Below are 57,671 nucleotides of genomic sequence, written 5' to 3'. Positions count from 1 at the left end.
GGTGTCGACCATGAGGATCTGCCCGGGGCCGACACGGCCCTTGGCGATCACGTCTTCACTGCGGTAGCCGTGGGTACCCACTTCCGATGCTAGCGTGATGAAGCCGTCCTTGGTTTTCACCCAGCGCGCGGGACGCAGGCCATTCCGGTCCAGCAGACACACCGCATAGCGCCCATCCGTCAGCACGATGCCGGCGGGGCCGTCCCAGGGCTCCATGTGCATGGAGTGATATTCATAGAAGGCCCGCAGGTCGGGGTCCATGTCCTCCATGTTCTGCCACGCCGGCGGAATCAGCATGCGCAGCGCGCGGGGCATGTCCACACCCCCGGTCAGCAGTACATCCAGCATGTTGTCGAGGCTGGAAGAATCCGAACCGGTGCGATTCACCAGCGGCGCGATGTCGCTGATGTTGGGCAGACGGTCTGACTGGAACAGCGCCGTGCGCGCCTCGGCCCAGTTGCGGTTGCCATCAATGGTGTTGATCTCGCCATTGTGCGCCAGCAGTCGGAACGGCTGCGCCAGCGGCCAGCGCGGCATAGTGTTGGTGGAGAAGCGCTGGTGGAACACGCAGATTGCGGTCTCCAGGCGCTCGTCGTCCAGGTCGTGGTAGAAGCGCGGCAGGTCTACCGGCATTACCAGGCCCTTGTAGGCAATCACGCGGCCCGACAGGCTGCAGATGTAGAAATCCGGGTCGCTGTCGTTGGCGATCTCCGCCTTGCGGCGCGCCACGAACAACTTGGTGGAAAGCTCATCGGCACTGAGGCCCGGAGCACTGAAGAACACCTGCTCGATACGCGGCAGTGTCGCGAGAGCAATTTCGCCGCAGACACTGCTGTCGGTCGGGACTTCCCGCCAGCCCACAACGATCAGCCCCTGGTCGGTGAGCGCCTTCTCCATCCCCGCACGCGCGGCCGCTGCGCGACCCTCATCCTGGTTCAGGAAAATCTGCCCGACGCCGAAAGGTTCCTCCAGTTCGGCGCCGAAAGCCTCACGCGCCAACGTGCGCATGAAGGGAACGGGCATCTGCAAGAGCAGGCCGCAGCCGTCACCGGTCTTGCCATCCGCCGCGATACCGCCCCGGTGCGTCATGCATGTCAGCGACTCAATGGCGGTCTGCAGCAACCGGTGGCTGGCATCGCCCGCACTGTGGACGATCAGGCCGAAGCCACAGTTGTCGCGGAATTCTTCAGGGCTAAACAAGCCTGCACTCATACTGTGTCCAGAATAGGTAATAAAAACAAACGGTTACACCGACACGCCCCGTACCTCGGCAGCACTCGGGCGAAAGGGGGAGCTCATTTTACACAGTTGCGCAGTGTGGAACAAACCACCTCAACAGGGGCTGGCCGCACGTGCCTGGGCCGCGCCCAGCAAGCCCTCGAGTTCTTCTCCGGTCACGTCGTCGACAATGCAGGCGTCGCCTATCTCGCGCAACAACACCAGCCGCATACGGCCATCCACCACCTTCTTGTCGCGCCCCATCAGGTCAATGAACATCGCTGGCGTCATACCGGCGGGAATATCCAGCGGCAGGCGCGCCTCACGCAGCAATGCTGCCAGCCGCGACACTTCGTCCTCAGCTACCCAGCCCCGGACGACCGACAGGCGTAGCGCAAGCAGCATACCGACCGCAACCGCCTCACCGTGCAACCAGCTGCCGTAACCCTGAGCGGTCTCAATGGCGTGGCCGAAGGTATGCCCCAGGTTGAGGATCGCACGCACGCCACCCTCCCGCTCATCCGCCGCCACCACCTGGGCCTTCAGTGCACAACTGCGCTCGATGGCCTCGGCAAGGGCGCTGTCGTCGCGGCCCAGCAGGCGCGGCATGGCCTCAAGCAGCCAGGCATAAAAGTCGGCGTCACAGATCAGGCCGTACTTGATAACCTCGGCAAGGCCGGCAGACAGCTCACGCGCCGGCAGCGTGTGCAGGCTGTTGGTGTCAATGAACACGGCCCGCGGCTGATGGAACGCGCCAATCATGTTCTTGCCAAGGGCGTGGTTGACTGCGGTCTTGCCGCCCACGGAGGAGTCCACCTGGGCGAGCAAGGTTGTTGGCACCTGAATGAACTCGACCCCGCGCTGGTAGCAGGCGGCGGCGAAGCCGGTGATATCGCCAACCACCCCGCCACCGACCGCAATCAGGGTTGTGCTGCGACTGTGGCGATCGGCCAGCAGGCACTCAAGGATATGTTCGAAGCTGGCCAGTGTCTTGTGTTGTTCGCCGTCGGGCAGGATGATCTCGGTGACCCGGCCTCCGTCGCCCAGGGCGGCGCGCAGCCGGGGCACGTAGAGGGGCGCTACCGTCACGTTACTGACAATGGCCACCTCGCGGCCGCGAACGTGCTGGCGCAGCAGCTGCGGGTCGGAGAACAGGTCGCGGCCGATGTAGACCGGATAACTGCGCTCTGCCAGATCGACATGAACGGTATGCATAATGACGGACACAGGGCACCCCACGGTAAAAGACTGCTATTCTAGCAGCCTGTCGGACTCAGGGCATCGTCGCGAGGCGTGTGGGAATCGAGGACAGAATGTCGATCGTTTGAGGCGAATAGTGGTGACTATTTAACGAAAACGAGCGGGATTCTGGACCGATTCCCATCAGCCGCAGCAGATGAGCCTGGGGCCGACAGGCTGCTAGCCCCGCGATCCCCCCCTGTCTTTAGCGCTCGGCGGTGAGCGCCTCCATCAGGCGCTGGGCGACCGTGCGCGGGCTGCAGCCGTCCGTGTCGATGACATAATCGGCAATTTCCCGGTACAGCGGGTCACGCACCTTGAACAGATCGCGCAGGACCGTCGCCGGGTTCCCTGACTGCAGCAGCGGTCGCTTGCGGTCGTTGCGGGTGCGACGCACCTGCTCGTCCACCGTTGCGTGCAGGTAGATAACGAAGCCGCGGCTTCCCAGGGCCGTGCGGTTCTCGGCGCGCATGATCACGCCGCCACCAGTGGCGAGGACGATGTCGTCCATCTGCGTCATTTCCTCCACCACCTGCTGTTCCCGGTCGCGGAAACCCGACTCGCCCTCAACATCGAATATCCAGGGGATATCAGCGCCCGTGCGATGCTCAATCTCGGTATCGGTATCCGCGAAGGCCAGGCCGAGCTGGCGCGCAAGGTACTTGCCAATGGTGCTCTTGCCGGCCCCCATGGGGCCGACCAGAAAGACGCGATGCAGATCCGGCATGTGACGTCAGGACACGCCCTAGTCCAGCAGACTGTCGGCAAGAATACGCGGCGTAATGAAGATCAGCGTTTCCGTTTTGGTCTTGGAATTGGACTCATTGCGGAACAGGCGGCCGATATACGGAATGTCGCCAAAGAACGGCACCTTGGTCACGGACTCGATGTCCTCGGTGCGGAACACACCGCCAAGCACGACCGTTTCACCGTTACCCACCAGCACCTGCGTAGTCAACTCGGTGGTATCGATGGACGGGATGAAGCCACCCTGGCCACTCGGCACCAGGTCGCCCAGCGAGTCCTGGGTAATCACCAGGTCCAGCAGGATGCGGTCGTCCGGCGTGATATTGGGCGTGACGTCCAGTTGCAGCACGGCTTCCTTGAAGGACGTGGTGTTCTGGCCGCTCAGCGAGCCTTCCTGATAGGGAATCTCAGAACCCGACTTGATGATCGCCTTCTGCTTGTCGCCGGTAATCACCTTGGGCTGCGACACCACCTCGCCATTGCCCGCCGCTTCCAGCGCCGACAGCTCGGCGGTCAGGAACAGGTCTTCACTGGTGAATCCGACGGCAAAGCCACCGGCCTTGGACGCGACACCGAGGTCGACCATCAGCGCGCCCGGGAAGTTCACGCCGCTGGCGGTGCCATCGATCACCGACTGGTTGATCGCCGCCACGTTTGCCGTATCGCCGGAGACGGACAGGGCATTGCCGTTCACATCAGAGTCGACAAAACCGCCGCCCCATTCAATACCCAGCTCCTGCTCCAGGTCAGACTGGGCGATCACGATACGCGCCTCGATCATCACCTGGCGGATCGGAATATCCACGAGGTCGATCAGGTCGCGGATTTCGGCCAGCTTGGACGCAGTTTCGGTCACGATCAGGGAGTTGGTGCGGGGCTCCACGATCACCGAGCCGCGCGGTGAAATCAGCGTACCACCATCCTCCGAGCCCGCTTCGAACAGGCTTACCACGCTCGCGGCACTGGCATAACGGATGCGGATAAACTCGCTCTGCAGGGGTGCCAGTTCGGCAATCTGTTTGTTCGCTTCGATCTGCTGGCGCTCACGCTCGGCGATTTCCGCCGCGGGCGCCACCATCAGCACGTTACCGACCTGGCGCTTGTCAAGGCCCTTGGTGCGCAGCACCAGTTCCAGTGCCTGGTCCCACGGCACGTTTTGCAGGCGCAGGGTGATGCGCCCGGACACGGTATCGCTCGCCACCAGGTTGAGCTCGGTAAAGTCGGCAATCAGCTGCAGCACGGCGCGCACTTCGATGTCCTGGAAGTTCAGCGAGATGCGCTCACCGACATAGGTGAACTCGTCGCGGCGCTCTTCCAGTTCTTTTTTGGACAGCGGCTTGACCGCAATCACATACTGGTTGTCCGTCTGGTACGCCAGGTAATCGAATTCACCCACGGTCTTCAGGGTCAGGGTTGCACCGCGCTCGGCACTGTTGACGTCCACGCTGGTCACCGGCGTGGCGAAATCGGTAACGTCGAAACGCCGCATCAGGTGCTCGGGCACACTGGTATCGAGGAACTGCACGCGTATATCACCGCGCTCGCTGAAAACGTTCACATCGACCGAGGGATTGCTCAGCTCCAGGGTCAGGCGTGCCTCACCGCTGCCTGCGCGCTGGAATTGCAGGTCGTTGATGGATGAGCGCTCGCGGGCAACCTGTTCGACACGCGCCGTGAGCGCATTGGGGTCGCTGGCCGGCTTGACGTAGTCGCCGCTGCTGCCCTGGCCCACCACCAGGAACAGGCTGTTGCCTTCAACCCGGGTTTCGTAGGGCACCAGTTTCACCAGGTTCAGCACCAGGCGCGTGCGGTCACCCGACTCGAGCACGACCACACCGGTAGCGTTGCCATAGGGCAGGGTGTAGCTTTTTTGCGGCAGCGCGCTGCGTGTGCCCGGGAAATCAATGGCAATCCGCGCCGGCTTCTCGATGGTGTAGGCCTCCATCGGAGGTGGCGTTTCATCGAAATCCAGTCGCACCTCGATCTTGCTGCCCGGGCGCGAGGCGAATTCGATATCCGTCACTGTCGGCGCCGCCTGCACGGCCTGGCCCAAGAGGCTGAAAACCAGCATTGCTGCCAGACGTTGCAGTGTACCACTCCGTCTGCAAGATCCCTCTTTCACGGCACTAATCCCCAAATTTGCTGTTTTTTTCAACATGGCTGTCACCAATGGCCCCTGCGTCAGATGCCGCTTAGATCGATTCTCCGCGGACGTTCCACCCAACCGTCCGCGGTACCGTCACTGACGATCTCCACCACCGCCACATAGGAATCCGTCATCTCGACGATCCGGCCGTGGTTGCGACCCAGGTAATTCCCCAGGCGCACACGGTGCACCCCTCCATCCGGGTCCCGAATCAGGGACCACTGGGTTCCACCGCGCTCCAGCGAGCCCACCATCGTCAGCGAATCGAAGGTGTATTGCTCGAGGAACTCGCGAGCCCGCTTTTCGTCTGGCTTGATTGCGCTGATAGCCTGCATCTGCGTGATATCACGCACCTGTACCGGGCGATCAAAGGGACTGCGCAAGGCGGTGGCACTGTAGGCAAAGGCCTCATAGGCCTGAAAAGTCGGGATCGGCGCAATGATGCCGCCCGGCCGCGCACGCTTCTCCGCCATAAAAGCGTCCAGATCGCTGAAATTGTCCGACCCGCAGGCTGTCAGCAGCAGGGCTGCAGACACCGCAACTGCGGTCAGTCGCCACTCCATGCTCATGCTAGCCCTCTCCATCCTTGTAGCGATAGGTCTTGGCAGTAATGCTCATGTTGAGCGCGTTGCTGTTGCCCGACGGCGCCGTAATTGAAAAATCGTGCAGCGTGACGATACGCGGTAGGCCGGCCATACCGCTGATGAACGCCCCCAGGTCATGGTAGGAACCCGTCGCTGTGATCGCAATCGGCAGCTCAACGTAAAACTCGCGCGCCTGCTCCGGCTGCAAGGCGATACTGTTGATTTCCAGGCCATTCATCAGGCCCTTGTTGGTAATGTCCTCCAGCAGGCCCGGGACCTCGGTGTCGCTGGGCAACTGACTGACCAGGGCACCGAATGACTCTTCCATTTCCACCATCTGTACCTTGTAGGCTTCAAGGTTGGCCGCCTGAAAGGCCTTTTTCTCATAATCGCTGCGCAGGCGCTCTTCTTCGGCCTGCACGTTGCCCAGCGTGAGCTGCAGATCCTTGATGTGGTAGTAGTATCCGCCCGCAACAACCAGCACCAACAGCAGTACACAGAGCACCGCCTTGACCGCGGTCGGCCAGGACCCGATATTGTCGAAGTCGATATCGTTGACATCGAACTCCCGGAGACTGCGCAGGGTATCTTCGAGTGCCATGCCTTAACCTCCCGCGCCGCTATCGGATTCGGGCAACTGCACCTTCACCTTGAGATTGAACGTAGCCGCCTGATCACCATACTGGGTAGCAGCACGCACGGAATCCAGGTTTGGCTGCTGCAGCCAGTCGGAGGAATCCAGGCGCCGCATGAGGCTGGAGACGCGGTTGTTGGACTCCGCCACCCCGATCAGAACGATCTCGTTGTTGCTGCTTTGCAGGCTGGTGTAGAACACGCCGTCGGGCAGGGTGCGCACCAACTGGTCCATCACGCGGACGATAATCGGCCGGTTGCCCTGCAGCTCCTGGATGACGCGCATGCGGTCGATCAGCTGGTTGCGGCGACGCTCCAGCTCGCGGATCTCTTCCACCTGGCGATCCAGCACGCGGATATTTTCCGTAAGGTACTCGTTGCGCGCCTTCTGGTGGTCGATCTGGCCGTTGACGATGCGGTCGCCGAGAATCACCAGCCCGATGCCGATAAGCGCAACCATACCCAATAGGGCGAGGAACTCTTTCTTCCGTTCGGCCCGGCGTTCCTCACGCCAGGGAAGCAGGTTGATTTGTGCCATCAGTCAAAGCTCCGCAGGGCGAGTCCGCAGGCGATCATCATCGCGGGGGCATCGCTGCTCAGGGCAACCGCGTTGACCCGGGATGAGATGGTCATTTCGGCGAACGGGTTGGCAACGGCGGTGGGCGTACCCAGCTTGTCCTGCACCAGGTCGACCAGACCCTCCATGGAGGACACGCCGCCTGCGAGAATGATGTAGTCGACGTCGTTGTACTGACTGGAGGAGAAGAAGAACTGCAGCGAGCGCGCCACCTGCTGCACGACCGCCTCCTTGAAGGGAATCAGCACCTCGGGTTCGTAGTCGTCCGGCAGGCCGCCCTGTTTCTTGGCCAGACCGGCCTCTTCCAGCGGCAAACCGTACCGGCGCATGATTTCATCGGTAAGCTGTTTGCCCCCAAACAGCTGCTCGCGCGTGTAAATGGTCTGCCCGTTGTTCAACACGCTGAGCGTGGTCATGGTGGCGCCGATGTCTACAATGGCGACCATGCTTTCCAGCTCCAGGTTCAGCTGGCGCCGGATCAGGCCGTAGGCGCGCTCCATGGCATAGGCCTCGACATCCATGATGCGTGCGGTAAGGTCGGCGCCTTCAATGGCATCCACGCGGGACTCGATCGTTTCACGCCGGCAGGCTGCCAGCAGAACCTCAACATGATTGGCACGCTCCGGCGACGCACCCTGGATCTCGAAATCAATTGCCACTTCATCCAGGGGGTACGGAATGTACTGATCCGCCTCCAGCGTCAGCTGCGTCTCCATGTCGTCCTCATTGAGACCGGCTGGCATGTCGATGATCTTGGTGATCACCGACGAACCCGCCACGGCGGCGGCGACCGCCTTGAGCTTGGTACGCGACTGTGCCACGACAGCTCGAATGGCGTTGGTGACGCCCTCGACATCGTTCACGTTTTTTTCGATGACCGCGTCCACCGGCAGGGAACTGACCGAGTAACTTTCTACCCGATATCGCCCTCCGGACTGGCTAAGCTCAAGCAGCTTTACCGTTGTGGAACTGATATCCAGCCCCAACACCGCCACCGACTTTTTCTTCCCTAGAATGCCAAGCAATTCGTTTTCCTATGTGTATCACTGACTTAGCTTGTTTTTATACACTACTACATTAATTTGTAGATATAGCATAATCAATACTGCAATCAAAAGCGAAAATACGCTTATAATTACCAAATGTTGCCTGCCCCCCTTCCGACTACAGTAATACAAGTCACTGCTTTGTAAAGGAATAAATGGGTTTCCTCCGCTTTTTATTGCGTTCTTCCGTGCTCGCCCTGCTGGGCCTGGGCTGGCTGCTTGCGGGCGTCTATTTACACCTTGACCCCGGATTGCCCGACGTGGAAACCCTCCGCGACGTCAGACTACAGACCCCAATGCAGGTGTATACCCGGGACGGCGACCTGATCGGCCAGTTCGGCGAACAGAAGCGCAATCCACTGCGTTTCGAGGACATTCCGCCGCAGTTTGTGCAGGCCCTGCTGGCCGCTGAAGACGACCGTTTCTTCGCCCACCGCGGCGTTGACCTCGCCGGCCTGATGCGCGCCGTGTCGGAGCTCGCGCTGACGGGTGAAAAGGGCTCCGGCGGCAGCACATTGACCATGCAGGTGGCGCGCAACTATTTCCTCAGCCTGGAGCGCACGTTCACACGCAAATTTAACGAGATCCTGCTGGCGATCAAGATTGAGCGCGCGTTGGACAAGGAAGAAATCTTTGAGCTGTATTTCAACCGCGTGTTTCTGGGCCATCGTGCCTACGGTTTTGAAGCCGCTGCACAGGTGTACTACGGCAGCGGCATCAAGGACCTGACACTGGCGCAGCACGCCATGCTCGCCGGCATTCCGAAAGCGCCATCGCGCAATAATCCCATCAGCGGGCCCCAAGCCAGCAAGGAGCGCCGCGACTGGATTCTGGGGCGCATGCTGTCGCTGGGCTACATTGACCGGGACAGCTGGGCAGAGGCTCTTGCCGAGCCGGCCAGCGCACAGCACCACGGGGCGCAGCTGAGCTTCGCTGCACACTACGCGGCGGAGATGGCCCGCCAGGAAATGCTCGATCGCTACGGGATGGCGGCCTATACCGATGGCTACCACGTCTACACCACCATCAGCAGCGAGCTGCAGCAGCTGGCTCAGGAATCCGTGGTGCACGGCCTGATGACCTATGACAGGCGGCACGGCTATCGCGGGCCGGAACGCCAATTGGCGCCGGACGCCGACGATGCGACTACCGATGCCACCGCCACCTGGCTGGACGCCCTGGTCGACACACCGGTGGTCGCCGGGCTCAGCCCCGCGATCGTGACCGGCCTGCGCGAAGACCGCGTCGACCTGCTGTTCAGCGATGGCAGCCCCGGTGAGTTGCTCTGGGATGACGGCCTGCGTCAGGCCAGCCCCTACCTCACCGAGAACTCCGTGGGCCGCGCGCCCGCCAGCATTGCCGACGTAGTTGCCGTCGGGGATCTCGTCCGGGTGCGGCGCCAGGACGATGGACGCTGGCACCTCAGCCAGGTGCCAGCGGCACAGGCGGCGCTGGTGTCCCTGGACCCGGACAACGGCGCCATCATCAGCATCGTCGGCGGTCTGGGATTCGAAAGCAGCAAGTTCAACCGCGCCACCCAGGCCCGCCGCCAGCCTGGTTCAAGCTTCAAGCCTTTCGTCTACAGCGCCGCGCTGGAGGCGGGATTTACCGCTGCCAGCATCATCAACGACGCTCCCGTGGTGCTGGAAGACGCCTCTCTGGAAGATATCTGGCGACCGGAAAACGACGGTGGTCGTTTCTACGGGCCCACCCGACTGCGCTGGGCACTCACCCAGTCGCGCAATCTGGTTTCCATCCGCCTGCTCCAGCAGATTGGCGTACCGGAGCTCATCCGCCACGTCGCGCGCTTCGGTTTCGACACCAGCAAGTTTGCGCCGGACCTGTCCCTGGCGCTGGGCACCCATGTGATGTCGCCGCTGGAGCTCGCCACCGCCTATGCGGTGCTCGCCAACGGCGGCTACGCGGTGAAGCCGTACCTGATTGAGCGCATCGAGGACATCGACGGGCAGGTTATTTTCGAGGCCGCACCCGCGACCGTGTGCCGCGACTGTTCGCCCGTCGAAGCGCCCGTCGAAGCCGACCCGGAGCGTGAGCTGCGCATGGAGGAAATCCTTGCCGGTGCCGGTGCGGCTGCGACGCCCCAGCGCCCACGCGCCGAGCGGGTCATGGACGAGCGCAGCAACTTCATCCTCACCAGCATCCTGCAGGATGTGATCAAACGGGGCACGGGGCGCCGCGCCCTGACCCTGGGGCGCAACGACCTCGCCGGCAAGACAGGGACCACCAACGGGCCCATGGACGCCTGGTTTTCCGGTTACAACCGCGACGTGGTGACCACGGCCTGGGTCGGCTTCGACAATTACACGCCCCTGGGGCGCCGGGAATTCGGCGGCACAGCGGCACTGCCCATCTGGATTGACTACATGCGCGGCGCCCTGCGCGACAGCCCGGACGTACAGCCGCCCCTGCCTCCGGGCGTGGTGCACGTACGCATCGACCCCGACACCGGCCTGCTGGCACGCCCGGGGCAACAGAACGCCATTTTCGAGTATTTCCGGGAGGACCAGGTGCCGGCGGCGAGCGGTGGAACAGGCGACAGCGGCCTGCGCGGCACCACGGAAGACCTGGTGCGGGATATCTTCTAGTCGTTAACCGCGACCCGGTGCGTAATTGTCGGGGTAGGGCACTCGGGCAACACCGCTGTCCACGGCAGCACGCGCCACCGCCGGCGCAATGTGCTGCAGCAGTCGGGGGTCAACCGGCTTGGGAATGATGTAGCGCGGGCCGAAACTCAGTTCGGTTTCGCCACAGGCCCTGAGCACCGACTCCGGTACCGGCTCGCGAGCCAATTCGCTGAGCGCCTTAACCGCCGCGATCTTCATCGCTTCATTGATCGCGCTGGCACGGACGTCAAGCGCGCCGCGGAAAATGAACGGAAAGCCCAGTACGTTGTTCACCTGGTTCGGATAATCCGAACGGCCGGTGGCCATGATCAGGTCATCGCGCACGCTGTGCGCCAGTTCCGGGCGAATCTCCGGGTCGGGATTGGAGCAGGCGAAGACGATGGGGCGGTCCGCCATGGACAACAGCATGTCAGCGCTGAGCAGATCGGCCCCCGACAGCCCCACAAACACATCGGCGCCGCGTACGGCATCGCTGAGGCTGCGCTTGTCGGTATTGTTGACGAACTCCTGCTTGTAGCTGTTCACGCCCTCGCGCCCGGCGTAAATCACACCGCGACGGTCGAGCATGAAGATGTTTTCCTGGCGAGCACCCATACTCACCAGCAAACGCATGCAGGCAATCGCCGCCGCGCCGGCGCCGAGGCAGGTAATCACGGCATCCTCAAGGCGCTTGCCCTGGATCTCCAACGCATTGATCATGCCCGCCGCAGTGACAATGGCGGTGCCGTGCTGGTCATCGTGAAAGATGGGGATGGAGCAACGCCGGGCCAGTTCTGCTTCAATTTCAAAACACTCGGGTGCCTTGATATCCTCAAGGTTGATGCCGCCAAACGTGTCGGCGATGTTGGCCACGGTGTCGATAAAGCTGGCGCTGTCTTCGGTGTTGACTTCGATGTCCACCGAGTTGATGCCGGCGAAGCGTTTGAACAGCAGTGCCTTGCCCTCCATGACGGGCTTGCTCGCCAGCGAACCCAGATTGCCGAGCCCGAGCACGGCAGTGCCGTTGCTGATCACCGCAACCAGATTGCCCTTGCCGGTGTATAAATACGCGGCATCGACATCGGCGGCAATTTCACGACAGGGCTCGGCAACACCGGGGCTGTAGGCCAGCGCCAGCTCGGCCTGGGTTTCCGCAGGCTTGGTCAGCTCCATGCTGATTTTTCCGGGAACCGGCTTCGCGTGATAGTCGAGGGCCGCCTGTCTGAAATCTTTGCTCATAGTCAGAAATCCGCTGGTGACTGCGCTTGCGGGAGGGACGCACGAGAATATAGAAAAGCACTCGCAGCCACAAGCGCAGGCACTTCAAGGGCTTGTACCAGACACAAAAAAACCGGGAACCCCACGGCGCCCGGCTTTTGTTTGGCGGCCGCACAAGGCAGCCGCCTGAAGCAGCTTAACGCGATGCGCCGCGCGCGCCAAAACGCTTCTTGAAGCGGTCAACGCGGCCGCCGCTGTCGAGTACTTTCTGCTTGCCGGTGAAGAACGGGTGGCACTGCGAGCACACGTCGATGTGAAAGTCCTCACAGCGCGTGGAGCGAGTGGCAACCACGTTGCCACAGCTGCAAGTCGCGGTGACCGCCTCGTACTTGGGATGAATTTCTGCTTTCATGGTGTTGCTCCTGTGAATTGGTGCCGCCACCCGATCCTGTCGGGCACCGCACCGGACTTGTGGAGGTAACGCGAAAAAATAGGCGCGCATAGTACCAGACACAGCGTCCAGCGCAAGCCCCGCTGATGGCAGCCCCGCTGTAGGCAGCCCCGCGGTTGCGCTATCATGCGCCACCGTTCCACATCGACAACACGCTGAGAGGCGCGATGCCCGTTCTTCGCCTGGCCGTTTCCTGCCCGCTGCGCTCCCTGTTCGACTACCTGCCTCCGGCAGGACTGGAGCCACAGGCCCTGTCGGACCTGCGGCCCGGTGTGCGGGTGAAAGTCGACTTCGGGCGGCGCCAGTTACAGGGCTGGCTGATTGAGGTTGCCGAGGAATCTGCGCTACCTGCGGCATCGCTGCGTGCGGCGCAGGCGGTCGTCGACTCCGCTCCGCTGTTGTCGCCCGGGGTGCTGCAGCTGTGCCTGTGGGCAGCGGACTATTATCAACACCCACCGGGGGAGGTGTTCGAAGTCGCCTTTCCGCCCGGACTCAGGAACGCCCAACCACACCAGCCACCGGGGCAGCCAGGCTGGCGCCTCAGCCAGCGTGGCAAAGGGCTGCCGGCAGGGGCCCTCCAGCGGTCGCCGCGCCAGGCAGAGGCGCTGGCCCTGCTGCAGGACAGCGCCGAGCTTGCCACCAGCAGCCTGCGCGAGCGGGGTATCAACGCCGGCATCCTGCGCCAACTGGAACAGAAAGGCCTGGCCGAACGCTGCGTGCTGGCGCCCGGCCGGATCCTGAGCACGCCGCAGCCTGGGCTGCCACTGAACGGCGAGCAGGCCGCGGCGCTGGAGGGCATCCTGGCGCACTACGGCGGATTCCACTGCAGCCTGCTGGAGGGGATTACCGGCAGCGGCAAGACCGAAGTCTACCTGCAGTTGATTGCCCATTGCCTTGCCCAGGGCCAACAGGCACTGGTGCTGATACCCGAAATCGGCCTCACCCCGCAGACCCTGGCGCGCTTCACGGCACGCTTCGGCACCGGCATCGCGGTGCTGCACTCGGGCCTCAACGACACCGAGCGCTACGCTGCCTGGGAGGCGGCGCGCACCGGCGCGGCATCCATTGTCATGGGCACACGCTCGGCGATCTTCAGCAGCCTGCGGCGACCGGGGTTGATCATTGTCGATGAAGAGCACGATGCGTCCTTCAAGCAACAGGATGGATTCCGCTATTCCGCGCGGGATATCGCCGTTAAACGAGGGCAGATCGAGGGCGCCACTGTAGTGCTGGGCAGCGCCACCCCGGCACTGGAAACCCTGCACAACGCCCTGCAGGGCCGCTATGGTCACTACCGCCTGACACAGCGCGCAGGTCAGGGTGAACTGCCCACCCTGCGGGCTATTGATGTGCGCCGGGAGACCCTGCAGGGCGGACTGTCGCGGGCGCTGCGCGAGGCCATCCATGGCGCCCTGAGGGGCGGACAGCAGGTGCTGCTGTTTCTGAACCGCCGCGGCTACGCACCGGCGCTGCAATGCCACGACTGCGGCTGGATTGCCCAGTGCAGTGCCTGCGACACCCGCATGACGGTGCACCGCCGCCAGCGCAGGCTGCGCTGTCACCACTGTTCCGCCAACCTGCGGCTGCCGCAGGCCTGTCCCAGCTGCCACAGCGCGCGCCTGCTCACCAATGGTCTGGGCACCGAGCAAACCGAAGAGGTGTTGCGCAATACGTTTGGCGAGTGGCCCATCCATCGCGTCGACAGCGACTCCATGCAGGGCAAAGGCGCCATGCAGACACTGGTGTCCGAGGTACAGAACGGCGCGCCGTGCATTCTCCTGGGCACGCAAATGCTGACCAAGGGGCACCACTTTCCCGGGGTCAACCTGGTCGCCGTCATTGACGCGGATGCGCTGCTGTTCAGCGCTGACTTCCGCGGTGAGGAGCGCATGGCGCAGCTGCTGACCCAGGTCGCGGGGCGCGCGGGGCGCACGGGGGACGCCGGGCAGGTGCTGGTGCAGACCCACTACCCCGATCACCCCCTGATGCAGGCGATGCTTACCGAGCGCTACGCCGACCAGGCGCGGCGCCTGCTGCAGGCCCGTGAGGAACAGGGCATGCCGCCACATGGGCGACTGATTCTACTGCGCACCGACAGCCCGGCCACGGACACCGGGGAACGCTTCCTGGCGGCCCTCAGGCAACAGGCCGACCCGGCACTGCCGCAGGGTTGCCGTTTGATCGGGCCGCTGCCGTCCCCCCTGCAACGGCGGGCGGGTAAATTCCGTAACCAGCTACTGGCGATGGCGCCGGACGTGCGCCGGGCCCAGCGGCTGGCGCGCCTTCTGGTGCACTGCGCCGAGCAACTGCCCAGCCGCCAGGGGCTCAACTGGTCCATCGATGTCGACCCACTGGATCTGGGTTGATCGCCGGCTCGCGCTGGCCATGAGCAGCCATTTACGGCGATAATGCGACGCTGCCCTGCACGGCAGGCGAGCAGCCAATTCATCCCAGAAAACGCAGGTGTCCCCCCCGGAAATGAAGGAACAATTGTCACAGCTGATCCAGCAGGCCCTCGACGCGCTGGCCGCCGACGGTCGACTCCCCGAGGCCACGCAACCGACCATCGCCATCGAGCGCACACGGGACGCCAGCCATGGCGATCTGGCCAGCAACGTGGCCCTTACCCTGGCCAAGGCGGCGGGCTACAAGCCCCGCGACCTGGCGGGCATGATCTGTGACGCGCTGCCCGCCTCACCGCTGGTCAGTCGCGCAGAGGTTGCCGGGCCGGGCTTCATCAATTTCTTCCTGTCCGGCGACAGCAGCCGCGCCGTGGTACAGCGCGTGCTCACCGAAGGCGAGCAGTTCGGCCGCAGCGACGCCGGCGCCGGCCGCCGGGTGCAGGTTGAGTTCGTGTCCGCCAACCCCACCGGCCCCCTGCACGTGGGCCACGGCCGCGGGGCTGCCGTGGGCGACAGCATCTGCCGGCTGCTCAGCGCCACCGGCTGGTCGGTGGCCAGCGAGTTCTACTACAACGATGCCGGGGCCCAGATCAGCAATCTGGCCCTCTCGGTACAGGCGCGCTGCCGCGACCTGGGGCCCGACGATCCGCAATGGCCGGAAGACGGCTATCGCGGCGACTACATCGCCGATGTTGCTGCAGCCTATCTGGCCGGTGAAAAAATCGACGCCACGGACCGCCATGTTGCCGGCAAGGCGGACCCGGACGACCTCGACGCCATCCGCGATTTCGCCGTTGCCTACCTGCGCCGCGAGCAGGACCTGGATCTGAAAGCCTTCGCAGTGCATTTCGATCGCTACTTCCTCGAGTCCTCGCTCTATGAGTCCGGCGAGGTCGAAGCGACGGTGGCCAGGCTGGTCGCCAATGGCCATACCTATGAGCAGGACGGTGCACTCTGGCTGCGCACCACGGCGTTCGGCGACGACAAGGACCGGGTGATGCGCAAGCGGGAAGGTGGGTACACCTATTTCCTCCCGGACGTGGCCTACCACTTCAACAAATGGCAACGCGGCTTTGAGCGTGTGATCAACGAACAGGGTGCGGACCACCACAGCACCGTGACTCGCGTGCGTGCCGGCCTGCAGGCCCTGCAGGCCGACATTCCGCAAGGCTGGCCTGACTATGTGCTGCACCAGATGGTGACGGTGATGCGCGACGGCAGCGAGGTGAAGCTGTCCAAGCGAGCGGGCAGCTACGTCACCCTGCGCGACCTGATCGATGAAGTCGGCTGTGACGCCACACGCTATTTCCTGGTGGCGCGGGCGCCCAGCTCGCAGCTTACCTTCGATATCGACCTGGCGCTGTCGCAGAGCAACGACAACCCGGTGTATTACATTCAGTACGCTCACGCCCGCGCCTGCTCGGTGCGCGCAAAACTGGCCGAGCAGGGCTGGGACTGGGAACAGGAGCGCGGCATTGCGGCGCTGCCACGGCTGGAGGAGGAGCAGGAGAAAGCCCTGATCAAGCGGCTCGACCAGTACCCCGAGGTGGTGGCAGGCGCGGCGCTGGCCAGCGAACCCCACACGGTAGCCAACTACCTGCGGGAGCTCGCTGCCGAGTTCCACAGCTATTACAACGCGCATAAAATGCTGGTGGATGACGGCGAACTGCGCGACGCCCGCATCGCGCTGAGCGAAGCCGTGCGCCAAGTGGTGGCCAACGGCCTGTGGCTGCTGGGCGTGAACGCACCGGAGGCCATGTAAATGGCGCGCGACAGCGGCGGCCGGGGCGGACGCAGCGGAGCGCGCCGCAAACCCCAGGCGGCCAGCCGCAATAACGGTGGCGCAAGCCCCTGGCGCTGGTTCGCTGCCGGCGTGGGCACAGGCGTGTTCCTCAGCCTGCTGCTCTACCTGGGCACGCTGCCACCGGGCACACAGCCCGCGGGAGAAACACCGGAAACCGCCGCGGCAGAGGCGCCCCCAAAACCCCGCTTCGACTTCTACACCATGTTGCCGGAGCAAACCATCGACGTGGAAGTTGAACCGACAGAGGTGGCGCAACAGCCCAACGTGGCCCCGCCGCCCGCAGAGAGCTATGTGCTGCAGGCGGGCTCCTTCCGCCAGCGCGAGGACGCCGACCGGCGGCGGGCGGAGTTGCTGCTGCTCGGTCTGGAACCCAGCGTGGAGGAATCCACGGGAGACAACGGTCGCTGGTTCCGGGTTTATCTCGGGCCCTACACCACCCACGCACAGATGAGCCGCGCACGTGGCTTAACGGCTGCACAGAATATCGACACCCTGCTGTTGAAGCGGGGGCGCCCCTAGTACCGGTGCCGCCCCGCGGCGCCGCGCTTGAATTCCCGCCACGGCTCCCCATATCTGGAGCAACAGGAGACTTATCGTGGAACAATATCGAGGCACGACCATCCTCTCAGTGCGTCGTGGCAACAGCGTTGTCATTGGCGGCGACGGACAGGTATCGATGGGTAATACCGTCATGAAGGGCAACGCGCGCAAAGTGCGCCGCCTGCACAAGAACAAGGTGCTGGCGGGCTTTGCTGGCGGCACCGCGGATGCCTTCACCCTGTTCGAGCTGTTTGAGGCGCAGCTGGACAAGCACCAGGGGCATCTGGTGCGGGCCGCCGTGGAGCTGGCCAAGGCCTGGCGCACCGAACGCGCCCTGCGCCGGCTGGAAGCGTTGCTGGCGGTCGCCGACAAAGAGACCTCCCTGGTGATCACCGGCAACGGCGATGTGATCGAGCCCGAAGACAACCTCATCGCCATCGGCTCCGGTGGCCCCTTCGCACAATCCGCCGCCCGCGCACTGCTGGACAATACCGAACTCGACGCCCGCAGTATCGTGGAGAAGGGCCTGAACATCGCCGGCGATATCTGCATCTACACCAATCACAACCAAACCATCGAACAACTCGACTATTAGGCTCCCCGCATGTCCAACATGACGCCCCGCGAGATTGTCCACGAACTGGACAAGCACATCATCGGCCAGCAGGACGCCAAGCGCGCTGTGGCGATCGCCCTGCGCAATCGCTGGCGACGCATGCAGCTGCCGGATGCGCTGCGCGCCGAAATCACCCCGAAGAACATTCTCATGATCGGCCCCACCGGCGTGGGCAAGACCGAAATCGCGCGTCGCCTGGCGAAGCTGGCAAACGCACCGTTCGTCAAGGTCGAAGCCACCAAGTTCACCGAGGTGGGCTATGTCGGCCGCGATGTGGAATCGATCATCCGCGACCTCGCGGACGTCGCCGTGAAGCTGTATCGCGAGCAGGAGATGCAGAGGGTGCGGTTCCGCGCCGAAGAGGCAGCAGAGGAGCGGCTGCTGGACATCCTGCTGCCACCGGCGCGCGGAGACAGCGCCAACACCGGCGCCGGCACCCGGCAGCTGCTGCGGAAAAAGCTCCGTGAAGGCGAGCTCGATGACAAGGAAGTGGAGGTCAACCTGGCCACCAGCGGGCTTGGCATGGAGATCATGGCACCCCCCGGCATGGAGGAGATGACCAACCAGCTGCAAAGCATGTTCTCCAACCTCTCGCGCCAGCAGAGCAAGACCCGCCGCATGCCGGTCAAGGCGGCGTTGAAGGCCCTGTGCGACGAAGAGGCGGCCAAGCTGGTCAACGAAGAGGAGCTGAAGCAGCGGGCCATTCGCGAAGCCGAGCAGAATGGTATCGTCTTCATCGACGAACTGGACAAGGTGGCGAAGCGTGGCGAGACGGCCGGGGCCGATGTCTCGCGGGAGGGCGTGCAGCGCGATCTTCTGCCGCTGATCGAGGGCTCTACCGTCACCACCAAGCACGGCACGATCAAGACCGACCATATCCTGTTCATTGCCTCGGGCGCGTTCCACCTGGCCAAGCCCTCCGACCTGATTCCTGAATTGCAGGGCCGCCTGCCGATCCGGGTGGAACTGGAGTCACTGACCGCCAGCGACTTCGAACGCATTCTCACCGAGCCTGACGCTTCACTCACCGAACAGTACCAGGCCCTGCTGGCCACGGAAGGCCTGCAGGTGGAGTTCACCGCCGATGGCTTGCGACGCATTGCGGAGACCGCCTGGCAGGTCAACGAGAAAACCGAAAACATCGGGGCGCGACGCCTGCATACCGTCATGGAGCGCCTGCTGGAGCAGGCCTCCTTCGGCGCCGCGGATGCCGGGCTGCAGCAACAGCCGCTGACCATCGACGCCGACTACGTCAACAGCCAGCTGCAGGCCCTGAGCGAAGACGAAGACCTGTCGCGCTTCATTCTGTGAGTTGAGAGTCACACCATGACCGAACGAGCCCCGCGCCCCATCGACATACACCTGCACCGCGCCTCGCGGGAGCTTGAGCTGGCATATGCCGGTGGAGAAAGCTACCGTCTGCCCTGTGAGTACCTGCGCGTCTACTCCCCCTCGGCGGAGGTGAAGGGCCACGGCCCGGGGCAGGAAGTGCTGCAAACCGGCAAGATGCACGTCGCCATCACCGACATCCGGCCCGTGGGGCACTATGCACTGCAACTGGTATTCGATGACGGTCACGACACCGGGCTCTACGCCTGGGATTACCTCTACCAGCTGTGCACGCAGCGGGAAGCGCTCTGGCAGGACTACCTCGACCGCATGTCGGCGGCCGGTGCCACGCGCGACCCCCAGGTGCAGGTCATCCAGTTCCAGCCCTGACCGCGGGAGCCACATCGCGCTACAATAGCTGCCCTGTTGCAGGACGGCGGAGGCCGCATGAGCGATAAACGCACCACCCATTTCGGTTACCGGGAAGTCGATGAGGACGCTAAGGCCGGCCTCGTGGCCAATGTCTTTCATTCGGTGGCGGGGCGCTATGACCTGATGAATGACCTCATGTCCGGCGGCATACACCGGATCTGGAAGCGCTTCACCATCGAACTCAGTGCCGTGCGCGCGGGCCAGTCGGTGCTGGACATTGCCGGCGGCACGGGTGACCTGGCGGCAAAATTCGCTGACATCGTCGGACCCACGGGCCGCGTGGTACTGGCAGATATCAACGAATCCATGCTCAACGTGGGCCGCGACAAACTGCTGGACCACGGCTACCAGGGCAATCTCGAGTTCGTACAGGCCGATGCGCAGTACCTGCCTTTCCCCGACGACAGCTTTGACTGCGTCAGTATCGCCTTCGGCCTGCGCAACGTCACCGACAAGGCCCTCGCACTCCGCTCCATGCTGCGTGTGCTCAAGCCCGGGGGGCGGCTGCTGGTGCTGGAATTCTCCAAGCCAGTCAATCCGCTGTTGGAGAAAGCCTACGACAGCTACTCCTTCCGCGTGCTGCCGTTCATGGGCAGGTTGGTCGCGGGGGACAGCGACAGCTACCAGTACCTGGCAGAATCCATCCGCATGCACCCCGATCAGGACACGTTGCTGGGCATGCTGGAGGATGCAGGCTTCGTCAACTGCGAATACCACAACCTCACCGGCGGTGTTGTCGCCCTGCATCGGGGCTTCAAGGCCTGACATGGCGGCCGCCGGCCTCGACCCGACACTGACTACAGCGGCCCTGGCCGCGCTGGAGGCGGCACTCAATCGCGCCCTGGCGCTGGACCCGGCTGGCCAGCGGCACCTGGCCGGGCTGGCTGGACGCACCTTCGCCATTGAGTGCACCTCGCCCGTTGTTCACGTGTACCTGCAGCCGGGCGCGGAACGCACCCGGCTGCTCGGCTATTACGATGGCCCGGTGACCACGCGCGTGCGCGGCAGCGCCTCCGATTTTGCCGAGCTGGCGGGTGCCAGCGACCCGGCAGCCACACTGATCAACGGCAATCTGGTGCTGCAGGGCGACAGCGCGCCGCTGATCGAACTGCAGGGCATCATCGGGCGCCTGGACCTGGACTGGGAAGCGCCGCTGGTGAACGTGCTCGGGGACGTCGCTGGCCATCAGCTTGCTCAGTTCCTGCGCGCGGGTTTCAGTGCCGGGACGGCCGCGTCGAGCAGCCTGCTGCGGCAGCTCGAGGAGTTCATCCATGAGGAGGCACGCCTGACACCGCCCCGGCTGGAAGTTGAGGACTTCTACGGCGACGTGCAAGCCCTGCAGCAACGCGTGGAGCGGTTGCAGTCGCGGCTGGAACGGCTGCGCAAGCGCATCCGGAGCGCCGGGCAGTGAGCGCCGGGCTGTTTTCCCGCAGTCGGCGGCTGCTGCTGATCCTGCGCGTGGCCGGGCGCTACCGGCTGCAGGAGTTTGTCGCGCCCGAAGCGCTGCCCGCGGCCCTGCGGTTACTGCTGCGCCTGTCGCCCTGGCGCAACAGCCAGCCCGGCATGAGCCGGGGAGAGCGGCTGCGCCGGGCGCTGGAGGCGTTGGGTCCGGTCTTCATCAAGTTCGGTCAACTCCTGTCGACGCGACGCGACCTGCTGCCCGCCGACATCGCCGACGAGCTCGCGCGGCTGCAGGACAAGGTGCCCCCCTTCGACGAGACCCTGGCAGCGGGGATTATCGAGTCTGCCCTCGGGGAGCCGGTGAGCACCCTGTTTGCGCGATTCGAGTCCATACCCATTGCCTCGGCCTCGGTAGCGCAGGTGCACGGTGCAACGCTGCACAGCGGGGAAGAGGTCGTGGTCAAGGTGCTGCGCCCGGACATTGAGCCGGTAATACGCCAGGACCTCGCACTGCTCTATACCCTCGCGCGGCTGGTGCAGCGCTACCTGCCCGATGGTCGCAGGCTGCGCCCGGTGGAGGTGGTGGCGGACTACGAGCTGACCATTCTCGACGAGCTGGATTTGCGCCGCGAGGCGGCCAACGCCTCCCAGCTGCGGCGCAACTTCGAGGGCAGCGACCTGGTCTACGTACCCCAGGTGCATTGGGACTACACGCGCAGCAACGTGATGGTGGCGGAGCGTATCAGCGGTATTCCGGTGACCGATATGGCCGCGCTCAAGGCACGCGGCACCGACCTCAAGCTGCTCGCCGAACGCGGTGTGGAAATCTTCTTTACGCAGGTATTCCGCGACAACTTTTTCCACGCCGACATGCACCCGGGCAATATCTTCGTCAACGCCACCGACCCCGCCAACCCGCGCTACATCGCCGTGGATTGCGCGATCGTGGGCAACCTCAGCGACGCTGACCAGTATTACCTGGCACGCAACCTGCTGGCGGTGTTCCAGCGCGACTACCGCGCGGTCGCCGAACTGCACGTGGAGTGTGGCTGGATACCCCCGGACACCCGCGTGCAGGATTTCGAGTCCGCCATGCGCGCGGTCTGCGAACCCGTTTTCGAACGGCCCATCAGCGACATTTCCTTCGGCCAGCTGCTGATTTACCTGTTCAGCACGGCGCGCCGCTTCGACATGGAAGTGCAGCCTGCGCTGGTTCTGCTGCAGAAGACCCTTCTCAACATCGAGGGCCTGGGTCGCCAGCTCTACCCGCAGCTCAATTTATGGGACACCGCGCAGCCCTTCCTCGAGCGCTGGGTGCAGGAGCGTTATTCGCCGCAGTCCATGCTGCGGCGCCTGCAGCGACACTTCCCGTCCTGGCTGGAGCAGCTGCCGCAGGTGCCGGATGCCGTGCTCGACAACCTGCAACGCAGGCCCGGCGCCCCCGATCTTTCACGCCAGCAGCGCCAGCAACAGCAACGCCAGATGGCCCTGCAGCGCGCACAACAGCGCCGGAGGTCGCGGCGCCACGTCGCGGCCGCGGCACTCGCCGGCAGCGGGCTGGTACTGGCGCTGCCCGGGGGATGGGCGTTCCTCAGTACGGTACCGGCCGCCAGCTGGCTACTGCTCTCGGGAGCCCTGCTGCTGCTCTGGCCAGGACGCAGCGCGGACGAATAGGCGGGGTCATGCCCTTGTGCCATAATGCCCCGCTATGGATACCGTGACCCCTGACAACACCGCAGCCCTGCTGCAGGCCGTGCACTGGAACGACCAGGGCCTGGTGCCTGCGATCGCCCAGGACGCCGCCAGCGGGGATGTGCTGATGCTGGCCTGGATGAACGCCGAGGCGCTGCAGCGCACGGTGGAATCCGGGCACGCCGTGTACTGGTCGCGCTCGCGCCAGGCGCTGTGGCGCAAGGGCGAGAGCTCAGGCAACGTACAGCTGCTGCACGAGCTGCGCCTGGACTGCGATGGCGACACCGTGCTGCTGCGCGTGGAACAGGTGGGTGGCGTCGCCTGCCACACCGGGCGTCGCCACTGTTTTTACCAGCGCTGGACCGGTGACGACTGGAACACCACCGACCCTGTGCTGAAATCACCGGAATCCATGTACGGAAAGACACCGTGAACGATGTTCTGCAACAATTGGACGCGATACTCGCCGCGCGCCGCACAGCAAGCCCGGAGAGTTCCTACGTGGCCAGCCTGCATCACCGGGGTCTGAACAAGATTCTGGAGAAGGTCGGGGAGGAAGCGACCGAGGTCATTATTGCTGCCAAGGATGCGGGGGAGAACCGCGCGGAGCTGGTGGGGGAAGTGGCTGACCTCTGGTTTCACACCCTGGTCATGCTCTCCCACCTGGAGCTGGACTCCAGCGCGGTGCTGGATTGCCTGGCAGAGCGCTTCGGCGTGTCCGGGCTGGACGAAAAGGCCTCTCGCGGCTGACCGCGGGATCACCACTACACAACGGAGACACACATGGGTATCGGTGGCATCAGTATCTGGCAATTGTTGATCATTCTCGCCATTGTCATCATGTTGTTCGGCACCAAGCGCCTGCGCACCCTGGGCAGCGACCTCGGCAGCGCCGTGAAGGGCTTCCGCAAAAGCATCCAGGATGATGAGAGCAGCAAGGCGGAGGCGGAAGCGGAAACCAAGGACGACACCAGCGGCGAAGCACGGAGCGACAACAGCAAGTCGTGACACGCCGCCATGTTTGATATCGGGTTTGCCGAGCTACTGCTTATCGGAGTGGTCGGGCTGTTGGTCATCGGGCCCGAGCGGCTGCCCTCGACAATCCGTACCGTGAGCGCCTGGCTGGCGCAGATCCGCCGCGGCTTCAATCAGATCCGCAGCGAGGTAGAGCAGGAACTGCACAACGACGCCATCATGCAGGAGCTGCGCAAAACCGGTAGCGACCTGAAGCGCGATGCACAGCAGGCCGGCGATGCCCTGAAGGCGGCCGGCGGGAACGACAGCGCAGCGGCGTCCGCGTCCACCGAGGATTCCAGTGCAGCGAACCCTGGACGCCCCGGGCAGGTCAGCCCCGACAAGGAGCCTTCGGGGCAATGAGCGACGACAGCGAAGACCAGCCCCTGCCCCTGGTGGCACACCTCACCGAGCTGCGCGACCGGCTCCTGCGCGCGCTGCTCGCCGTGTTGATCGTGTTCATCGGCCTGTTTCCCTTCGCCAACGAGATCTACAGCTTCGTCTCCGAGCCGCTGCGCGCGCTGCTGCCAGCGGGCGCGTCGATGATCGCCACGGATGTCGCCTCGCCGTTCCTGACGCCGTTTAAGCTCACCCTGGTCGCCGCGGTGTTCATCGCCATTCCCTATGTGCTCTACCAGGCCTGGAGCTTTATCGCACCCGGGATGTACCGGCATGAAAAGCGCCTCGCCATACCCCTGCTGGCCTCCAGCGTGGTGCTGTTCTACGCCGGCGCAGCCTTCGCCTACTACGTGGTGTTTCCGCTGGTGTTCGGGTTCTTTACCAGCGTGGGCCCGGAAGATATCGCCATCATGACCGATATCAACAGCTACCTGAACTTTGTGCTGAAGCTGTTCTTCGCCTTCGGTATCTCCTTTGAGATCCCCATCGCGGTGGTAATCATGATCGCCGCCGGGATCACCACACCCGAGGATCTCGCGCGTAAAAGGCCCTACGTCATCGTCGGCTGCTTCGTCTTTGGCATGCTGCTCACCCCGCCCGACGTGATCTCACAGGCGCTGCTGGCGGTACCCATGTGGTGCCTGTTCGAACTGGGCATTGTGTTCGGGCGCCTGATCAAACGGCGCGGCGCAGCCCCGGCAGACACGGAGTAATGGCGGCAAAGCCCGGTCGCAGCCTGTCACCGCTGCTGGCCATATTGCGCTTCCTGCTGCCCTACCGGGCTCGCCTGCTGGCCGCCGGCACCGCGCTGGTATTTACCGCGGGGGCCACGCTGTTTCTCGGCCGGGGTATCCAGGTGCTTATCGACGAAGGCTTCAGCGGCGGCACCCGCGCCGACCTGGCCAATGCCATCGGCGTCATTCTGGTCATCGCCGCCGCCATGGCCGTGGGCACGTTTGCCCGCTTCTATTTTGTCTCCTGGCTGGGCGAGCGGGTCAGCGCCGACATCCGCAACGCGGTGTTCGACAACATCATCCATCTGGATCCCGGGTATTTCGAGACCAACCGCAGCGGCGAAATCATGTCGCGCCTCACCACCGACACCACGCTGCTACAGACCATCATCGGCTCCTCCCTGAGCATGGCGCTGCGCAGCGGGCTGACCCTGCTCGGCGGCCTGGTGCTGATGTTCATCACCAACATCCAGCTGAGCCTGATCATTACGGTGGCAGTGCCGCTGGTGCTGCTGCCCATCCTGTTCTTCGGGCGGCGCGTGCGGCGGCTGTCCACCCAGAGCCAGGACAGCATCGCCAACGTCGGCAGCTACGCCGGCGAGATTATCCAGCACATCCGCACCGTGCAGAGCTATACCAGCGAAAGCCGCGAAAGCGCTGCCTTCGGCCGGGAAGTTGAGCGTGCCTTTGTCATCGCCCGGCGGCGCATTCGCCAGCGCGCCCTGTTGGTGGGGGTCGCCATCCTCCTGCTCTTCGGCGGCATGGCGGCCATGCTCTGGAGTGGCGGGCAGTCGGTCATCAGCGGCGAAATGAGCGGCGGTGAGTTGGGCGCGTTCGTGTTCTATGCGCTGATGGTGGGCTCCGGGTTCGCCACCATTTCGGAAGTGTGGGGCGAACTGCAGCGTGCGGCGGGTGCCTCCGAGCGCCTGCTGGAACTGCTGCATACCCGCAGCGAAATTATTGACGGCACCAGCCGTGCGGTGCCCCGCCGGGCCAACCTGAGCCTGCGCAACGTCACCTTCGCCTACCCGGCGCGCCCGGCTGACCCGGCACTGAAGGGCCTGTCACTGGTCATTGAAGAAGGCAAGAGCCTGGCCCTGGTCGGCCCCTCAGGCGGCGGCAAATCAACCCTGTTCCAGTTGCTGTTGCGCTTCTACGACCCGCAGGACGGCGCGGTGCTGTTTGACGGTGTGGACCTGCGCGAGATGCGCCTGGAAACCCTGCGCCAGCAAATGGCCCTGGTGCCGCAACAGCCGGCGCTATTCACCGGCACCGTGCGCTACAACATTGCCTACGGCATGCCCGCCGCCAGCACGGAAGAGGTGATGGCGGCTGCCAGGGCAGCTCACGCCGATGAGTTCATCCAGCGCCTGCCGAAGGGCTACGACAGCGAGTTGGGGGAGCAGGGCGTACGCCTGTCCGGCGGCCAGCGCCAGCGCATCGCCCTGGCCCGTGCCATACTGGCGAACCCCCGCGTGCTGTTGCTGGATGAGGCCACCAGCGCTCTGGACAGCGAAAGCGAGCACCAGGTGCAACTCGCGCTTGAGGAACTGATGCGCAACCGCACCACGGTGATCATCGCCCACCGCCTGTCCACCATACGCCACGCGGACCGCATTGCGGTGCTGGACAAGGGGCAGCTGGTGGCCACGGGCACGCACGAGACCCTGCTGCGGGATTCACCGCTGTATGCGCGGCTGGCGAGTCTGCAGTTCCGGGAGGTTGTGGAGGCAGACGCCCTTCCACCGCAGTAACTTCCCAGCCCTGCGTTAAGAGAACATCTCGCTTGCTAGTCGGAAGGGATCACACCCCGCGGATGCACTGCACCCGCAGGGCGAGAAGGACTTAGCTGAACTCGCGGATCAGGCCGCCGATGCTTTCTTTCGCATCGCCGAACAGCATGCGGGTGTTTTCCTTGTAGAACAGCGGGTTTTCGATGCCGGCAAAGCCCGACGCCATGGACCGCTTGAGTACGAACACGGTGCGTGCCTTGTCGACGTTGATCACCGGCATGCCGTAGATGGGGCTGGACTCCACCTCCCGCGCAGCAGGGTTCACCACGTCGTTGGCGCCGATCACAATCGCCACGTCCACGGTTTCCATACGTGGGTTGATCTCGTCCATCTCCAGCAGCTGGTCGTAGGGTACGTCCGCTTCTGCCAGCAGCACGTTCATGTGCCCCGGCATACGGCCCGCCACCGGGTGAATACCGAAGTTGACCTCGCAGCCGTTTTCTTCCAGCAGTTCACACAGTTCCTTGACCACGTGCTGCGCCTGGGCAACGGCCATGCCGTAGCCGGGCACGATCACCACGCTGCTTGCGGCCTCCAGTACGTAAAAGGCGTCTTCCACGGAAATCGGCTTGATTTCACCCTCTACCACCGCCTCGGCGCTGCTGACGCTGCCAAAGCCGCTGAACAGGACGTTGCTCAGGGAGCGGTTCATCGCCTTGCACATGATCTGCGTGAGGATGATGCCCGAGGCGCCCACCAGGGAGCCGGCGACAATGAGGATGTTGTTATTGATGGCGAAACCCGCCGCACAGGCCGCAAGGCCTGAGTAGGAGTTCAGCAGCGAGATGACCACCGGCATGTCGGCGCCGCCAATGGGGATCACTGCCATGATACCGAACAGCAGGGACAGCGCGATGATGGCGTACAGCCACTGGCTGTTCTCGGGCTGCAGGCAGAACATCACGGCGCTGGCAAGAATCGCCAGCACCAGCAGGCTGTTGACGATCTGCTGGCCGCTGAAGGTGACGGCGCCACTGCCGATCTTCTCGCTCAGCTTGCCGTAGGCCACCAGGGAGCCGGTGAAGGTCAGACCGCCGATGAGAATGGACAGCACGATGGTCACCAGGATGAAGGTGTTGCTGTCGCCGGCACCCAGCGCCGCAGCACCGACCAGCAGGCTGGCCATACCGCCAAAGCCGTTGAACAGCGCCACCATCTCGGGCATGGAGGTCATCTGCACCAGGCGTGCGGCGCCAGCGCCGATGACACCGCCAACCACCATCCCCGCCAGTACCCACTGGAACTCGACGATGCCCTGGTCAAGCAGCGCGGCGACAATCGCCAGCAGCATGCCCACCGCGGACAGCAGGTTACCCTTGCGTGCCGTGGCGGCGGAACCCAGCAGCTTGAGGCCGAAAATAAACAGGGCCGCCGCGATAACAAACGCCAATTGAATGGCCAATCCGGTTGCACCCATGATTATTTACCCCTCTTCTTGAACATCGCCAGCATGCGGTCGGTCACCATGTAACCACCCACCACGTTGATCGTCGCCAGAGCGACAGCCGCAGCACCCAGCCACTGGGCCACATCGTGCTGGCCAGTGCCGGCAAGGCTGATGGCACCGACCACAGTGATGCCGGAAATCGCGTTGGCACCGGACATCAGCGGCGTGTGCAGCGTTGCCGGTACTTTGTTGATCAGTTCGAAGCCCAGGAAAATGGACAACATCAATATAAAGGTCAGGAATACGGCTTCCATATCAGTTGCCCCCCTCCAGGATTTTCTTGATGGTTTCGTTTGTCACTTCACCACCGTGCGTAATGATGCAGCCGGGCAGGATGTCGTGTTCAAAGTCGATCTTGAAGGCGTTGCTCTCCTTGTCCCAGGCATCGTCCACCAGGTTGAAGAGGTTGCTGGCATACATGTGGCTGGCGTCGCGGCAGACTTCGTTGGGCAGGTTACCCTTGCCGATGATGGTCACGCCGTTGACGGTGACCACTTCATTCGGCACCGAGCCCTCCACATTGCCACCGGTTTCAGCCGCCATGTCCACGATCACGGAACCCGGCTTCATGCCTTCCACCATGTCCCGGGTAACGATCACCGGGGGCTTGCGGCCAAACACCTGGGCGGTGGTGATCACCACGTCGGAGTCGGCAATGGTGTCTTTCTGCGCTTCGCGCTGTTTCTGGATCTGCTCAGGCGTCAGCTCCGTGGCGTAGCCACCGGCCGTCTCACCGGTTTGCCCCAGGTCGATCTCAAGGAAGGTGGCGCCCAGCGAGCGCACCTGCTCCGCCACCACCGGGCGGGTATCAAAGGCCGTCACCCGTGCACCGAGACGCTTGGCGGTCGCAATCGCCTGCAGGCCGGCGACACCAGCACCGATAATGAACACCTTGGCCGGTTTCAGCGTGCCCGCCGGTGTCATCATCATCGGGAAGATGCGCGGCAGGTGCGTAGCGGCCTGCAGCACCATGACATAACCCGCCAGGTTGGCCTGGGAACTCAGGGCGTCCATTTTCTGGCTGCGCGTGGTACGCGGAATCATTTCCATGCTGATGGCGGTCACACCGTGCTGCTGCAGGCTGCGCACCAGGTCGTGCTCATTGAACGGATCCAGGTAGCTGATGTGGATGCAGCCCTTTTTCATCAGCGCGATATCGGCCTTCTCGGGCTTGCGCAGGCGCAACAGCATGTCGGCGTCACGGAACAGACCTTCGCGATCGGTCGTCAACGTGGCACCGGCTGCAGCGTATTCCTCATCCGTGAACCCGGACCCGAGGCCCATCCCATTTTCAATGACCAGGTCAGCACCCAGGCGACACAGCTTCTTGGCTGTCTCCGGTGTGACCGGCACCCGGTTTTCGCCCGGATGCGTCTCCCTCGGAATTGCGATGCGCATAGTTCTTCCTACCCCGTTTTCAAGCGTGTCGGTTGAGATTGCTGTCGTTGTTGTGGCCGTGGCAGCAGGGTCTGGCACCTTATTCTGTAACGTTTGGTAACCCCTGATCCCGGCTCTCCCTGTTTTTCGGCACGGGACTGTAGCACACAGACCCCCGTCAAGGAATTATGCCTAATATTCACATGGCAAATAATTGCAGGCCCGGCATTGGCCGATTCAATACTCTATCGTCCCATGGCCTGCGGTTGCCACCATCCCGCAAACAGGTGAAGGAAGACAAAAAAAAGCCCCCGAGAGGGGGCGATCGAATCAGCCTGCGCGCAATTGCAGGAATGGGTTCATCCAGCGATACTTCCAGCCGGTGAAGCGAAGGGGCGCGTCCAGCACGGCGAGACAGATGCAGTCCTCTGACTGCAAGGCAGTGGGCGCATGGGTGTCACTGGCTTCGCGGAACAGGAAATCACCCTCGTGGTAGCTGCCTGCGGCGTCAGAGAAGCCACCCTGCAGCACCAGCGTCATTTCAGAGCCGCGGTGGGTGTGCTCGGGAATCCTGCCGCCCGCCTTGATGTGATAGAGCGCAAACTCGTAGGCGGTATCGCCCGTTTTCAGGTAGCTGATGCTCAGGGAGGACGTAATCTTGTTCCAGGACAGCTCGGAGAAATCGCCCTTCATCAGCCGCTGCAACAACGCCGGGAGCCGGCCTACTGCAGGGTCCTGGGCACGCCGATAGCTGAGGGGCGGCTCCTCGTCCAACCGCGCCAGCACGGTGTTGAGCAGCGCGTCGCCCACCGGCACCGGTGTCAGGCTCTCGAACAACACGGCACCCAGGTCCTGCAAGCGGGCACTTTGCTGCTGGCACTGCGGGCAGTAATTGAGGTGTGCCGAGATGCAGGCGGACTGCGCGAGCGGCAGGATACCCGCCACGTACTCGGTCAATAAATCAACGCTGGGATGAAACTTGGCCATGATATTCTGCTGCTTACCTGTCTATCTGAATTTGCAATTTCTGGATTGCCAGCCGGACCCGTGACTTGACGGTGCCCAGCGGGAGATCCAACTCAGCCGCCGCTTCCGCGTGCGACTTGCCTTCCATGTATACCTTGGCGAGTATCTGCGCCTGATCTGGCGGCAGGGTACCCATCAATTCGTGGATCGTGTCCCGGCTGCGGCGACTCTGCAACATGGCAAAGGGCTCGCTGGGTTCCTGATCCGGCATGAAATCGTCCGCCGCGAGCGGCGTATCGAACTTCTGCAAACGACGAAACATGTCCGTGCGGCAGTTGCGCGCTATCGTGTAGACCCAGGTGCTGGCGGCTGCCTTCTCCGGGTTGAACGCGGAGGCCTTCTGCCAGGCCTTCAACATCACTTCCTGAACCAGTTCGTCTGCATGTGCCGCGGACAGACTGGAGCCGGACAGGGCGAAGGCCTTGATCAGCGGCGCAAAGTGGCGGAAGAAGCGCGTAAACGCCGCGCGATCGCCGGTCGCTGCAATTTGTGTGAGGCATTCGCTCCACTCGTCGGTACGGCGCCCTGTGGGGCCCTGCCAGCCGTTCGACGCACTGTCGATCTTTTCTTCCACCGTTGCACCCGCGTTCTTCATCGTGTTCAGGCCAGTATACGCCCCGGCGAGGCAGCCGGATCATATCGTTTCTATAAATAAGCAGAATGATCCAGCGGCAGCGGGAGGGCGTAATCTGGCCATTGAACTATCGTTTGAGGCACGGGTTTCGACCGCGACGCAGCGCGGTGCCGCCTGAAGGCCGGGAGGAGTCACAGTTTTGGATATCGCAGTCATCGGTTCAGGTATTTCCGGCCTGTCCTGTGCCCACTATCTCAGCCGCGCGCACCGCGTGACTGTGTTCGAGGCAGGGACGCAGATCGGGGGCCACACGGCCACCGTCGATGTCAAGCTGGGCACCCGGCGCTACGCCGTGGACACGGGCTTCATCGTCTACAACGACTGGACCTATCCCAATTTCATCGCCCTGTTGCAGGAACTGGGCGTCAGCAGCAAACCGACGGACATGGGCTTCAGCGTCAGCGATCTCGACAGCGGCCTCGAATACTCGGGCAGCAGCATCAATACCCTCTTCGCGCAGCGACGCAATCTGGCATCGCCCCGCTTCCTGGGCATGGTGCGCGACATCCTGCGCTTCAACCGTGAATCCGTCGCCGACCTGGAGTCCGGACTGCTGGAGCCCGGGGAAACGCTGGGCCACTACCTGCAGCGCAAACGCTACGGCGATGCCTTCAGCAGTCATTACCTGGTGCCCATGGCCTCCGCAATCTGGTCTGCAGACTGCGCCAGCGTGAGCGATTTCCCACTGGAATTCTTTTTGCGATTCTTCCGCAATCACGGCCTGCTTTCGGTCAACAACCGACCCCAGTGGCGGGTCGTGGAAGGCGGTTCGCGGGAATACCTGCGGCCGCTCTGCCAGCGCTTCGAAGACCGTATACACACCTCCAGCGAGGTCACCCACATCAACCGGAATCCCAACGGCGTTGACCTCGCCCTGCGCGATGGCCGCAGCTTCCGCTTCGATCAGGTGGTGGTGGCGGCACACTCCGACCAGGCCCTGCGCATGCTTGCCGACCCATCGGAGGAGGAAAAGGCCATCCTCGGTGCACTGCCCTACCAGAACAACGAGGTGGTGCTGCACACCGACGTCCGCCTGCTGCCGCAGAACCGCAAAACCTGGTCGAGCTGGAATTACCGCCTGGGCGTGGATTCCGGGCGAGCCGTGGTAACCTACAATATGAATATCCTGCAGGGACTCAATGCACCGGAGACCTTTTGCGTGACGCTGAACGACACTGCCTCCATCAACCCGAACCGCATCCTCGGCACGTTCAACTATGCCCACCCGGTGTTTTCGCTGGCGGGCATCAAAGCCCAGCAGCGCTGGCAGGAGATCAACGGCACACGCAATACCTGGTACTGCGGCGCCTACTGGCACAACGGCTTCCATGAAGATGGTGTCGTCAGCGCCATGCGTGTGGCGGACGGCATCAACCAGGCGGCCAAGGCCGCCGCGTGAAGTCCCGGCTATACCAAGGCATGCTGCGCCACCGCCGCTTCCTGCCCCGTGAGCACGCCTTCAGCTATCGCGTCTTCATGCCCTGGATATGCCTGGATGAACTGCCCCAGCTGTTTGCCAAACGCTGGCTGTGGTCCAGCACGCGCTGGGCGCCGGCACGCTTCCTGCGCAGCGACTTTCTCGGTGATCCCGCAATACCGCTTGCAGACGAAGTGCGGCGCCGCATCCGCGAAGAAACCGGTGAGGCGCACACCGGGCCCATCTACCTGCTCGCCAACCTGCGCTACTTCGGTTACCAGATCAACCCGATAGCCTGTTACTACTGCTTCAATGACGACGAAAGTCGCCTCGAGTTCCTGGTGGCAGAGGTGACCAACACACCCTGGGACGAGCGCCATAGCTACGTCCTGCGAGGCCCCGAGAGCGGCGGCTGGCTGCAACATACCTTCGACAAGGCCATGCATGTGTCGCCCTTCAACCCGATGGACATGCACTACGTGTGGCGCAGCAACACCCCCGGCGAGCGCCTGTCGATCTACCTGGCGACGGACACCGACGAGGGGCGCATTTTCGAGGCCAATCTCACCCTGCGCGCCCAACCCATGACCGGCCGCAACCTGAACCGCATTCTCTGGCGTCACCCACTGATGACACTCAAGGTGGCCCTGGGTATTTACTGGCAGGCACTGCGCCTGTTTATCAAAGGGGTGCCGGTGCACAACCACCCCGGATCGAGACCTTCTGGAGCGTGATATGAACGACATGAGTGTCAGCCAGGTGCGGCTGCAAACCAAGGCCGGTAAACGCTGGTCCAACCATCAGCTGGCGCGCAAGCTGCTGTTGCGGGTACTTGGCAACTTTACGGTGGGCAGCCTCACCCTGCACGATGGTGGCGAGACGTTCCGTGTCGGCAGCTCACGACGCGATGGCGAACCCCATGCCGAGGTGACCGTGCACAACCCCGCGGTGTACGGCAAACTGCTTTCCGGCGGCACGATTGGTTCAGGCGAGGCCTACATCGAGGGCGACTGGTCGACGCCCGACCTGACCACGGTCACCCGCCTGTTCAGCGCCAACATGCTCACCATGGAAGCCATGGAGCGCGGCCAGTCCTGGCTGGTGCGGCTGGGCCTGAAGCTCGCCCACGGCATGAACCGCAATACGCACTCCGGTTCACGCCGGAACATCGCCGCACACTACGACCTGGGCAACGATTTTTTCCGCCTGTTTCTCGACCCGACCATGATGTACTCCTCCGCGCTCTTCTCCAGCGCCGACACCTCGCTGGAGGAAGCATCCCTGGCCAAACTCGACGAGATCTGCCGGCAGCTGGAACTCAGCGCGGACGATCACCTGTTGGAAATCGGCACTGGCTGGGGCGGCATGGCGATTCACGCCGCACAACACTATGGCTGCCGGGTCACCACAACGACCATCTCCAGAGAGCAATTCAATTACACCTGCGAGCGCGTGGCCCAGCTGGACCTGGGTGATCGGGTAACGGTGCTCTGCGAGGACTACCGCAACCTCACCGGACAATACGACAAACTGGTGTCCATCGAGATGATCGAAGCGGTGGGTCACCAGTTTTACGGCACCTACTTTGCGCGCTGCAGCGAACTGCTGAAACCCCACGGGAAAATGGTCATACAGGCGATCACCATCAGCGACCAGCGCTACCAGCAGGCGCGGGATACCGTCGACTTCATCAAGCGGTTTATCTTCCCGGGCGGCTGCCTGCCGTCCATAGCCGTGATCGCCAACCACCTGGCCCGCGACACTGACATGCAGATGGTGCACCTGCGCGACATCACCCTGGACTACGCACGCACCCTGGCCGCCTGGCGCGAGCGCTTTATCGCGCAGCTGGACGCCGTGCGCCGACAGGGCTTTGACGACCAGTTCATCCGCATGTGGGAGTTTTACCTCTGCTACTGCGAGGGCGGCTTCCGCGAACGGATTATCGGCACGGTGCAACTCGCCTTCGCCAAGCCCGGCTATCGTCCGCTGGATGTCACCGGATAGCTCGTGTAGTCCCACCAGGGCGGCAGCAATGCCCGCCAGCCGGGGTCGGCATAGCGCGCATCGACCAGCATTGCCTTGCCGCGGTCGCTTCCGGTGCGCACCACACGGCCCAGCGCCTGGCTGACCTTCTGCGCCGCCGGGTACTGGTAGGCGTAGGCAAAGCCATTCCCGTAGCGGCTGCCGAACAGCTGCCGCAGCTGTTCGTTGCCGGCACTCACCTGTGGCAGGCCAACACCCACGATCACCACGCTGTGCAACTCATCCCCGGGCAGGTCGATACCCTCGCCGAAGGCACCGCCGAGCACACAGAACGCCGCCACATCCCGCGCCTGCTGCAGCAACGACAACAGGTCCGGGCCACCCGCCGCACTCCGGCCCTGCACCCAGCGCTGGCGGCCCGCCGGCCAACCCTGTTCCAGCATCTGCTGCAGGCAGTCCTCCAGATAGCGGTACGAAGGGAAGTACAGCAAACAGTTCCCGGGCTCACTCTCCAGCCATTGCCGCAGCAGGGTGGCCAGCACCGGCAAACTTGCGGCACGCTGCTGCAGGCGGGTATCCACATGCGAGGCGATCTGCACCTGCAGCTGGTCCCGGGTGAACGGGGAGGGCGCGCACCAGGCCACCGCCGCGGGTGTCAGACCCAGGGTATCCAGTGCCCACTGCTGCGGGCTGAGCGTGGCGGAGAACACGACCAGCGCATGCATCGCCTGGTGACGCTGCGCCAGCAATCGCGAGGGCTCCAGGCAATGCACACGCAGTAACAAGCCCTGGGGGCCAGCGCCCCGCTCAAGCTCCAGCCGGAACTCGCCACCCCAGCATTCCAGCAGGCGCTGCCACTGCAGCGCGACAAAATACAGGTCGCGCAGGGCAGGGCGGGCCTGCAACACAAACGCATCCAGCGCCTGCGCTGCATTCACCGCCTCCACACACTCTGCCAACGCCCTGCCGAGCGGCTCTGGCACGTCCACCAGCCAATGGCTGGCGGACACCCACCCCTGCAGTTTCAACAGCGCCAGCAACTGGCGATTGAGCCGATCGAGCGTCCGTCGCAGGTCCCCGGAGGACTCGCGACGGGCCGCCATCACCAGCGCCTTGGGCAGCTCGGCTCCGTACATGCCGCGCGCCCGGTCGGGCAGGCCGTGCGCCTCGTCCAGCAGTACTGTCCAACGTCCACCGCTGGCTGTCAGGTGCTCGGCGAGGTTCGCGGTGGGGCTGAACACGTGGTGGACATCGGCAACAATGACATCCACCCAGGGCACCAGGTCCAGGCTGAGCTGGTAGGGGCATACCGAGTGACGCCCGGCAATCCCGGCCAGCGCTTCGCGCCCCAACAGCGGCGCCTGCAGCGCTTCCTCGAGGGCGGCGGGCAGACGGTCGTAGTAGCCGCTGGCGTAGGGACAATCCTCTCCGTGGCAGGCTTTTCCCGGCGCCAGGCAGGCCTGCTCCCTGGCTGTGAGGCTGAGCGCGTTGCCGCCATAGCCCGCTGCCACAAAGCGCTGCATGGCCTGTTCCGCGGCGCGGCGCCCGCTGATACGGGTCGTCGCAAAGACGACGCTGTCATGGCGGCCTGTGCCCAGGGCCTTCAGGGCGGGGTACAGCACGGCGGCGGTCTTGCCGATGCCAGTGGGCGCCTCCAGCAATAGCTGACCGGCCTGGTGAATGCACTTGTACACACGCTCGGAAAGCTCGCGCTGGCCAGCCCTGAACTGCGCGTGGGGGAACGCCAGCGCCGTGAGGCTGGCATCGCGCCGCTGGCGGCGCTGCGCCACCTGTGCCAGCCACTGGCCGTAGCGCAGGAGGGTATCCTGCAGGAAGTCATCCAGCTCTTCGCGACTGTAGTCCTGCCGCAGCGAGTGCTCCTCGTCCGTATCCAGCTGCAGCCAGGTCAGCTGTACCGCCAGCCCGGGCAAATCCTCGCTGGCTGCAATCAAGGCCGCATACAGCCTGCCCTGGGCCAGGTGCAGGCGCGTTACCGCAGGTGGGATGCGCGCCGGGTCAATGCGGCAGGTCTTGATTTCCTCCACCAGCCCCTGCTCGCTGTCGTAACCATCCGCACGGCCGGAGACCAACAGCGCCGGCAGCTCTGCTGACCCCTGCCAGGCGAGCTGCACGGGAAACTCCGCGCGGTAGCTGGCTGGACGGCGACGGTAGATGCGCTGGTGCCCCTCAATCCCCTGCTGGCCCGTGGGTGAAGGCGTGAAGCGGTGGTCGATGTCACCGCTGCGGTGACAGAACAGCGCCAGTTCACGCACGGTGACGCGGTGCTCAGCCATCAGTCCACACCACCCGCGCCACCTTCGCCGGTATACCCTGGTCCCCGAAGAACTGCAGCCAGCGCCGCTGACTGTGCTGCAGCTGGTCGCCCGGACCCTTTACCTCAACCAGGCAATAGGCGCCCGGGCCCTCACCGAGGGCGATGAGGTCGGGGAAGCCGCGTCGGTTTTCACCCGGGTCGAACAGGATACGCTCCCATACCGCGAGCAGGTGCTCCCGTGGTATGCAGGCTGTGACCCGGGCCAGAAAATCGGCGTGCAGCAACGGCCAGCTGACCCAGCGACACTGGTAACCCGCGTAGCGCTGCAACGCAGCCTGCAACTCGGCAGCGAGATCACCCGTGGCCAGCTCGCGCAGGCGACGCGCCAGCGCCACCTCCCTGCGGCTGCGAAACCCGGCCTGGTACATGTCTGCGGGCACGGCCTGGAAGGGGTTGTGGAAAGCGCCGGGCACCGGCGCAAAAATCTGCTCCCAGAAGGCAAGCCCGAACAGGCTGTTGAACAGGCTGTTCTCCACATAGTGCACCGAGTCCCACTCGCCATCGGCGAGGTGCTCGGCCACCGCGATCTCTACCCGAGTCTCTGTCTGCGGCAACGCCAGGTCCAGCACCGGCACCGCCCGACGCCTGCGCGGAGTCGGGGGCAAACCCAGTTGGCGCTGCAGCCGCGGCAGAATGCGCCGGGCCGCATCGCGTTCCTCTTCACACCAGGGGCTTTGCAACAGCTCCGTACACGCGTCCTGCGCCTCCTGCCAGCATCCGCGCTGCTCCAGCACACGGAGATGGCGCTCACGCGCCGGATGCAGCTGGCTGCGCTGGTAGAGCCGCCCGGCCAGCGTCCAGTCGCCGCTGCGCTCCAGATTGCGCCCCAGCCGATTGCACAGCAGCCAGTAGCGTCGCTCACTGGTGGCGTGGCGCGGTGGGGTGTCGAGCAAGGCCTCAGCCAGTGCGGTGAAGTCCTCCGCCTCCCCGGCCTGTTCCAGCAGCCAGTGCCTGTCTGCCAGTTCGCCCAGTTGCCGGTACTCGTCCACCGCTTCGCGGCAGGGGAAGCGTCGCTGCGCGCGGGTCAGTACGTAGGGATAATAGCGGTTGATGCCCAGGTCGCTGAGCACGAAGTCGGTAAGCGTTTGCCGCCGGTTACCGAAGAACAGCAACTGGAACAGGCCGACCGTATCCACACCCAGCGGGGCAACCAGGCGCTCGCTGGTTGCTGCGCATAGCGCCTGCAGCACATTGGCCACCGGCTCAGCCAGCCCCTCCACCGCTGCCACCCACTGCGCCTTGCTGCGCTGTGCCGCCGCAGTCAAGCGATCCCGGAAGGCGCGGCGCCACTCGGGCAGTGTGAACAGGCGGTCCAGGTCCTGCACCTGCAGCGACTCCTCGCTGGCTTCCTGCGGCAACAGCAGCAGGTCGAGTGCGTGAAGTTCCGCCAGCGGCGCCTCAACAGCCCCGATTTCCGGATAATCCAGCCTGTTCACGCGAAACCACGGCCCTACGCGAGAAACCAGCCTGACGTACAGGCACTGCGCCGGTTCCGAAGCCGCACGCCACTGTGCCAGCCAGGCGTGCTCTTCGGGCTGCAACAGATCGCCGTAGAGCGTTTCTACTGTATCGCAGAGGTGCTGGAAATTGTCGCGGTAGTAGCGGGGCGCCAACACCGGGGGCTCGGGCGTGGCCACTGCGATCTAGGCCTCGCTGGGCGCGGTCGTGCTGCCCGCCTGCTGCAGCAGCACGCCGGGGATAATCAGGGCCAGCCCGACCAGTGTCGCCGGGTGGATGGTCTCGTCGAGCACTGTCGCGATAAAGACCAGCGAAAACAGCGGCGACAGGAAGATCAGGTTGCCGATCCGCGCCACCGAACTGGTCAGGCGCAGGGCGCTGGACCAGAGCGCGAAGGTGATTCCCATCTCGAACAGGCCCACATACAGGGCGGCCAGCAGCCCGGTGGTACCGCCCGTCGAGAGTGTTGAAAACAGGCCGCACACCAGCCATGCGGCCGGAGTCGCCAGCAGGAAATTCAGGCACAGGCTGACCAGCGGGTCGCCCTGGTTGCGGGTATTGAGGATCCAGTACAGCGCCCAGACCAGGGTACTGCCCAGCGCCAGCCCCACCCCGGGCAGGCTGCTGAACTGCAGGGTAAAGGGCTGGCCCTGGGTGGCGATAATCACCACGCCGCTATAGCCCAGGGCCACCGCGAGTAGATCACGGCGTCCCAGACGCTGCCCGAGCAGCGGCACCGCCAGCAGGGCCAGTGTGATGGCCCAGGTGTAATTGATGGTCTGTGCCTGCTGCGCCGGCAACAGCGCATAGGCGTGCAGCAGCACCAGGTAGTAGAGCAGCGGGTTGATGGCCGCCAGCACCAGGAAATAGCCGGGGCGCTCGCGCAGCGAACGCCACAGTTGCCGCTGCCGGCCCTGCCAGCAGACGATCGCCAACAGCGCCAGTGCGGAGGCGGACACCGACCAGGCGACCAGCTGGAACACATCCAGCTCACGCAGGGCGAGTTTGAAGGCAGTGGCCGCGGTGGACCACAGCAGGACCGCGCTCAGCCCCAGATAGAGCGCCTTGCGATCGTTACTCACCACCGTATTACCATCGCTGTATTCCCCCTGCCGCCGTTGCCCGCACTGTACCCGCGCTCTAGTTTAAGGCATTCTTCAGCCCTGATGACGCCCGATCAGTGCCTGCCGCAGCAACACGAGAGCCCCCTTGAGCGACCAGCCCCCTGACTATCGCCCGTTGACCACCGGCCTCGCACTGGCGCCAGTGGTCTTCCTGACCCTGCTGCTGGCGGCCTCCGTCTATCTGTTCGGCGCGGACTCCTCCTACGGCGCCAACCAGATCGCGCTGCTGCTCGCGGCCTGCGTGGCGGCGCTGGTCGGCAGGCGTATCGGGCTCACCTGGCACGCGACCCAGGAAGGTATTATCCACGGTATTTCCGTGGGGCTGGGGCCTACGCTTATCCTGCTGTCGGTAGGCATGCTGATCGGCACCTGGATTCTGTCGGGCACCGTGCCCGCCATGATCTACTATGGCGTCGAGATACTCAATCCATCGGTGTTTTACGCCGCCAGTGCAGCCATCTGCGCCATCGTGGCAGTGAGTATCGGCAGCTCCTGGACCGTTGCGGGCACCCTGGGTATCGGACTCATGGGTATCGCCGGCAGCTTTGGCCTGTCACCGGCAATCACGGCCGGCGCCATCGTGTCCGGCGCGTACTTCGGCGACAAGCTGTCCCCCATGTCCGACACCACCAATCTCGCGGCGGCGGCCACCGGGGTGGACCTGTTCGACCACATCCGCCACATGCTGTGGACCACCGTGCCAGGGTTTGCACTGGCACTGCTGGCGTTCCTGCTGATCGGCGGCGGCGAGGCCGCAACCCCCGAAGAGATCGCCGCACTGCAGCAGAGCCTGATGCAGGAATTCAACATCGGCTGGTACCTGCTGCTGCCGCTGATCCTGATGCTGGGGCTGATTTACAAACGCTTTCCGGCGTTTCCCGCCATCGTGATCAGCGCCCTTGTGGGCGCTGTTTTCGCGGTGTTGTTCCAGCCGCAGGCGGTGCGCGAACTCGCGGGGGGGGCGGGGGAGCTCCACCAGGCCGCTTTGCTGCTGAAAGGGGTGTGGATCAGCCTGTTCGACGGTTATGTGGCCAACAGCGGCAACCGCTTTCTCGACGATCTGCTGAGCAAGGGCGGCATGAGCAGTATGCTCAATACAGTGTGGCTGATTATCTGCGCGCTGGCGTTCGGCGGCGTGTTGGAGCGCACCGGCATCCTCGACCACCTGCTGCGCAAGATACTGCAGCGGGTACACAGCGCGGCGGGGCTGGTGAGCGCCACGGTCGGCACCTGCATCGCCACCAACGTGCTGGCGGCAGACCAGTTCATATCCGTTGCCCTGCCCGGGCGCATGTTCCGCGATGAATATGCCCGTCGCGGACTGTCGCGGCTCAATCTGTCGCGCACGCTGGAGGACTCGGCCACACTGACCTCAGCGCTGATTCCCTGGAATACCTGTGGTGCCTACATGTCCGCTACGCTGGGCGTGGCCACCCTGAGCTACGCCCCCTTTGCCTTTTTCAACCTGCTCTGCCCGCTGCTGGCCGTCGTCTACGCCTTCTTCCACTTCGCGCAGAAGCCGCTGGAGCCGGGCGTAGCGCTCAGCCCCGGCCAGGCCGTGTAGCATGACCGCGCTGACCTGGGACTATCCGCAGCCGTTCACGCTCGAGACCAAGGTGGGCGCGGCCGACATCGATGGCCTGCAACACACCAACAACACCGTGTATGTGAAATGGTGTGAGCAGGTTGCCTGGGCCCATTCGGTGCACCTGGGGCTGGACCTGGACAGCTATCGCCGGCTGGACCGGGCGATGGCCATTACCCACAGCGAATTCGACTACCTGCAGGCTTCCCGGGAAGGTGACGCGCTGATTGCCGGCACCTGGATCGTGGGCTGGGACCGCCGGCTCACCATGGAGCGCCGCTTCCAGATTCAACGGCCGGCTGACGGCGCCACGCTCCTGCGCGGCATGATGCGTTTTGCCTGCATCGAAATCAGCACCGGGCGGCCGCGGCGCATGCCGCCCGAGTTTATCGCTGGCTACGGCCCGGCGGTCTGCCCGCCGCCCTCAGCTGCGCTCCCAGGAAAAGGCCAGTAGGCGCCGGATATCCGTCTCGCCGGTGGCCAGCATCAGCAAGCGATCCAGCCCCAGCGCGACGCCACTGGCGGCGGGCAGGCCGTGCGCCAGAGCCGCGAGCAGAGCCTCGTCCAGCGCCCGCGGCGACTGCCCAGAGGCCTCACGCTGTCGGTTGTCTGCCTCGAAGCGGGCGCGCTGCTCCGCGGCATCGGCCAGTTCATGATAGCCGTTCGCCACTTCCACCCCATCGATGTACAACTCGAAACGCTCACCAACGCTGTGCCCGTTGCGCTGCGCCAGCCGCGACAGGGCCGCCTGGCTGGCCGGATAATCGTAAAGGAAGCACAGACCCTGCCCAGCCAGCCAGGGCTCGACACCGTGGGTCAACAGCAGGTCCAGCCAGAGATCGCGCCCACCCGTCAGGGTGCCCGGGTCCGTCAGCTGCCGCGCAGCGCGCTGCAGCTCGGCGATTTCAGCGGTAAACGGGTCCAGCTGCAGGCTGCGCTGGAAGGCCTCGCGGTAGCTGAACGCCTGCCAAGGCCGCGCGCCCAGACAGCTGCACACCAACGCCGCCACCTCGGCCATGAGGCCGTGATGATCCATGCCCGGGCGGTACCACTCCAGCAGGGTAAACTCAGGGTTGTGGCGGCGCCCGGCTTCGCCGTCGCGAAATGCCTTGCAGATCTGGTAGATCGGCCCGCTGCCCGCTGCCAGCAGACGCTTCATCGCATACTCGGGCGATGTTTGCAGATAGCGCGGGCCCGCCGCCAGGGACCGCCCGTCACGCACGACCAGGGGCTCAATCGCAGGGTCGGTAACACCCCGGGAACACAGCAGTGGTGTCTCGACTTCCAGTACACCACGGACGGCAAAGAAGTCGCGAATCGTCGCCAGCAGCGCTGCGCGCTGCCGCAACTGCGCCAGCGTCGCCCCGGGACGCCAGTCACTCACGGGCTACGGCCGCGAGCGGGGCCTACTTGCTGACCCGGTTCTGGTATTCGCCGGTACGGGTGTCAACGCGAACCACTTCACCGGTGGTGACGAACAGCGGCACCTTGACCACAGCGCCGGTGCTGAGCTTGGCCGGCTTGCTGCCACCCTGCGCGGTATCACCCTTGAGGCCGGGGTCGGTTTCCACGATCTCCAGCTCGACAAAATTGGCCGGCGCAACCGACAGCGGTGAACCGTTGTACAGCGTGACCTCGCAGCTGTCCTGCTCCTTCAACCAGAGGTAGGAATCGCCCACGGCCTTGGCATCAGCCTGATGCTGCTCAAAGGTGTCTGGCTCCATGAAATACCAGAACTCGCCGTCGGTGTAGAGGTATTCCATGGTGCGGTCCATGACATCGGCGCCTTCCAGGCTTTCGCCGGATTTGAAGGTGCGCTCCCAGACGCGGCCGGTCTTCAGGTTGCGCATGCGCACGCGGTTGAAGGCCTGGCCCTTGCCCGGCTTCACAAACTCATTCTCGAGAATGCTGCAGGGATCGCCGTCCAGCATGACCTTCAGGCCGGGACGGAACTCGTTGGTAGAAAAATTCGCCATGACAGGTATCACACTACTGAAAACAGGCGGCAATCATACCGTACCCGGCCGCCTACGGCGATATTGCAGTGGCGATTAACGCCTCGTATGGGCTACTCTTGGACACGTTTACCAGCAAACAAGGATGGGCGTGATGGGAGGCCAGGGGCATGAGTGACAAGGCACCCGTAAAACTGCGTATTCCGCGTCAGGACCTGACCACGTTCAGCTATTTCCCGCTGACCGGCGCGGATGCCGCGCATTGGGCCGCGGGTCTGCCAGTCACCAGCGCCCGCGAAGTCGCCCAGACACTGGCCTCCCTTCTCGGGGAGCTGAACCGGGTTGCCCTCCCCGCAGCCGAGCGCTACGCCATTCTCGAAGCCATCCGACCGAATATGAACGTGGCCGTTGCCAGCCTCACGCGCAAGGTCATCAACCAGCCACTGGTCATGCCGGAAGAGCCGCGCCAGCTGGCGGAAATAGCCGATCAGCTACTGGGCTTGTCCAGCACCGCCTATACCCTGGTGGCCGTGCACGCCCTCCGCGACCGCGACGCCATGGCCGGGGTCAATCCGGCGCGCCTGATGTGTGAGGCCCTGCAGCGGGCCATCAACCTCACCGCGGGTAAAATCTTCCAGCATTTCCTGCTCTACCAGCCCGGCGAAAGCCGCGCGTGGCAGACCCTGCACCAGCTCTACCACCTGGCTGAGCGACAGCACCTGACACGCCTGCGGGTGGACGACGGGGACGGCGGCACCACCACCGTCGAAGCCACCTGGCTGCGCCCACTGCTGCTTTCCTCCTGTAAACCCAACCAGGTTCGCCAGGGTGACCTGATCGCCATGTTCCGCTGCCTGCTGGAGTGGGGCGGCGAGGCGGAGGTCAGCGAGCATGAGGATGCGCTGTTCGCGGTTGACCTTGATGCCGATCAGCCGCCGACCTACGCCAAGAGCCCGCGGTTTGCCGACAACCCCCCGGGCCTGCGCCGGGTTGACACCAGCGCGCTGGTTGTCCAGCTGCGTGCCATCGCCGCGGAGTCCGAGGAAAACGGCCGCCGCGATGTGGTGTTCGACAAGGACACCCGGCTACACCATCACACCCTGCTGCACATGATTGAGGCGCTTTCCTCGGTCAGCATGCGCAACTTCCACCGCACGCCGGTGCAGCAGATCCTGCATGTGACACTGGGGCTCAGCAATGCGCACTACTTTTCCGCGGGCAAGCTGAACTTTGCCGAGGTTCTGCATGGCAAGGGCTACCAACCAGCGCCGGGGGAACGCGTTGCCAGCAACCCTTTCCTGGTGGAACAGAAACGTCGCGATCCCTGGGTGGAAGCCACCCCCGACGACATTTTCAGCGGCGAGGAACAGGCGCAGCCCGACGACCCTGCCGCCGGCAGTGAGGTCTCCGTCGACGCCCGCACGCGGGCGGCCCTGCTTAAGGAGGACGACAGCGGCCTGCAGCAGGACGAGGAGCGCTTTCGCGAGTACACCATCAAGTCCATCAACGCCAGCCCGGGGGGCTACTGCCTGGCCTGGGAAGAGACTCCGCCCGGGATCATCCGCAGCGGCGACCTGCTCTGCGTGCGCGAGGACGACCACCCCAACTGGGTGCTGGCCACGATCCGCTGGGTAAGTCATCTCGAAGGCAAGAGCACGTTGATTGGGGTGGAGCTGCTGAGTCCCGGGGCTGAATCCTGGGGCGCCCGCATCCACGCAGAGACGGGGCTCTCCGAGCCCATCCGCGTGCTGCTGCTGCCGGAAATCAAACTGGTGGCGCAGCCGCCCACCCTGATCACGCCTCGCAGCGGCTTCCGCGAAGGCCAGGGGCTGACACTGCTGCGCGAAGGCACCACGCGCGATGTGCGCCTACAGCGCCTGGTGGCGGCCACCGGCGCCTACAGCCAGTTCGAATTCCGGGAAACCGCCGCGCGCGCCGCGGAGAAAGTAAAAACGGAGCGTGAACTGCCGGCGTCGCCGTTCCGGTCAATCTGGACGGATATCTGACGTCGAAGCCGGCTGATAGCGGTCGGAGATACCCAACAGGTAAAGAATGGCGTCGAGGCCGAGGGTGGATATGGATTGCTCGGCAGACTGCTGCACCAGCGGTTTGGCGCGAAACGCGATGCCCAGCCCGGCGATACTGAGCATGGGCAGATCGTTGGCCCCGTCACCCACCGCTATCACCTGCTGCAGGTCAATCCCCTCGCGACTCGCCAGCTGGCGCAGCAGCGCCGCCTTGCGTTCGCCATCGACAATCACGCCGCTGACGTTGCCGGTCACCACGCCCTGGGCAATTTCCAGCTCGTTGGCGTGAACATAATCAATGCCCAGCTGCCGCTGCAGCCAATGGGCGAAGTAGGTGAACCCTCCGGAGAGTATCGCGGTCCGGTAGCCCAGCGCGCGCAGGGTACTGATAAGGTGCCGCGCGCCCTCGGTAATGCGCAGGTTCGCCGCGACCTCCTGCAGCGCCGACTCCGGCAGCCCCTTGAGCAGGGCGACCCGCTCGCGAAAACTGGCCGCGAAATCCAGTTCGCCCCGCATGGCGCGCTCGGTGATGGCGCTCACCTGCTCGCCCACCCCCGCCAGGCGCGCCAGTTCGTCGATGACCTCGGCCTCAATCAGCGTGGAGTCCATATCAAAGGCAACCAGTCGCCGATTGCGGCGATACATGGTGTCTTCCTGAAATGCGAGATCCACCTCGAGGGCGCTGGCGACTTCCAGCAGCTCGCGGCGAAAGGCGGCCACATCGGGCACGCTGCCGCGCAGTGAAAACTCCACACAGGCCTTGCTCAGCGGCGGCAGCTCTCCCAGGGGAATACGCCCGGAGAGGCGTGAAATACCGTCGATACCGAGGCCGTGGCGAGCGAAAACTCCGCTGACCCGGGCCAGCTGGTCGGCGGTAATCTTGCGCGCCAACAGCGTGGTGATGTAACGCGCGCGCCCCTGGGCCGACACCCAGTCACTGTAGCTCTCTGCACTCACCTGCTGCCAGCGCAGTTGCAACTGCTGCTGTGCGGCAAAGCCCTGCAGCGCATGCTCGATAGCGCTGTGCGGCGCAGCGGCGGGAATTTCCAGCAGCAGCCCCATGGACAGGGTGGCGTGAATCACCGCCTGGCCAATGTCCAGCACATTCACCGAATGTTCGGCGAGCAACCCGGTAACACCCGCGGTAATACCCGGTTTATCCGCGCCGGAAAGGGTGATAAGGACAATATCGTTCACGGGATGGCGGGTCCGGCTGGCTGCAGAGGGCCGTATTCTAACCCTGCGCCGGTTGCGGCGAAACCGCTGCGCGCAGCAGGCGCAGCCTTGGTTTATACTCGCCGCTTTACCGACAGGGAAGCCACAGGGCGTGAGCAATCGATTCCGCGACGCAAGCTTAAGCCATCAGCTGGCGCTCATCGCCGGGCTCGGCTGCCTGCTGATCAGCCTGGCACTGGTGGCCCTCGCTGCCACCTCCAGTCGCCACATGCAGAAAGTGCAGCAGGCGGAGTTCGGCGATGCGCTGGCCCAGCAGATCGCGCGGCGGATCGGCGTCGCGCTGGAAACCGGCGACCTGCTCAACGTTGCCGCGTCGCTGCACCGTTTTGTTGAGTCGTCCTCCGCCGGCAGGGTCGCCATCTTCGATGTGGAGGGGCGCCCGCTGGGTGAAGCGGGCCATGTCGACGGCGAGTACCTCACCGACTACCGTGCACCCGTGATGATCGGCCCGGACATTGCGGGCGAAGTCGTGATTACCCTGAGCACTGCCGTCGCCGAAACTGCCCGCATACGCTTCCTGTTGAGCCTGTTCGGGCTCGCCATTGTACTCAGCCTGATCGTCTATGCGTTGGCGCGCAAAGCGGCGCTGGAGTTTCTCGCCAGCCGGCTACAGCGGCAGGCACGCAGCCTGGCGCTGGAGGAAAACAGCAAGGCTGCACTGCCCGCCAATGAGCTGCTGCAATTGCAACACCACATCAATGCACTGCCCATGGAGCTGCTGCGGGCGCGCAGCAGCAGCGGACCGAACCCCGCCAACTACCGGGATACCGCGGTGCTCTACCTGCACCTGATCAGCCTCGCGGACTACATCGACACGCTGGACGAAAGCTCCCTGCACCGCTACACCGACCGCCTGCACCAGATCGTCTACGCCGCTGCCGGCTTCTACGGCGGCCACCTGCAAGTGGTGCGGCAGTTTGGCCTGGCCGTGTTTTTCAGCGGCAACACCAGCGGCGGCAGCGCGGCCTTTCGGGCCAGCTGCTGCGCCTGGCTGGTGCGCAGCATCAGCAAGGCCGTGGAGAAGAAGATGAGCCTGTCGCTGGGCATGGCCATGGCTGTCGCCCAGAGTGAGCTGGGGCGCGGGGATGAAACGGACATTTATCCGGGGCTGTACATCCAGTCCACCCTGGACGAACTGCAGACGCTGTGCGCCAGCAAGCCGCCGCAGGTGATGCTGTCACCGGGTGTCTGCGAGGATATCGACGTCAGCAGCCGCCTGGAGCAACGCCCCAGCGAGCTCGGCGACTACGCGATTCTGGAAGAATTCCTGAACCCCTGGGACGACCTGCTGGAGCGACAGCTGCGGTTGACCCTGAAGCGCCTCGGGGAACCACTCTAGCACGGCGGACGACTCACCAGAGGCTGCGCCCGCCATCAATGGTGTGGTCGGCTCCGGTGATGTAGCTGGCCTCATCCGAGGCCAGGAACAGCACGAGGGCAGATATCTCATCCAGGCTTGCCGGGCGCTGCAGCGGAATGGCCTGCATCTGCTCCGGCGTGCCGCCGGAGAACATGCCGGTATCCGCCACTGCGCCCGGCAGTACCGCGTTCACCCGGATCCCGGCCGGCCCGAGGTCGTAGGCCGCGGATTTGGTCAGTCCGCGCACCGCCGCCTTGGAGGCACCGTAGATCGCCATGGTGGGTATCCCGCGGATGCCCGCAAGCGATGACAGGTTGACGATAGCGCCACCGCCGCCCTGCGCCTTCATCACCGGCGCAACCTTGCTGATGCCCAGCCAGCTGCCGAAGACATTGACCTCCAGTAACCGGCGCACCCGCTCCGGTTCCACCTCGTCGACCGGACAGGAAAAAAACAGCGCCGCATTGTTGACCAGCACGTCAATGCGCCCAAAGCGCGTTGTCGCGGTGGCAACCACGGTGTCCCAGTCTGTTTCGCTGGACACGTCCTGTCGCACAAAGCAGGCCTGCGGACCGAGTTCCGAGGCCAGCGCCGCGCCGGCCTCTTCCTGGACATCGGTGAAGACCACGTTCGCGCCCTCACCCACAAAGCGCCGCACATGATTGGCGCCCATGCCCTGGGCAGCGCCGGTGACGATGATGGTTTTGCCGTTGAATCGCTGCATTGGCTCTACTCACTCAACAAGGGAGATACCAGCATAGCGGCGCTGGGCGCCGCTGTGATCCCCCATTCAGACGATAACGAGAGAACACTTACGCCGCAGCGGACGGCGCCAGCATCTCGCCCGGCCGGGCGGGTGTGCTTTTCTGCCCGTCAAAGGTCACTTCGCCATTGACCATGGTCATGCGCACCGGTGCCGGGTCGCGGCTCCAGCGCCAGGTGAAGCCACCCTTGCCGTCGGGCACGTCGTAGACACGCTTCATCTCGCGTTCCTGCACCTCATCGAGATTGAAGACCGTAAGGTCAGCGCGCTTGCCCGCCTGCAGAACGCCGCGGTCGTGGAAACCGAAATGGCTGGCCAGTTTACCGGTCTGGATGTGCACCGCTTCCTCCACCGAGAGGTCACCGGAGCGCACGAAATCGGTGAACAGTTTGACGTTCTCACCGCCGCCGCAGAGCATCTGGCCGTGAGCGCCGGCATCACTGATGTTGCCCACGGAGTAGGGGTCGCGCATCAGGCGCAGCACCATCTCGCGATCGCACTCAAAGGGCGGCATGGTCACGGTAGACTGCAGACCATTGGCCAGCAGCCACTCCGCCATGGCGTCGGAGGGATGGGGCGCGCCGATCTGGGCCTGGTACTCGCCCAGCGTGAGGTGCGTGGGCCCGACACCGTTGTCCGAATTCATCAGCAACAGGTGGGCGGCACGCCCTTCGGGGAACGGCGAGAACTCGAAGGTCTTGGTATCCCAGGACTCGCGGGCGCGCTCGCGCCAGCTCGGGTCGCGCAGCAGGGCTGCCTTGGCCTCATCCCCTTCGGCGGTCACGACTTCGTGCCAGACGTAATCATTCGATTGGGCGAAGATCAGCGAGCTTTGCACACTCATCGTGGAGGTGACGGCGATATGGGCAAAGCCCGTCCAGAAATCACGACCCTCCTGCTTGAACTGTTCATGCAGCTCCACCAGCGGCGCCTGTATGCCCATCATATCGCGCTGGAACACCAGGGTGGGCAGGCCAGCCCACTGCACACGCAACGGCATGCCTTCGGACAGGCGCGCAATGCGACGCATGGTGTCCGGTGCAGTCATGTTGCGGAAGGTATCGACAATCACCTGCAAGGTGGCGCCGGGATGCCGGCTGATGACCGCCATCAGGGATTGCAGCTCGTGGTCATCGGCCTTCAGCGAGGGCACCGGGCGGTCCTGCCCGTCGTGATCGAAGAGATTGGTGGACATGCCCAGGGCGCCTGCAGCCAGGGCCTCGTCGAGCAGGCCGCACATCTGCTCCACTTCTGCCGGTGTGGCGGCGCGCTCCCAGGCCTGCAGGCCCATGACCGCCAGGCGCAGGGCGATATGCCCGCAGAACGCCGCATAGTTGGCAGGCATTTTCACATTGCGCACCATGGAGTCGCGGTACTCCGGCCAACTGCGCCAATCCCACGGCAGGGACTTGAGGAAAGGCTGTTCCGGGATGTCTTCAAAGAAGGAGAAGATACCGACCACCTCGCGGCGCGCGGCTTCGTCGTCAGATACGGGCGCGATGGAGAAGCCGCAGTTGCCCATGACCACAGACGTGACGCCGTAGCCGGGCAGGGGGTCGAGCTCTTCATCCCACCACATGGCGCCATCGAAGTGGGTGTGGCTTTCAATAAAACCGGGGCAGACATAGCAGCCGGAGGCGTCCACCACCGTCTCATCGGCGGCGGGCGCCAGCCCCGGCGCCACTTCGGCAATTACGCCGTTGTGCACGCGGACGTCGGCCGCGAAGCCAGCTGCACCTGTACCGTCGATGACGGTACCGTTTCGAATCAGTGTTTTGCTCATCGTGTCACCACCTCTTGCATTTTTATCGGATTGGGAGGGTCGCGGCCGAGCGATTACCGGGGCAATGTCGAACGCGCTGAAACTGAGTCTAATTATTTTTAATAATAGTTTCTATAATTATTTTGCCGCCTCTTCTTCCAGTATGGCAATCAGGGAGCGAAAGCCGAGTTCCAGCACCTCTTCGCGCTGGACGTCAGGCAGTGCGCCGCCCACAGCCGTCAGCCATTCAGCATCGGTGCTGTCGGCCGCCAGCGAGGACGGCGCCAGCCGTCGCGCGGGTTCGGCAAAATCCTCAATGTAGATAAGGCCCATAGCCTGGCTGGTGACCCAGGCCAGCAGCAGGGCCGAGCGGCGCTCGTCCAGCTGCAGTGACTGCAGCACACGCAGCAGCGGTGCAACGATCCGCTGATAGGCCGGTGTGGCCCGCCCCTCAATGGAAATCATGCGCAGGGCGACCGGATAGCGCTGGCAGTGGTGGGCGAGGGCGCGCAACCAGGCCAGCAAATCATCCTGCCAGGGAGCACCGGCACGCATCGCGGGCATGCGGAACAGGCCAAAGGTATGGTCCGCTACGGATTGCAGCAGCTCACTGGTGTTGGGAAAGTGGTTATACAGGGACATCACTGGCACATTCAGGCGGGCCGCCACATCCGCCATGCTCACCTCGTCCGGGGCGGCATCTTCAAGCAGCAGCAGCACCGCCTCTATGACTTTCTCGCGACTGATCTTGGCCGGGCGACCGCGACGACGAGGGGTGGGAACGGGGCGTTTGACGGGCATAATCAGGGCCTCATCGAAGCGGAAGGAGCGCTGGCAATGTGGCTACTCCACCCGCATACCGTCAACCTTCTGGAAGCCCCGCGGCAGCTTGTTGCCGCGCCGGCCGCGCTCGCCGCGGTAGTGTTCCAGTTCGCTGAACTTCAGGGTCAGGTGACGCTTGCCCGCCTGGATCACCAGCGATTGCGCTTCGTCGATCACCTGCACCGTCACCAGAAACTCCTCGCGGGCCTGGACCCGGGCTGACGGGATACCGAGGATCTTGTTGCCCTTGCCGCGCGCCAGCTGGGGCAGGTCCGCCAGCGGAAACACCAGCAGGCGGCCTTCGTTGGACAGCGCCGCCACCCAGGCGCCGTCGTTCTCCGCCGGCACCGGGCAGGGCTGCAGGACGCGCCCCCCCTTGGGCAGTGACAGCACCGCTTTCCCCGCACGGTTCTTGGTTTGCAGGTCCGAGTAGACCGCCACGAAACCGTAGCCGGCATCACTCGCCAGCAGGAATCGCTGCTGCTCATCCGCCAGCAGCAGGCCTTCGAAGGTAGCGCCGGAGGGCGGGTTGATGCGCCCGGTCACCGGCTCACCCTGGCCACGCGCCGAGGGCAGATTGTGCGACGCCAGCGTGTAGGCGCGCCCCGTCGAGTCCAGTATCACGGTCGGCTGGTTGCTGCGGCCGCGGGCATCGAGCTTGAAACCATCCCCGGACTTGTAGCTCAGGCTACCTGCATCCACATCGTGGCCCTTCGCCGCGCGAATCCAACCTTTTTCCGAGAGCACCACGGTGATCGGGTCCGCGCTCATCAGCTCCAGTTCACTGAACGCGCGGGCCTCCTCGCGGGTCGCCAGCGGTGAGCGCCGCGCGTCGCCATACTGCTCGGCGGCCGCCTGCAGCTCCTTGCGAATCAGCGTTTTCAGGCGCGCCTCGCTGCCCAGGGTAAGCTGCAGGGCATCCCGCTCGGCGGCCAGCTCCTCCTGCTCGCCGCGGATTTTCATTTCCTCCAGCTTGGCCAGGTTGCGCAGCTTCAGCTCAAGGATCGATTCTGCCTGCGGATCGGTGAGGCCAAAACGCGCCATCAGGGCGGGCTTGGGCTTGTCCTCGGTGCGGATGATATGAATCACTTCATCGATATTCAGGTAGGCGATGAGATAGCCTTCCAGAATATGCAGGCGTTTGAGCACCCGCTCCAGCCGGTGCTCCAGACGCCGGCGCACGGTCGCGGTGCGGAAAGACAGCCATTCGCGCAGAATCCGTTCCAGCGATTTCACCGCAGGGCGGCCGTCGGTGCCGATCATGTTGAGGTTGACCCGGTAGGTCTTTTCCAGGTCGGTGGTCGCAAACAGGTGGCTCATCAGCGCTTCGGCATCCACCCGGTTCGAGCGCGGCACAATCACCAGTCGCGTCGGGTTCTCATGGTCTGACTCATCGCGCAGGTCGGCCACCATGGGCAGCTTGCGGGCCTGCATCTGTGCCGCAATCTGCTCCAGCACCCGGGAACCCGACACCTGGTAGGGCAGGGCACGGACGATGATGTCGCCGCCCTCGCGCTCCCAGACCGCGCGCATGCGCAGCCCGCCGCGGCCGGTTTCATACAGGGCGCGAATATCCTCCCGGGGGGTGATGATTTCGGCTTCAGTCGGGAAGTCCGGCGCCTGTACAAACTCGCAGAGGTCCGCCAGCGTGGCGCGCGGCGACTCCAGCAAATGCACGGCGGCATTCACCACTTCACGCAGGTTGTGCGGCGGGATATCGGTCGCCATGCCCACCGCAATGCCGGTGGTGCCGTTGAGCAGCACATTGGGTACCTGTGCCGGCAATACGGAGGGCTCATCCATCGTGCCATCAAAATTCGGTACCCAGTCCACCGTGCCCTGGGCCAGCTCGCCAAGCAGCACGTCGGCGTAGGCGGTGAGTCTTGACTCCGTGTAGCGCATGGCGGCGAAGGACTTGGGGTCGTCCGGTGAGCCCCAGTTACCCTGCCCGTCCACCAGCGGGTAGCGATAGCTGAAATCCTGCGCCATGAGCACCATGGCCTCATAGGCTGCGCTGTCGCCATGGGGGTGGAACTTGCCGATCACGTCGCCCACGGTGCGCGCGGACTTCTTGAACTTTGCCGTCGCCTTCAGGCCCAGCTCGCTCATCGCGTAGATGATGCGCCGCTGTACGGGCTTCAGACCGTCACCTATGTGCGGCAGCGCGCGATCCAGAATGACGTACATGGAGTAGTCCAGGTACGCCTTTTCAGTATATTGATGCATCGAGACCTGCTCGATACCATCACTGTCGATTTCCACTATGTCGGACATGCAAAAAGCCTGTGTCTGTTACATCAGGAGCCAGCGGCGTCTTCACCCCGCCCCGCGGCGTGAAGACCGGGCTCAGCGTTCCAGCGGGGTGCTGCCGTTGCGCGTGGCAACCAGCTGCTCATTGAGATTAACGATCGAGTTGGCCATATCCACCAGCAGGCTGTGGATGGTGGCCGGGTTGTTGGCGATGAGATCCGTGAACTGCTCCTTGCGCACTTTCACTACCGAGCAGCGCGTCCGCGCGCGCACCGTGGCACTGCGGTCAGACTGGGTCAGCGCCGCCATGGCGCCAAAAATCTCCCCTTCATTGATGCGACCCACGACCACATCGTCCACCAGTACTTCCGCGCTGCCGGACGAGAGGTTGAACACGTATTCCGCCCGTTCGCCCTGCCGGATGATCACATCGCCGGGCTGGAACTCCTCGAATCCCGGCGTCGCAAGGCCGGATTCCGGTGTGTTCGCCGCGGTGATACGCAGCATGAGGCCAGCGTAGGTGACCAGCAGGCGGGTCCACACTTTCACCGCCGCCGGGTTGGCAAACACCTTCTGCATCAGCTCCAGCCCGGGAAAGGCGTACAGGCTGGCACCGGCTTCACTGCCGAACACCACGGCCATATTGGCATTGCTGGTGCCGGCAATATCCGGCAGCAGCAGGTCGCCTTCATCCAGCAGATAAACGGTGCGCCCGAGATAGCGCGCGGTGAGGGAGCCGCTTGCCACCAGATAGAAGCGGGTGGCATCGAAGCCGCGAAACGACCCATTGCGAACGGCCTCTACCTGAACCTGCACAGGCTGGATGTCGACAATATCGATCAATGCCGACACCAGCTCCTTGAACTGCTGGTTGAGGTGGGTAAAGTCGGGAGAAAGTTCAGCGTTTGCCAGCATCACCGTGCTCTTTGTCAGTCTTTGCGCGGCCATCGCGCCCGCCTTCGGCAGCCGTGGAGGCCTGCCCTGTCTGCCGGCACCGCACGCCTGCGCATACTACCAACTATTCAGGCAGCGGAGAATCGCCAAAGCCGGGATTTGTACACCGGGAGGATGCCAACGCCCCGGCAGGGCGTGATAATATCGCCACCCCCGCTTCGATGGATCGTACCATAGTGAAAATAAGCCAAGACACCGTCGTTACATTTCATTACTCACTGCAGAATACGGCCGGCGAGGAACTGGAATCCTCCCGCGGCGGTGACCCCAGCGCCTACCTGCACGGCGCCAACAATATCCTGCCTGCATTGGAGTCGGCACTGGAGGGCCTGGAAGCCGGCGCACACACTGAGGTGGAGCTGGCGCCCGCCGACGCCTACGGTGAGCGGCGCGAGGGCCGCGTGCAGAAAGTGCCGGTGAAGCATCTGGTGTACCGGGGCAAACTGCAGCCGGGGATGACGGTACAGCTCAACACCAGCGAAGGGCGCCACCCGGTAACGGTGACCAGGGTGGGCCGCCACAGCGCCGAGATCGACACCAATCATCCCCTGGCGGGCCAGACGCTGCGCTTCGCCATCGAAATCGTTGACGTGCGTGCCGCCAGCGCTGACGAAAAAGCCCACGGCCACGCCCACGGCGTGGGCGGCCATCACCACTGACCGTGGGTCAGTGGCTCAACACGCGCTTCGAGGCTCTCTCGGCCGCTGAGCTGTACGCGGTGCTGCAACTGCGCCAGGATATTTTTGTGGTGGAGCAGGCCTGCGTGTATCGCGACCTCGATGGCCTGGATGCGCAATGCTGGCACATGCGCCACCAGCGGGGCGCAGAACTACTCGCCTATCAACGCTGCCTGCCGCCGGGCCTCAGCTATGCCGAGAGCTCACTGGGCAGGATTACGGTGCCCGCGGCCGCGCGAGGGACGGGGCTGGGGCGTGCGCTGGTGCAACGGGGTATCGATTTCAACCGCCAACAATGGCCCGGGGCAGGCATTGCGATTGGCGCCCAGGCCTATCTGCGGGACTTCTATGCCAGCCTGGGTTTTGTCGCCAGCGGCGAACCCTACCTGGAAGATGGCATCTTCCACCTGCACATGCGGCTTATGCCGGGCTAGTCTCCAGCAAAAAGGTCACCGGCCCGTCGTTTACCAGACTCACCTGCATGTTGGCGCCGAATTCCCCGGCGGCGACACCGGCGTGGCGTTCACGCAGCTGTGCCAGCATCCACGCGAAAAACGGCTCCGCCTCTTCCGGCGCCATGGCGGTGGAAAAGCCGGGCCGCAGGCCCTTGCGGGTATCTGCCGCGAGGGTGAACTGGGACACCAGCAACACTTCGCCGCCGGCATCCCGCACGCTGCGATTCATGCGGCCCTCGTCATCGGGAAAAATGCGATAGCTGAGCAGCCTGTCCAGCAGGCGCAGACCCGCTTCGCGCTGGTCGCCCTGCTCCAGCCCGAGAAACACCAGCAAACCACTACCGATTTCCCCGACACAGCGCTCCCCCACGGTCACTTTCGCCGTGGTGACGCGCTGCAGCAGAGCCTTCACGCCTCAGGCGCGACCGGCGCGGCGGCGCTCGTGCTCGAGCAGCAGCTTCTTGCGCAGGCGAATGCTTTCCGGCGTGACTTCTACCAGCTCGTCCTCTTCGATGAACTCCAGCGCCTGCTCCAGGCTGTGGCGAACATGCGGGGTGAGCGTCAGGGCCTCATCCGTGCCGGAAGCGCGCACGTTGGTCAACTGCTTGCCCTTGATCGGGTTCACGGTCAGGTCGTTACCGCGACTGTGCAGACCGATAATCTGCCCCTCGTAGACCTCCACGTTGGGGCCCACGAACAGGCGACCACGGTCCTGCAGGTTGAACAACGAGTAGGCGAGGGTCTTACCCTTGACCATGGACACCAGCACACCGTTGGTGCGGCGGGCGATCTCCTGATTCTTCACCGCACCGTAATGGTCGAACACGTGGGTGAGAATACCACTGCCGGAGGTCAGGGTCAGGAACAGGCCGCGGAAGCCGATAAGGCCGCGGGCGGGTATGATGAACTCCAGGCGCACCCGGCCCTTGCCGTCCAGCGTCATGTTCTCCAGCGATGCGCGACGCAGGCCCAGCTCTTCCATGATCGCGCCCTGGTGCTGCTCCTCACAGTCGATCACCAGCTGCTCGTAGGGTTCCTGCATGACGCCGTCAATTTCTTTCTGAATCACCTCGGGACGCGAAACACCGAGCTCGAAACCCTCGCGGCGCATGCTCTCGATGAGTACCGACAGGTGCAGCTCCCCACGCCCGGACACCTTGAACTTGTCCGGCGTATCACCCGGCTCTACCCGCAGTGCCACGTTGTGGATCAGCTCGCGTTCAAGGCGCTCCTTGATATTGCGCGTGGTGACGAACTTGCCCTCACGGCCGGCGAAGGGCGAGTCATTGACCTGGAAGGTCATGCTGACGGTGGGTTCGTCAACGGTCAGGGGCGGCAGGGCCTCTACGGTGGCGGGGTCACACAGCGTGTCGGAAATGTTCAGCCCCTCGATACCGGTCACGCAGACAATGTCCCCGGCCTCTACAGAGGGGACTTCAACCCGCTCCAGCCCCATGTAGCCCATCACCTGCAGGACGCGTCCGTTGCGGGTTTTGCCCTGGCGATCAATCACCGTGACCTGGGTGTTCGGCTTCAGGGTACCGCGGGTCACACGGCCCACACCGATGACACCGACGTAGCTGTTGTAATCCAGCGCGCTGATCTGCAGCTGCAACGGGCCATCGCGGTCTACCGCGGGTGTCGGCACCTTGTCGATGATGGTCTGGAACAGCGGCTGCATGTCGTCTGCCATGGCCTCGTGATCAAGGCCGGCAATGCCCTGGATGGCGGAGGCATAGACGATGGGGAAGTCGAGCTGCTCGTCGGTGGCGCCGAGCCGATCAAACAGGTCAAACACCTGGTCGACCACCCAGTCGGGGCGTGCGCCCGGACGATCCACCTTGTTGATGACCACGATGGGGTTCAGGCCCTGCTCGAAGGCCTTGGAGGTCACGAAACGGGTTTGCGGCATAGGGCCGTCAACCGCGTCTACCAACAGGAGCACAGAGTCCACCATGGACAGTACGCGCTCCACCTCACCGCCGAAGTCGGCGTGTCCGGGGGTGTCCACGATGTTGATCCGGTAGTCGTTCCAGCGGATCGCCGTATTCTTGGCCAGAATGGTGATACCGCGCTCCCGCTCCTGGTCATTGGAGTCCATGATACGCTCTGCCCCTTCGGAGCGACGGTCAAGGGTTCCCGACTGATTCAGCAGGCAGTCCACGAGCGTGGTCTTGCCGTGGTCAACGTGGGCAATAATGGCGATGTTGCGAAGCTTCTCAATCAAGGGAGTTCCTCAGTCCGGGGGCCCGGCAGCAAAAAAGGCGGCGGATTATACCCCAGCACCGCAGTGAGCGGAGCGCCCGTTTCCGGTGATAATGCGGTATTCGCGCCAGATCAGGCAGCAGCGGCTACAGGCGGGCGCCGGCAGCGTTGGCGGCA

General features: G+C 64.0%; 53 protein-coding genes (1 of these 53 only partly in view). 25 read left to right on the top strand and 28 right to left on the bottom strand.

Annotated features, from left to right (window positions below):
* The 8 genes from gltB to R3E49_RS03375 all read right to left on the bottom strand — a co-directional run.
* A protein-coding gene (gene gltB, locus R3E49_RS03410; RefSeq protein ID WP_371293748.1) for a glutamate synthase large subunit crosses the window boundary here: on the bottom strand, positions 1–1,212 show its 5' portion. The gene continues 3,231 nt to the left of window position 1, outside the view; only the first 1,212 of its 4,443 coding nucleotides appear in the window; the start codon lies at positions 1,210–1,212; the stop codon falls past the left edge of the window.
* A 120-nt stretch (positions 1,213–1,332) separates the two neighbouring features.
* Positions 1,333–2,433, bottom strand: a complete 1,101-nt coding sequence (gene aroB / locus R3E49_RS03405; protein WP_371293790.1) for a 3-dehydroquinate synthase — start codon at positions 2,431–2,433, stop codon at positions 1,333–1,335.
* Positions 2,434–2,662: 229 nt separating this feature from the next.
* On the bottom strand, positions 2,663–3,184 hold the full coding sequence (gene aroK / locus R3E49_RS03400; protein ID WP_371293747.1) for a shikimate kinase AroK: 522 nt from the start codon (positions 3,182–3,184) through the stop codon (positions 2,663–2,665).
* 18 nt (positions 3,185–3,202) lie between these two features.
* The gene (gene pilQ / locus R3E49_RS03395; RefSeq protein WP_371293789.1) at positions 3,203–5,275 is read right to left on the bottom strand and encodes a type IV pilus secretin PilQ; all 2,073 of its coding nucleotides are present in this window, start codon (positions 5,273–5,275) and stop codon (positions 3,203–3,205) included.
* A 110-nt stretch (positions 5,276–5,385) separates the two neighbouring features.
* Entirely contained in the window at positions 5,386–5,913 is a 528-nt protein-coding gene (locus R3E49_RS03390; RefSeq protein ID WP_290741491.1) for a pilus assembly protein PilP, read from the bottom strand.
* Positions 5,914–5,920: 7 nt separating this feature from the next.
* Positions 5,921–6,535: a type 4a pilus biogenesis protein PilO gene (locus R3E49_RS03385; protein ID WP_371293746.1), complete on the bottom strand. Its 615-nt coding sequence runs from the start codon at positions 6,533–6,535 to the stop codon at positions 5,921–5,923.
* A gap of 3 nt (positions 6,536–6,538) precedes the next feature.
* Positions 6,539–7,105, bottom strand: a complete 567-nt coding sequence (locus R3E49_RS03380; protein WP_290741405.1) for a PilN domain-containing protein — start codon at positions 7,103–7,105, stop codon at positions 6,539–6,541.
* Complete coding sequence (locus R3E49_RS03375; protein WP_371293745.1) at positions 7,105–8,169, bottom strand: pilus assembly protein PilM; 1,065 nt, start codon at positions 8,167–8,169, stop codon at positions 7,105–7,107. Before R3E49_RS03375 ends, R3E49_RS03380 begins: the two co-directional genes overlap by 1 nt.
* Before the next feature lie 176 nt (positions 8,170–8,345).
* On the opposite strand from R3E49_RS03375, the gene R3E49_RS03370 reads away from it, so the two are divergent.
* Positions 8,346–10,796, top strand: a complete 2,451-nt coding sequence (locus R3E49_RS03370; RefSeq protein ID WP_371293744.1) for a penicillin-binding protein 1A — start codon at positions 8,346–8,348, stop codon at positions 10,794–10,796.
* 3 nt (positions 10,797–10,799) lie between these two features.
* On the opposite strand, the gene R3E49_RS03365 is transcribed toward R3E49_RS03370, so the two are convergent.
* Both R3E49_RS03365 and rpmE read right to left on the bottom strand, forming a co-directional pair.
* Positions 10,800–12,053: a malic enzyme-like NAD(P)-binding protein gene (locus R3E49_RS03365; RefSeq protein ID WP_371293743.1), complete on the bottom strand. Its 1,254-nt coding sequence runs from the start codon at positions 12,051–12,053 to the stop codon at positions 10,800–10,802.
* Positions 12,054–12,228: 175 nt separating this feature from the next.
* Entirely contained in the window at positions 12,229–12,444 is a 216-nt protein-coding gene (gene rpmE, locus R3E49_RS03360; protein WP_027950632.1) for a 50S ribosomal protein L31, read from the bottom strand.
* A 206-nt stretch (positions 12,445–12,650) separates the two neighbouring features.
* Between rpmE and R3E49_RS03355 the strand changes: the two genes are divergently transcribed.
* The 15 genes from R3E49_RS03355 to R3E49_RS03285 all read left to right on the top strand — a co-directional run bounded on the left by R3E49_RS03355 (position 12,651) and on the right by R3E49_RS03285 (position 26,600).
* Positions 12,651–14,849, top strand: a complete 2,199-nt coding sequence (locus R3E49_RS03355) for a primosomal protein N' (protein ID WP_371293742.1) — start codon at positions 12,651–12,653, stop codon at positions 14,847–14,849.
* A gap of 112 nt (positions 14,850–14,961) precedes the next feature.
* Positions 14,962–16,647, top strand: a complete 1,686-nt coding sequence (argS, locus tag R3E49_RS03350) for an arginine--tRNA ligase (protein ID WP_371293741.1) — start codon at positions 14,962–14,964, stop codon at positions 16,645–16,647.
* On the top strand, positions 16,648–17,208 hold the full coding sequence (locus R3E49_RS03345; RefSeq protein ID WP_371293740.1) for an SPOR domain-containing protein: 561 nt from the start codon (positions 16,648–16,650) through the stop codon (positions 17,206–17,208).
* A gap of 76 nt (positions 17,209–17,284) precedes the next feature.
* On the top strand, positions 17,285–17,824 hold the full coding sequence (hslV, locus tag R3E49_RS03340; protein ID WP_339638637.1) for an ATP-dependent protease subunit HslV: 540 nt from the start codon (positions 17,285–17,287) through the stop codon (positions 17,822–17,824).
* Between the two features lie 9 nt (positions 17,825–17,833).
* On the top strand, positions 17,834–19,156 hold the full coding sequence (hslU, locus tag R3E49_RS03335; protein ID WP_371293739.1) for an ATP-dependent protease ATPase subunit HslU: 1,323 nt from the start codon (positions 17,834–17,836) through the stop codon (positions 19,154–19,156).
* A 15-nt stretch (positions 19,157–19,171) separates the two neighbouring features.
* On the top strand, positions 19,172–19,564 hold the full coding sequence (locus R3E49_RS03330; protein WP_339638632.1) for a DUF971 domain-containing protein: 393 nt from the start codon (positions 19,172–19,174) through the stop codon (positions 19,562–19,564).
* A 57-nt stretch (positions 19,565–19,621) separates the two neighbouring features.
* Positions 19,622–20,371 (top strand): bifunctional demethylmenaquinone methyltransferase/2-methoxy-6-polyprenyl-1,4-benzoquinol methylase UbiE, encoded by a 750-nt coding sequence (gene ubiE / locus R3E49_RS03325; RefSeq protein ID WP_371293738.1) that lies wholly within the window; start codon positions 19,622–19,624, stop codon positions 20,369–20,371.
* A gap of 1 nt (position 20,372) precedes the next feature.
* Complete coding sequence (locus R3E49_RS03320; protein WP_371293737.1) at positions 20,373–21,017, top strand: SCP2 domain-containing protein; 645 nt, start codon at positions 20,373–20,375, stop codon at positions 21,015–21,017.
* Entirely contained in the window at positions 21,014–22,681 is a 1,668-nt protein-coding gene (gene ubiB, locus R3E49_RS03315) for a ubiquinone biosynthesis regulatory protein kinase UbiB (protein WP_371293736.1), read from the top strand. The genes R3E49_RS03320 and ubiB overlap by 4 nt, the downstream gene beginning before the upstream one ends.
* 43 nt (positions 22,682–22,724) lie before the next feature.
* Complete coding sequence (gene hisI, locus R3E49_RS03310) at positions 22,725–23,132, top strand: phosphoribosyl-AMP cyclohydrolase (RefSeq protein WP_371293735.1); 408 nt, start codon at positions 22,725–22,727, stop codon at positions 23,130–23,132.
* Positions 23,129–23,449, top strand: a complete 321-nt coding sequence (locus R3E49_RS03305; RefSeq protein WP_290741381.1) for a phosphoribosyl-ATP diphosphatase — start codon at positions 23,129–23,131, stop codon at positions 23,447–23,449. Before hisI ends, R3E49_RS03305 begins: the two co-directional genes overlap by 4 nt.
* A gap of 33 nt (positions 23,450–23,482) precedes the next feature.
* A complete protein-coding gene (gene tatA / locus R3E49_RS03300) occupies positions 23,483–23,707 on the top strand; it encodes a twin-arginine translocase TatA/TatE family subunit (RefSeq protein ID WP_371293734.1) in 225 nt (74 codons plus the stop codon).
* Between the two features lie 9 nt (positions 23,708–23,716).
* On the top strand, positions 23,717–24,076 hold the full coding sequence (tatB, locus tag R3E49_RS03295) for a Sec-independent protein translocase protein TatB (protein WP_371293733.1): 360 nt from the start codon (positions 23,717–23,719) through the stop codon (positions 24,074–24,076).
* Complete coding sequence (tatC, locus tag R3E49_RS03290) at positions 24,073–24,825, top strand: twin-arginine translocase subunit TatC (protein WP_371293732.1); 753 nt, start codon at positions 24,073–24,075, stop codon at positions 24,823–24,825. Before tatB ends, tatC begins: the two co-directional genes overlap by 4 nt.
* Positions 24,825–26,600, top strand: a complete 1,776-nt coding sequence (locus tag R3E49_RS03285) for an ABC transporter transmembrane domain-containing protein (RefSeq protein WP_371293731.1) — start codon at positions 24,825–24,827, stop codon at positions 26,598–26,600. The genes tatC and R3E49_RS03285 overlap by 1 nt, the downstream gene beginning before the upstream one ends.
* A gap of 91 nt (positions 26,601–26,691) precedes the next feature.
* Here the strand turns inward: R3E49_RS03285 and R3E49_RS03280 are convergent, their stop codons facing one another.
* The 5 genes from R3E49_RS03280 to R3E49_RS03260 form a co-directional block, all read right to left on the bottom strand.
* On the bottom strand, positions 26,692–28,056 hold the full coding sequence (locus tag R3E49_RS03280; protein WP_371293730.1) for an NAD(P)(+) transhydrogenase (Re/Si-specific) subunit beta: 1,365 nt from the start codon (positions 28,054–28,056) through the stop codon (positions 26,692–26,694).
* A 2-nt stretch (positions 28,057–28,058) separates the two neighbouring features.
* On the bottom strand, positions 28,059–28,340 hold the full coding sequence (locus tag R3E49_RS03275) for an NAD(P) transhydrogenase subunit alpha (protein WP_371293729.1): 282 nt from the start codon (positions 28,338–28,340) through the stop codon (positions 28,059–28,061).
* Position 28,341: 1 nt separating this feature from the next.
* Positions 28,342–29,484 carry a Re/Si-specific NAD(P)(+) transhydrogenase subunit alpha gene (locus R3E49_RS03270; protein ID WP_371293728.1) on the bottom strand — a complete coding sequence of 381 codons (1,143 nt, stop codon included), beginning with the start codon at positions 29,482–29,484 and terminating at the stop codon, positions 28,342–28,344.
* Positions 29,485–29,793: 309 nt separating this feature from the next.
* Entirely contained in the window at positions 29,794–30,450 is a 657-nt protein-coding gene (locus tag R3E49_RS03265) for a ChrR family anti-sigma-E factor (protein WP_290741363.1), read from the bottom strand.
* Positions 30,451–30,463: 13 nt separating this feature from the next.
* Positions 30,464–31,084, bottom strand: a complete 621-nt coding sequence (locus R3E49_RS03260; protein ID WP_290741361.1) for a sigma-70 family RNA polymerase sigma factor — start codon at positions 31,082–31,084, stop codon at positions 30,464–30,466.
* Positions 31,085–31,262: 178 nt separating this feature from the next.
* Here R3E49_RS03260 and R3E49_RS03255 point away from each other — a divergent pair, with 178 nt between their 5' ends.
* The 3 genes from R3E49_RS03255 to R3E49_RS03245 are packed head-to-tail and all read left to right on the top strand — an operon-like array spanning position 31,263 to position 34,547.
* Positions 31,263–32,522 carry an NAD(P)/FAD-dependent oxidoreductase gene (locus tag R3E49_RS03255; protein ID WP_371293727.1) on the top strand — a complete coding sequence of 420 codons (1,260 nt, stop codon included), beginning with the start codon at positions 31,263–31,265 and terminating at the stop codon, positions 32,520–32,522.
* Positions 32,523–32,542: 20 nt separating this feature from the next.
* On the top strand, positions 32,543–33,274 hold the full coding sequence (locus tag R3E49_RS03250; RefSeq protein ID WP_371293726.1) for a DUF1365 domain-containing protein: 732 nt from the start codon (positions 32,543–32,545) through the stop codon (positions 33,272–33,274).
* Position 33,275: 1 nt separating this feature from the next.
* A complete protein-coding gene (locus R3E49_RS03245) occupies positions 33,276–34,547 on the top strand; it encodes a class I SAM-dependent methyltransferase (RefSeq protein ID WP_371293725.1) in 1,272 nt (423 codons plus the stop codon).
* Here the strand turns inward: R3E49_RS03245 and R3E49_RS03240 are convergent.
* The 3 genes from R3E49_RS03240 to R3E49_RS03230 are packed head-to-tail and all read right to left on the bottom strand — an operon-like array spanning position 34,520 to position 39,401.
* Complete coding sequence (locus R3E49_RS03240) at positions 34,520–36,820, bottom strand: helicase C-terminal domain-containing protein (RefSeq protein ID WP_371293724.1); 2,301 nt, start codon at positions 36,818–36,820, stop codon at positions 34,520–34,522. The two genes, R3E49_RS03245 and R3E49_RS03240, sit on opposite strands and share 28 nt — an antisense overlap.
* Entirely contained in the window at positions 36,813–38,498 is a 1,686-nt protein-coding gene (locus R3E49_RS03235; RefSeq protein ID WP_371293723.1) for a VRR-NUC domain-containing protein, read from the bottom strand. The genes R3E49_RS03240 and R3E49_RS03235 overlap by 8 nt, the downstream gene beginning before the upstream one ends.
* 6 nt (positions 38,499–38,504) lie before the next feature.
* Positions 38,505–39,401 (bottom strand): DMT family transporter, encoded by an 897-nt coding sequence (locus tag R3E49_RS03230; RefSeq protein WP_371293722.1) that lies wholly within the window; start codon positions 39,399–39,401, stop codon positions 38,505–38,507.
* A gap of 127 nt (positions 39,402–39,528) precedes the next feature.
* Between R3E49_RS03230 and nhaC the strand changes: the two genes are divergently transcribed.
* Both nhaC and R3E49_RS03220 read left to right on the top strand, forming a co-directional pair.
* Positions 39,529–41,007 carry a Na+/H+ antiporter NhaC gene (gene nhaC, locus R3E49_RS03225; protein WP_371293721.1) on the top strand — a complete coding sequence of 493 codons (1,479 nt, stop codon included), beginning with the start codon at positions 39,529–39,531 and terminating at the stop codon, positions 41,005–41,007.
* Between the two features lies 1 nt (position 41,008).
* On the top strand, positions 41,009–41,482 hold the full coding sequence (locus tag R3E49_RS03220) for an acyl-CoA thioesterase (protein WP_371293720.1): 474 nt from the start codon (positions 41,009–41,011) through the stop codon (positions 41,480–41,482).
* Here R3E49_RS03220 and epmA read toward each other — a convergent pair.
* Positions 41,453–42,412, bottom strand: coding sequence for an EF-P lysine aminoacylase EpmA (gene epmA / locus R3E49_RS03215; protein WP_371293719.1), 960 nt, complete (start codon positions 42,410–42,412; stop codon positions 41,453–41,455). The genes R3E49_RS03220 and epmA overlap by 30 nt on opposite strands.
* Positions 42,413–42,434: 22 nt before the next feature.
* Positions 42,435–43,004 carry an elongation factor P gene (efp, locus tag R3E49_RS03210; protein ID WP_290741340.1) on the bottom strand — a complete coding sequence of 190 codons (570 nt, stop codon included), beginning with the start codon at positions 43,002–43,004 and terminating at the stop codon, positions 42,435–42,437.
* Positions 43,005–43,153: 149 nt separating this feature from the next.
* Between efp and R3E49_RS03205 the strand changes: the two genes are divergently transcribed.
* Entirely contained in the window at positions 43,154–44,989 is a 1,836-nt protein-coding gene (locus tag R3E49_RS03205; RefSeq protein WP_371293718.1) for a hypothetical protein, read from the top strand.
* Here R3E49_RS03205 and serB read toward each other — a convergent pair.
* Complete coding sequence (serB, locus tag R3E49_RS03200) at positions 44,969–46,207, bottom strand: phosphoserine phosphatase SerB (protein WP_371293717.1); 1,239 nt, start codon at positions 46,205–46,207, stop codon at positions 44,969–44,971. The two genes, R3E49_RS03205 and serB, sit on opposite strands and share 21 nt — an antisense overlap.
* Before the next feature lie 130 nt (positions 46,208–46,337).
* Here serB and R3E49_RS03195 point away from each other — a divergent pair, with 130 nt between their 5' ends.
* A complete protein-coding gene (locus R3E49_RS03195) occupies positions 46,338–47,585 on the top strand; it encodes a hypothetical protein (protein ID WP_371293716.1) in 1,248 nt (415 codons plus the stop codon).
* Between the two features lie 13 nt (positions 47,586–47,598).
* Here the strand turns inward: R3E49_RS03195 and R3E49_RS03190 are convergent, their stop codons facing one another.
* The 5 genes from R3E49_RS03190 to R3E49_RS03170 all read right to left on the bottom strand — a co-directional run bounded on the left by R3E49_RS03190 (position 47,599) and on the right by R3E49_RS03170 (position 54,118).
* Complete coding sequence (locus R3E49_RS03190) at positions 47,599–48,330, bottom strand: SDR family NAD(P)-dependent oxidoreductase (protein ID WP_371293715.1); 732 nt, start codon at positions 48,328–48,330, stop codon at positions 47,599–47,601.
* 88 nt (positions 48,331–48,418) lie between these two features.
* Entirely contained in the window at positions 48,419–50,152 is a 1,734-nt protein-coding gene (locus R3E49_RS03185; protein ID WP_371293714.1) for an amidohydrolase family protein, read from the bottom strand.
* 117 nt (positions 50,153–50,269) lie between these two features.
* Positions 50,270–50,932, bottom strand: a complete 663-nt coding sequence (locus R3E49_RS03180; protein WP_371293713.1) for a TetR/AcrR family transcriptional regulator — start codon at positions 50,930–50,932, stop codon at positions 50,270–50,272.
* Between the two features lie 42 nt (positions 50,933–50,974).
* A complete protein-coding gene (gene parC, locus R3E49_RS03175; RefSeq protein WP_371293712.1) occupies positions 50,975–53,227 on the bottom strand; it encodes a DNA topoisomerase IV subunit A in 2,253 nt (750 codons plus the stop codon).
* A gap of 72 nt (positions 53,228–53,299) precedes the next feature.
* Positions 53,300–54,118 (bottom strand): cyclic nucleotide-binding domain-containing protein, encoded by an 819-nt coding sequence (locus R3E49_RS03170; protein WP_339638617.1) that lies wholly within the window; start codon positions 54,116–54,118, stop codon positions 53,300–53,302.
* Positions 54,119–54,333: 215 nt separating this feature from the next.
* Here R3E49_RS03170 and R3E49_RS03165 point away from each other — a divergent pair, with 215 nt between their 5' ends.
* Positions 54,334–54,816, top strand: a complete 483-nt coding sequence (locus tag R3E49_RS03165; RefSeq protein ID WP_371293711.1) for a peptidylprolyl isomerase — start codon at positions 54,334–54,336, stop codon at positions 54,814–54,816.
* A 2-nt stretch (positions 54,817–54,818) separates the two neighbouring features.
* The gene (locus R3E49_RS03160; RefSeq protein WP_290741319.1) at positions 54,819–55,268 is read left to right on the top strand and encodes a GNAT family N-acetyltransferase; all 450 of its coding nucleotides are present in this window, start codon (positions 54,819–54,821) and stop codon (positions 55,266–55,268) included.
* On the opposite strand, the gene dtd is transcribed toward R3E49_RS03160, so the two are convergent.
* Together dtd and typA are read right to left on the bottom strand one after the other, a co-directional pair.
* On the bottom strand, positions 55,255–55,701 hold the full coding sequence (dtd, locus tag R3E49_RS03155) for a D-aminoacyl-tRNA deacylase (protein WP_371293710.1): 447 nt from the start codon (positions 55,699–55,701) through the stop codon (positions 55,255–55,257). The two genes, R3E49_RS03160 and dtd, sit on opposite strands and share 14 nt — an antisense overlap.
* A 3-nt stretch (positions 55,702–55,704) precedes the next feature.
* Positions 55,705–57,516: a translational GTPase TypA gene (gene typA, locus R3E49_RS03150; protein ID WP_290741314.1), complete on the bottom strand. Its 1,812-nt coding sequence runs from the start codon at positions 57,514–57,516 to the stop codon at positions 55,705–55,707.
* Positions 57,517–57,671 lie beyond the last annotated feature (155 nt).

The sequence above is a fragment of the Haliea sp. genome, assembly GCF_041395985.1.
Classification (GTDB): Bacteria; Pseudomonadota; Gammaproteobacteria; order Pseudomonadales; family Halieaceae; genus Haliea.
Note: the sequence above shows the minus strand (reverse complement) of the source record. Positions and strands in the feature narration are given on the sequence as shown.

Coding starts and splice junctions, on each gene's coding strand:
- aroB (WP_371293790.1), bottom strand. CDS start 2,433: ATGCATACCGTTCATGTCGATCTGGCAGAGCGCAGTTATCCGGTCTAC.
- aroK (WP_371293747.1), bottom strand. CDS start 3,184: ATGCCGGATCTGCATCGCGTCTTTCTGGTCGGCCCCATGGGGGCCGGC.
- pilQ (WP_371293789.1), bottom strand. CDS start 5,275: ATGCTGGTTTTCAGCCTCTTGGGCCAGGCCGTGCAGGCGGCGCCGACA.
- R3E49_RS03390 (WP_290741491.1), bottom strand. CDS start 5,913: ATGGAGTGGCGACTGACCGCAGTTGCGGTGTCTGCAGCCCTGCTGCTG.
- R3E49_RS03385 (WP_371293746.1), bottom strand. CDS start 6,535: ATGGCACTCGAAGATACCCTGCGCAGTCTCCGGGAGTTCGATGTCAAC.
- R3E49_RS03380 (WP_290741405.1), bottom strand. CDS start 7,105: ATGGCACAAATCAACCTGCTTCCCTGGCGTGAGGAACGCCGGGCCGAA.
- R3E49_RS03370 (WP_371293744.1), top strand. CDS start 8,346: ATGGGTTTCCTCCGCTTTTTATTGCGTTCTTCCGTGCTCGCCCTGCTG.
- R3E49_RS03365 (WP_371293743.1), bottom strand. CDS start 12,053: ATGAGCAAAGATTTCAGACAGGCGGCCCTCGACTATCACGCGAAGCCG.
- rpmE (WP_027950632.1), bottom strand. CDS start 12,444: ATGAAAGCAGAAATTCATCCCAAGTACGAGGCGGTCACCGCGACTTGC.
- R3E49_RS03355 (WP_371293742.1), top strand. CDS start 12,651: ATGCCCGTTCTTCGCCTGGCCGTTTCCTGCCCGCTGCGCTCCCTGTTC.
- argS (WP_371293741.1), top strand. CDS start 14,962: ATGAAGGAACAATTGTCACAGCTGATCCAGCAGGCCCTCGACGCGCTG.
- R3E49_RS03345 (WP_371293740.1), top strand. CDS start 16,648: ATGGCGCGCGACAGCGGCGGCCGGGGCGGACGCAGCGGAGCGCGCCGC.
- hslU (WP_371293739.1), top strand. CDS start 17,834: ATGTCCAACATGACGCCCCGCGAGATTGTCCACGAACTGGACAAGCAC.
- R3E49_RS03330 (WP_339638632.1), top strand. CDS start 19,172: ATGACCGAACGAGCCCCGCGCCCCATCGACATACACCTGCACCGCGCC.
- ubiE (WP_371293738.1), top strand. CDS start 19,622: ATGAGCGATAAACGCACCACCCATTTCGGTTACCGGGAAGTCGATGAG.
- R3E49_RS03320 (WP_371293737.1), top strand. CDS start 20,373: ATGGCGGCCGCCGGCCTCGACCCGACACTGACTACAGCGGCCCTGGCC.
- tatA (WP_371293734.1), top strand. CDS start 23,483: ATGGGTATCGGTGGCATCAGTATCTGGCAATTGTTGATCATTCTCGCC.
- tatB (WP_371293733.1), top strand. CDS start 23,717: ATGTTTGATATCGGGTTTGCCGAGCTACTGCTTATCGGAGTGGTCGGG.
- tatC (WP_371293732.1), top strand. CDS start 24,073: ATGAGCGACGACAGCGAAGACCAGCCCCTGCCCCTGGTGGCACACCTC.
- R3E49_RS03285 (WP_371293731.1), top strand. CDS start 24,825: ATGGCGGCAAAGCCCGGTCGCAGCCTGTCACCGCTGCTGGCCATATTG.
- R3E49_RS03280 (WP_371293730.1), bottom strand. CDS start 28,056: ATGGGTGCAACCGGATTGGCCATTCAATTGGCGTTTGTTATCGCGGCG.
- R3E49_RS03275 (WP_371293729.1), bottom strand. CDS start 28,340: ATGGAAGCCGTATTCCTGACCTTTATATTGATGTTGTCCATTTTCCTG.
- R3E49_RS03270 (WP_371293728.1), bottom strand. CDS start 29,484: ATGCGCATCGCAATTCCGAGGGAGACGCATCCGGGCGAAAACCGGGTG.
- R3E49_RS03265 (WP_290741363.1), bottom strand. CDS start 30,450: ATGGCCAAGTTTCATCCCAGCGTTGATTTATTGACCGAGTACGTGGCG.
- R3E49_RS03260 (WP_290741361.1), bottom strand. CDS start 31,084: ATGAAGAACGCGGGTGCAACGGTGGAAGAAAAGATCGACAGTGCGTCG.
- R3E49_RS03250 (WP_371293726.1), top strand. CDS start 32,543: ATGCTGCGCCACCGCCGCTTCCTGCCCCGTGAGCACGCCTTCAGCTAT.
- R3E49_RS03245 (WP_371293725.1), top strand. CDS start 33,276: ATGAACGACATGAGTGTCAGCCAGGTGCGGCTGCAAACCAAGGCCGGT.
- R3E49_RS03240 (WP_371293724.1), bottom strand. CDS start 36,820: ATGGCTGAGCACCGCGTCACCGTGCGTGAACTGGCGCTGTTCTGTCAC.
- R3E49_RS03220 (WP_371293720.1), top strand. CDS start 41,009: ATGACCGCGCTGACCTGGGACTATCCGCAGCCGTTCACGCTCGAGACC.
- efp (WP_290741340.1), bottom strand. CDS start 43,004: ATGGCGAATTTTTCTACCAACGAGTTCCGTCCCGGCCTGAAGGTCATG.
- R3E49_RS03205 (WP_371293718.1), top strand. CDS start 43,154: ATGAGTGACAAGGCACCCGTAAAACTGCGTATTCCGCGTCAGGACCTG.
- R3E49_RS03190 (WP_371293715.1), bottom strand. CDS start 48,330: ATGCAGCGATTCAACGGCAAAACCATCATCGTCACCGGCGCTGCCCAG.
- R3E49_RS03185 (WP_371293714.1), bottom strand. CDS start 50,152: ATGAGCAAAACACTGATTCGAAACGGTACCGTCATCGACGGTACAGGT.
- R3E49_RS03180 (WP_371293713.1), bottom strand. CDS start 50,932: ATGCCCGTCAAACGCCCCGTTCCCACCCCTCGTCGTCGCGGTCGCCCG.
- parC (WP_371293712.1), bottom strand. CDS start 53,227: ATGTCCGACATAGTGGAAATCGACAGTGATGGTATCGAGCAGGTCTCG.
- R3E49_RS03170 (WP_339638617.1), bottom strand. CDS start 54,118: ATGCTGGCAAACGCTGAACTTTCTCCCGACTTTACCCACCTCAACCAG.